Raw genomic sequence first — 57,671 nt, forward strand, 5'->3', positions numbered from 1 at the left:
ATGAATGATTTTTGGCAACAATGCTCCACTTTGTTGGAGCAAGAGCTTCCCTCCCAGCAATATCAGACGTGGATCAAACCACTCTCTTTGCTCGAATTTGATATTGAGGCAAGTACTCTGCATATTGCCGCACCAAACCGCTTTAAGCTCGATTGGGTAAAAAGCCAATTTTCTAGCCGTATCGCCGATCTGGCGCGAGATTTTTGTTGTAAACCAATGGCGGTACATTTTGTACTTGACCCCAAAGTCGCACGCCGGGCCAGCGGAGCAACCATGGCCAACTCCGTTGACTCCGCTTCTGTTCATCAGACAGCTGCCGCAGACCTTACAGCCCAGATGACATCACTTAACCCGACTACAAGTGAGACACCTATTGGCCAACAGAAAAACAGCGCAGCAGCAGGATCCGGATGGTCAGGTTCACCGCTTACCAATCACGAGAGCAGCGGTGCGCCAGAGCGCTCAAAATTGAACCCCGTGCTCACCTTTGAAAACTTTGTCACAGGCAAAGCCAATCAACTCGCGCGAGCCGCCGCCATTCAGGTTGCCGACAATCCTGCGGTTTCATACAATCCGCTTTTTCTATATGGTGGTGTAGGTCTGGGCAAAACACATTTGATTCATGCAATTGGCAACCAACTTAGGCAGCAAAAAGTGGGCGCGCGAATTCGCTACATTCATGCGGAGCAATATGTATCAGATGTTGTAAAGGCTTATCAGCGTAAAGCCTTCGATGAATTTAAGCGGTATTATCACTCGCTCGATCTTTTGCTAATTGATGATATTCAATTCTTTTCCGGCAAATCGCGCACCCAGGAAGAATTTTTCTATGCTTTCGAAGCGCTGGTTGCCAATAAAGCACAGGTTATTATCACCAGCGATACCTATCCCAAAGAAATCTCCGGCATAGACGACCGGCTCATTTCACGCTTTGACTCCGGCTTAACCGTGGCCGTTGAGCCGCCTGAGCTGGAGATGCGCGTGGCTATTTTGCTGCGCAAGGCGCATTCGGAAGGTGTTGATTTGTCAGAGGATGTCGCGTTTTTCGTGGCTAAACATTTACGCTCAAATGTGCGTGAACTCGAAGGCGCCCTACGCAAGATTCTTGCCTATTCAAAATTTCATGGCCGCGAAATTACTATCGAGCTGACTAAAGAAGCGCTCAAGGATTTGCTCACCGTGCAAAATCGGCAAATCTCCGTCGACAATATCCAGAAGACGGTCGCTGACCGTTATGGCATAAAAATAGCGGATATGTATTCAAAAAAACGTCCGGCAGATATTGCCCGCGCGCGCCAAATTGCGATGTATCTGGCCAAAGAGCTCACGCAAAAGAGCCTGCCCGAAATTGGCGAACTCTTTGGGGGGCGCGATCACACCACGGTTTTGCACGCCGTGCGCAAAATTGCGGATGTCCGCAGCAAAGATGCGCTGCTCAACCGTGAACTGCATGTATTAGAACAAACCCTGAAAGGTTGATTTTTCAGGCACAATATAGGTTTTTCTCTGCCCATTTTAGGTAGAAAGCGCTTCCCCTTAAGCGAAGCGCAACCCGTTCAAGCTAAAGAAGGATATGTATGCAATTGGTTAAGACCGAACGAGAGAAGCTTTTGCGGCCACTGCAAGCTGTCAGCGGAGTCGTGAAGCGCCGTAGCAATACCACCCTGCCTATTTTGACTAACCTGCTGATCACTAAACAGGGCTCGGAGGTATCATTTCTGTCTACTGACCTCGAGCTGCAGATCATGACGCGGGCCGAGTTAAGTTCCGGCACAGAGCAGGGCGCAACCACGGTTGCCGCGCTTAAGTTGGTCGATATCCTGCGGGCTATGCCTGATGGAGAGGTGAGCCTAAACCTCTCTGATAAGCGCCTGACGGTACAATCCGGCAAAAGCCGTTTCGCCTTACAAACGCTTCCAGCGAGTGATTTTCCGACCATTTCGCAAAATCAGGCGTTCGATGCGAGTATCACCATTAGCCAAAAAGCCTTTCGGCAACTGTTGGGTTTTGTGCATTTCGCCATGGCCCAACAAGATATCCGTTACTACTTAAATGGCATGTTGCTCATCGTTGACGGCAGCCAATTGATGGCCGTTGCGACCGACGGCCATCGCCTAGCGTTCGCGTCAACCTCAGTTGAGGGTTCATTTGCACGGCAGGAAGTGATTATCCCTCGCAAAACGATTCTCGAATTACAACGCTTGCTTGAAGATAATGACGAAGCGCTTTGTATCGATCTCGCCCCAACTCAGGCGCGCTTTACTTTTAGCCAAATTGAACTGATTTCTAAATTAGTTGAGGGTAAATTTCCTGATTTCCAGCGCGTCATTCCAAAGGGCTATACTAATACCTTTACCATTGGCCACGGCGAATTCCAGCAGGCTCTAATGCGCTCCGCCATTTTGACATCCGACAAATTTAAGGGCGTGCGTTGCTTAATTGCGCCGGGCCAATTAAAAATTACGTCGAACAATGCAGAGCAAGAAGAGGCTCAAGAGGAGTTGGAAATTGCCTATGATGGCGCGTCAGCCGATATCGGCTTTAACGTAACCTATTTGCTTGATGTACTCTCCAATGTAAAGGCTGACATGCTGCAATTTAGCCTAGGAGACTCTAACTCTAGCGTACTTTTAACGATTCCCGGCAATGAGGATTTTAAATACGTCGTCATGCCAATGAGAATTTAAGCACAGAATAGACACTATTTCACCGGGGGCCATGTGCCCCTTTGGCGTTTTTAACGCACCAGCAAAATTGGAAGAATTTCATGACCGATCAGCAACAACCGCACGCCGACAACAGCTATGGCGCCTCGTCGATCCAGATTCTTGAAGGCTTAGAAGCTGTTCGCAAACGGCCTGGAATGTATATTGGCGATACCTCCGATGGCACCGGCCTGCATCATTTGGTATTCGAAGTGCTCGACAATGCTATCGACGAAGCATTGGCAGGTCATTGTAATGATATCCATGTCACGATTCACGCGGATAACTCGATTTCCGTCACCGACAATGGCCGCGGCATCCCGACTGATATCAAGCTCAACGATAAGCATGATCCGAAACGCAGCGCCGCTGAAATTGTGATGACTGAGCTGCACGCAGGCGGTAAGTTTGACCAAAATAGCTATAAAGTATCCGGCGGCTTACACGGCGTGGGCGTATCGTGCGTCAATGGCTTATCAAAATGGCTACGCTTGGTCATCCGCCGTGATGGTAAAAAGCACTTTATGGAATTTCACCGCGGGGTGGCACAAAACCGAGTGATCGAGCAGATCAATGGTGAACCGGTCTCTCCCATCTCCGTCGTGGGCACCACTGAACAACGTGGCACAGAAGTGCACTTTTTAGCCGACGAAGAAATCTTTAACAATATTGAATTCCATTACGATATCCTAGCCAAACGCATACGCGAGCTTTCCTTTTTGAATAATGGCGTGCGTATCCGTCTAACTGACCTACGCACAGGCAAAGAAGATGATTTTGCCTATTCAGGCGGGGTCAAAGGCTTTGTTGAATACATTAATAAATCAAAACAAGCCCTGCATCCAACCATTTTTCACACGACGGGTGAAAAAGACAATGTGAGCATCGAAGTGGCGATGCAATGGAACGACAGCTACAACGAAAACGTACAGTGCTTCACCAACAATATCCCGCAACGCGACGGTGGCGCTCACTTAACGGGCTTACGGGCGGCGATGACGCGAGTCCTCAATAAATACATTGAGAGCCACGATCAAACCAAAAAAAATAAAACCGAAACCGCCGGCGACGATATGCGCGAAGGGCTCACCTGTGTATTATCAGTAAAAGTCCCTGAGCCCAAATTCAGTTCGCAAACAAAAGATAAACTGGTTTCGTCAGAGGTGCGAGCACCCGTCGAAGAATTAGTGGCAAAAGCGCTCGAGACATTTTTGCTGGAAACACCGAGCGATGCAAAAATCATTTGCGGTAAGATTCTTGAAGCCGCACGCGCCCGTGAAGCGGCGCGTAAAGCGCGCGAAATGACGCGACGCAAAGGAATTCTAGAAGGCGGTGGCCTACCTGGCAAACTGGCTGATTGCCAAGAACGCGATCCAGCCAAATCAGAAATCTATATTGTTGAGGGAGACTCGGCTGGCGGCTCCGCCAAGCAAGGGCGCGACCGTAAATTTCAAGCCATTCTACCTTTGCGCGGCAAAGTGCTTAATGTCGAAAGAGCGCGCTTTGACAAACTATTATCGTCAGAACAAATCGTCATTCTGATCACCGCCCTTGGCTGCGGTATCGGCAAAGAAGACTATAACCTCGACAAACTACGCTATCACCGCATCATTATCATGACCGATGCGGACGTTGATGGCGCCCATATCCGCACCCTACTGCTCACCTTCTTCTACCGGCAGATGCCGGATATGATCGAGCGTGGTTATATTTATATTGCGCAACCTCCACTTTACAAAATTAAACATGGCAAAGAAGAGCGCTATCTGAAAGACAACCACGAGTTAGGCCAACATATGCTGCGGCTTGCCCTACAAGGAGCTGAGTTGGTGCCAGCAGAAGGCGCTGAACCACTCACCGGGGATACGCTAGGCGAACTGACACGCTCTTACTTACTCGCCGAAGCAGTGATTGACCGCCTTCGCCAGATGATCGACGCAGGCGCGCTGGAAGCCATTATGGATGGCGTTGAGATTGACTTATCCTCATTAGCATCCGCTCAAACAAGCGCAGAAATGCTCGAAGCGGCATTACGCGCCGAGCCGCTTAAGCCTGAAATTCGCGTACGACCTATCTATAATGAGACCCTTGAATCTCATTCACTACGCATCGAACGCAGCCATCATGGCAATCTAAAAGTCAGCGTCATTGATGAAGAGTTTCTAGTCACATCTGATTTCCAGCAATTAAGAACAACCGCACAAATTTTTAAAGGCTTAATTAACAAGGGTGCTGTGATTAAGCGTGGCGAGCGCAGTATCGCCGTGAGTAATTTTAAGAGTGCGATGAAGTGGCTATTTAGCGATGCTGAGCGCAACGTTAGTAAACAACGTTACAAAGGTCTGGGTGAAATGAATCCAAGTCAGTTGTGGGAAACCACGATGGATCCGACTGTGCGACGTCTGTTACGCGTGCAACTTGAGGATGCGATTGCTGCTGATAATATCTTTACAACTTTAATGGGCGATGAGGTTGAACCACGGCGGGCGTTTATTGAGACGAATGCGTTGCGGGCTAAGAATATTGATACGATTGGGTGATCTGTAAGTGGCCGGCTAAACCAGTAGAGTCTTTCCTGACATTTTTCAGGAGGCTTGAGCAATGTGCAAAATTTGCACATTGCCGGATATGCTACGCTTTGGCGAGGTATTCGAGGCCGAGGAAATTATCTACGCGCTGAGTAGACAATTGCTTCAAATATGCAGCTGGCGGCTCGTTGAACCGTAGCGGAATAATTGAACCTCTTCACGGGGTATGCCGAGTCGATCTCTTAACTGCGCTGGTGTGATGACAGATATTCCTTGTGCTTTTAATGCTAGTCGAATTGCTCGTACTTGCTCACTTGTGCTGGATGCTTTACGAATACGACCCGGCACGAGTTCGTCAACGACCGTCAGTGCATCCTCGAAGCCAATGCGGATGCCATCTAAATCGAGTGCTAATGCAACACTCGTCAAAATAGTTTGCATATTACCCGGCATTAACATTGAGATAATCGAAGCAGGGCAACATTGCCGGATGCGTTGCGTAATGGGCGATAGATATTCTATGGCGAGTTCGGTTGCTAAGGTTTGAGATGCCGCATCATCAGCTTGCAATAGATCGCTGATACGTTGACGGATAGAAAGAGGAATTAATGAGTCATCAACCAATTCCCCATTTTCTGCTCCCCGTTTTTGTTGATCAACGCCTGCCACTAGCATGAATAGCACAGGTGTTTCCAGTTCTTCTAACGCTCCCTTATAAGTGGTCAGTGCGTTATTTAAAATGGTGAGATTGAACACTTCCACCTCAGGACGAATACGGTGAGCTTTAAGGTGGGCTAATTGCGAATCAATAAAATCTGGAGGATTTTCATAGCCTCCGCCACCTGTAAATAGTACCGGCCCAGGGCTGAATGACGCAATATCTGGAACAAGTTTGCGCACACCATAAGGCTTTAAATGAGCGCGTCGTAATGGACTGTCAAATGCTGCTTTGTTACCTCGTACGCTTGTTGAAAGATTGATTACACCGCCAGGATTTTGCTCTAGAAGGGCTGGCACGATGATGTCAAATTGTGTCAGATCGATGTGATTGGCTTGTCCACTGCTTGACAGAGAAGCGCCTAAGCCGGGAATTTTTTCGATACGCTTGTCACTTGTATCTCTAGTGTGCAAATGCACTAGCGCTGCCCCCTCCTGAAACGAAAGATGGCACTCCTCGATAATTCTATCGGGAGAAATGGGCATGTGAGGGGAACAAGCTTTTCCAGGGTGCCAATACCCAGCAGGTTGATCTGCCCATCCGGAATTGAGCAGTGTTTCAAAAACTGTCGGTATTTTCTCAATAACCCGGGGCAACCATCGTGCAACGCCGCGCCGTTTGGTCGGCTGGCTTCGTCAAGATCGGCGGAGCAGCATGCTCGTGCGACGTAACGAATTTTGCTTGTAAACGGTAGAGGGGGATGTTAACGTTCATCGCGCCGACATCATTTCCGCCACATTTATGACCCTCCCTACAAAATTTATACTACCCGACATTGCACGAGAAGGGCTCGGGCCGCAGGAGCAGGAATTGCGGGCGTGGATCGAGCAACTCGTAGAAGTAGCCAGTGGCTTGCAGCAAGAGGTTGAGTAACTGAAACAGGAGGCCGCCCGACTCAAAAAAGCCAGGGGTACGTAGCGTGAGAAGCGCCGTGCTGAAGAAACTCTCAGCACCGTATGTCGCCGAAGCCGACCGGACGCCCGCGGTCATGAAGGTGTTCGCATGGAGTGACGGACTGGTCGAAATCATCCATCAATTGCTGGAGGAAAGGGGGCATCTGAAAGATGATGTTGCCCCGTACATACAGTAGGGCAAGGTAGGAAAGGGTTTATCTGCTGTATATGACCAACCTCGCGCGCCGTGGCCGTCTTGCTTGTCTTGACTGTACGAAATGTCATGACGCAGCGCGCGCAATCCGGCCTCAATATAATGCTCGCGCTTAGTGAGTAACCCTAAGTAGAGCAATACAAGCGCAATGCCGGATGCACCGTAACCAAGACCAAGATGCACTTTGCCATCGGTATAGGGCCAATATAGGCCGCGTGTGGCATCCGTGTGTGCGTGAGAAAGTATTTCATCGGCCACACTGGTGGATGCCTCTAGAAACTGTTCGTCTTGTGTCTCCAAAAATAGCCGGAGTGCGGAGAATGCCCAGCCAGCTTGGCCTTCGAAGAGCCCGTGCGAACGATCAAATAGCGGGTGCGAGCGTGCTCGCATCAACAACGTACTGGCCTGCTCAATATCCTGCAATTCAATAAGCACCCATACGATACCAGCCTGGCCCATCAAGAAGCCGGGCGTATAGTGCTCGTTCGTGATGGGGTGCCGATGGGCCCAATCACGCCATGCTGGGTTGATTGGTAAGCCAGCCCGATGCAGTCCGAAGAGTGTTCCGTACGCGCCACATCCCAGGCTTAAAGGATTCGTGCCGAACACGCGGTAATCGCAAGGAAATAAACGATCGTCGCGAGAAAGATCAGCATGGGATGCAATGAAGGAGCCCAGTCCGTCAATTGTCGTATCAATATGACTACGCGTTGGCAAGGGTATAGGGCGGGAAGTGGTGACAGCGTGGTCCCAGTTCGTTGACTTGAGCTTGGCATACATCTCAGATGCAGTTGGGCGGTGCTCTGGATGTGCAGACAATCCAGCAACTACCGCCTGCGTGATTTCCTCAGGAAATGACGCATCAGCGAAGAGCTCTTCGACTATCTGCGCAACGCGCTCGGGTACGAGACGAAAAAATGCATTTGCCGGAAAGGCGAACGCCAGCATCATGGCCGCTAGCGAATAATAATCGCTCGTGAATTCAACTTCGGTCTTTGCGTTCTGACCAAGTGGCGTATAGCCTGGCGTTCTGAGGCCAGTCAACATGTCAATGCCAGGCTGACATGCCGTTTCAAAATCGATAAATGTAATCCGTTCGGCGCACACGAATACGAAGGCCACCATGTGTTCGACATCTGGTATCGCAACACGTCGGACATCGTGCCGACTGCGATCACCGGCGACATGCACAGTGTCAACAAGGCCAACTTCGCCATACTGTACTGGTTCGGGCTGCGCTTCGAGCCGCGCTTTACCGACCTGGAAGATCAATTGCAGGAGCTGTACTGCGCCGACGATCCAGCGCTGTACGAGAAGCGCCTGATCCAGCCGGTCGGCCAGATCAACCGACAACTCATCATCAGCGAGAAGTCGAACATCGACCAGATCATCGCCACGCTGGGCCTCAAGGAAATAACCCAGAGCACGCTGATTCGCAAGCTGTGCACCTACACCGCACCAAATCCGACACGGCGCGCGATCTTCGAGTTCGACAAGCTCATCCGTAGCATCTACACGTTGCGCTACCTGCGCGATCCGAAACTGGAACGGAACGTGCATCGCTCGCAGAACCGAGTCGAGTCCTACCACCAGCTACGCTCGACCATCGCGCAAGTCGGTGGAAAGAAGGAATTGACCGGTCGCACCGACATCGAAATTGAGATCAGCAATCAGTGCGCCAGGCTGATCGCCAACGCGATCATCTACTACAACTCGGCCATCCTGTCGCACCTGCTGACGAAGTACGAGGCGAGTGGCAACGCCAAGGCCGTGGCGCTGATCATCCAGATGTCGCCGGCGGCCTGGCGGCACATCCTGTTGAACGGTCACTACACCTTCCAGAGCGGCGGCAAGATGATCGATCTGGACGCGCTCCTGGCTGAACTAGAGTTGGGATGACGGAAATTTCGGCGGTTCCGGCGTACCCCCCCTAGTTGCCGCCTGATCGCTCTACCGGTGCATAGTCCAAGCCTCAACAGCTTCCAACGGGGACGGCGTGTTCATGCCCTTCCGGCAACGCCACAAGCCGGATCCTGAGGTTCTGCGGCACCGCCGACGTTGTGTATATTTCCTCTACGGCGTCCTTGTCGACAATCTCGAGCTTGAAGTGCTTCACTAGCATGGCCAACACGATTTTCATCTCGAGGTTTGACAATGACGCCCCGGGACAAGTCCGCGGCCCGTATCCGAACGGAAACTGCTTTTGCCTCATCTCCTTCAGGTCAATCGGAGTAGCATCGTCGTTTAGCCATCTCCCAGGGTTGAACACCATGTCGTTTTCGAGGTTCTTGATGCCATCCACCCGAGTCAGAGTGAAGATTCGGGTGCCCTTTTCCACGAAAAGATCGTCGATCATCGTATCCTCGAGCGCCTCCACAACGAGCGCGGGAACGGTCGACCTGATCCGGAAGGTTTCTTCGATCACCGCCTCCGTCAACGGCAGATTATTGAGGGCGTCATAGTCGACCGTTTCCATGTCGAAGCCGCTGACCTCTTCCCTCAGTCGCCTCTGGAGATCGTCATCCTGGCTAAGATACAGGCACAGCCAGCTCAACATCGCCGCCGTTGTGCCTTCGCTGCCGAGGACGAGAATCATCATGTTGGCGAACAGATCGTCATCGGAAAGCGCGTTCTCCCCGCTGTCGGTCGCTTCTAGCATAGTGTGCAAGATGCAGTGCTCGCCGACATTTTCGTTTCTTCGCATTTTTCCCTGGACGTCCCGCGCTATGTGTATGACCATCTGCTTCAACTCTTCGATGGATTCGTCGAACTTCCGGTCGGCGGGCATTTTGACTACCCGCCAATAAGGCAGAATACTCCGCAGACGTTGGTTCATCCTATTCACGACGTTGTGAAACGTGTGGAGAATGTGATTATCGTTATTCTCCAGGCTCTTCAGGTCAATGCCGAAGACCAGCAGGCAGCCGACGTCGACCGAAAAGCATCTGAAATCATTCTGAATTTCGATCGGCTCGCCGTTGGTCTTTTTCTGTAAACGTTCGCGAAGCAGAATCGCCTTCCGGGAGATCTGCGGAATGAACGAGATGAGGCTTTTCTTGGTGAACGCAGGTATCAGCATCGGCCGTTGCCGCCGCCATTCGTCACCTTCCTTGGTGAAGATGCTGCTGAAACCGACTTCATCGAAGATCTTCGACATCTCCCTCATCCGACGAAACACGGTAGGTCGATTTTTCAGGACATGCCGTACTTGCTCAGGTTTACTTAAAACGACGAATCTTAATTTTGCCAATTGAAAACGATAGGGTTCATGATTAAATTCCCTCGACCACTTTTCGAGCGACAGGTGTATGGCCTTCTTGTCGAGCTGATGGGCGTTGCCCAGTAGAGGAATGCCTCGCGGTGCCGGCAAATCTTTAAATGTCTTCATAGCGATAACCTAGAATCTTTGAAATGTGTTAATAAAAAATATTGGCGAATCTATACAATAAAAATATTCAGTATGCGAGAAAATATCGATATCGGAACACCTCCTTTTAGTAAGCTAGAGTTGAAGTTGCCGCCGTTTCGCGGACAGTTACAGGCTTCCATGTTTTCAAGTGGAGGCGAGTGTAAAAGTATTTTGCGAGATGGAGTGAAGTTCATATTACGCACCATCGAGCAGTGTTTCGGGCAGGTGCAATAGATCGACATCGCCCGTCAAGGTTTCGCCAACATACGAAACAACTTCAGTCATGCATTGATCAGGTTCGATAAAAAGATGGTTGCCGTCAAAGCAGCGCAACGTAAATGGGTTGCACAGTTGTCGCCAGGCCAGGACCTCGCTTTCCTGCACTTGGATGTCCCGCGCACCATGCAAGCCGGAAACGGGTATCGGCAGCGGTTGTACGATACCCGTTCGAAATGTATCCACCATCTCGAAGGTTGAGATGAGCGCGGGCAACTGGGCGTGAATCAGGTCGCGGCTGAAATTGAATAACCTGGCCTCACGCATCGAGTACTCCAGCGCATCGATGACCGTCGTGAGAAGGGGTCCGGCATTCGGGTCGCAGATGTCATCGAGTATCGGCAGGCGTTCTAACCCATGCTGGCGATAGCTAACCCGCATATCGCGGATCACCGGATTTTCGGTGCTTACCGGAGCAGAAAAGGCTGCGGCGAAGAGATGCTTCGGCAAGGGCATGCCAGACGCCCTGAGATGTAGGCACCAGACATAAGCCATCAGCGCGCCCGCACTGTGGCCGTACAGCGCGAACGGCTGCTCCAGCTCGTCGCCAAGCAGCCCTGTCAAGGTCGAGGCCAGGGCCCAGACATCCTGCAACGGACGCTCCCGGAAACGGTCTCCCCTGCCAGGCAGCTCGATGGGTCGCACTTCGATGTGATCGGGCAAGCGCTCTTGCCAGCCATTGAACACCGCGGTGGACATGTGGGCATAAGGGAAGCAGTACAGACGTATGCTGGTTTTCTTCTGGGCTTGTCCCCTAACCCAGGCATGGCGTTGCCGCGACCACGGTTTGAGGTCGATGAAGGGCTTGTATTCGCCGGCCGGCTCTGCAACCGAGGTAGACGCTTCGTCCGGCGCTAAGCCGTGCGATTGCAGTTGCGCTATTAGATCGCGGAGTGAGGCCTGGAACAGGTTTTTGATCGTGATGCTGCGATTGTCCAGCTGCTTCTGAAGTTTCATCAGCATGAGGGAATCCATGCCCAGCTCCAGCAAGGCTTTGTCGAGATCGATCTGGTCCTGCTCGCAATCAAGCAGTTCAGCGACGATCGTCAGCAGGTCGTCCTTCGTCAGCGTGTTACCGCTGTCAAACAGTGCGTCCAGTTGCTTCGCAGCGGCCCGATTGCCCTGGCCGAGCTGCTGCAAACGGGCTAATCCGCACGTCATCACGCTCTGGCCCCGGCCATCGACGATGGCCCAGGCCGTCATGAAGCGCCGCACGCCATCCTGGCCCGGCGCGTCACTAGATACCTCGTCACCTTTCTGTGGGAGCAGCACGTTGACCAATTGATACTCGTCATCGTGCGCCAAGCTTCCGGACAGCCAGATGTCTTCCATGACCGTCGTCATGTAAGGAACGTCCCCGTCTGTATCCGCTAACAGGATCGACGGCTGTAGCGCCGCGTCGATGAAACCGGGGTGCGCGCCAAATCCGTAATCATCGCGCCCGAAGTCGAGCTGCAACGGCGCTAGGCTGAATTGGTCATAGAAGCGGCATTCGCGTACCGCGCGGATAAAGCCGTCGGCAGGGAAACCCATCGCCGCGTATCGGCTATAGAATGCCGCCTCGTCAAGTGTGTGATGCGGCATCCCCGGAGCGCTCAAGATCGAAGTTAACCACACTTCGATGGGGCGCTGTATGTCCGCATCTGGCGCCGCCTCCACCCGCGCCTGGGCAGTTTTCGTCCAGACGGAGTCCGCTGTGGCCTGGGCATCGGACATCTTTGCGGCAATCGGCTGGTAGTAGAAGGTCACGCGATAGCCCTGCCGCCCTTCGTCTTCTACCATCACCTGGACTTTCGTATCAGTCTGTGTCGACATGAGGAGCGGCAACAAGAACTCGAAGCGGCGAATCGCGAGATGCGGGCGGTTGAAGTACTGAGAAAACATCCGGTAGATCACGTCGAGGTAGAACCCAACGTGGAAATTGCCCGTGTCCATGAGTCCGGCTTCGCCTGGTCGAAGCGTCAGTTCGAGGCGTAGCGTCTCGGTCGCCGACGGACAGTGGATGAGCGGTAGGAACTGTCCCGCGGCCGCCACCGCACTGGCTGCGTCGCGCATCGGCGCTGCCGGATGCTCAACTTCCGAGCAATGCGCCCAGTAGGACTTGAGGGTCAGGCCGGTCGCGGGATACGTGTCGAGAAAGCGCCGCTCACGGTCCGGCCCCGTCGTCACGTGGCCATCCTCGGGTCGGTCGTCATCGACTGAGCTCAGCACGATGTGCCCGTTGACGCCGCCAAACCCGAATGAGCTGACCCCAGCGATACGACCCGGCCCGCTCCAGTGAACTGGCTTATCGGGAAACCGAAAGCCGGGATCAGGGATCTTGAACAGCGGGTTGAGGGTGTCGAGATGGTTGTTGGCAGGAATCTTCTCCAGGTACAGGCACAGAGCTGCCTTGATGACACCCGCGATCCCGGCGGCCGGTTCGAGATGGCCGATGTTGGTCTTCAAGCACCCCAATATGCAGGGGTGGTCGGCGAGTCGGCCAACGTTGACAACGTTCCCGAGCGCTTCAATTTCCACCGGATCGCCGAGATAAGTGCCCGTGCCGTGCGTCTCAATGTAGCCAGCCTGGGTCGGTGAAAGACCCGCGTGCCGGAATGCGGCTCGAATCACCCCCTCCTGCGCGCATCCGTTAGGCGCCGTCATGCCGTTGCTCTTGCCGTCCTGGTTAACTGCCGAGCCCGCCACCACAGCGTAGATCCGGGGCCGCAGAGATTGCGTGCGGTGTCGCTGCGCTTTATCGAACCGCTGCAGTACGATCATGCCGACGCCTTCGCCCGGCACATATCCGTCGGCGCGCGCGTCAAACGTGTGGCACTTACCGGTCGGCGATAGCATACTGGCATCTTGCAGCAACCGGGTCAGGCCGGGATTTAGGTTGAGGCTGACGCCGCCAACCAGCGCGAAATCAATCTGTCCGCTGCGCAGATACTGGCAGGCGATGTCGAGCGCTACCAGGGTTGACGAGCAAGCCGTATCCAACACCAGGCTTGGCCCTTTGAAGCCATAGTAATAGGACAGCCGGTTGGCTGCGATGGCGCTGGCGTTGCCAGTAGCGATGAAAAGTGCGTTGTCTTTGTCGTAGTCGTTCGCGAACTGCATATACTCGCTCGCGTACTGGGCGATGAATACGCCGGTATTGGCGAAATCCGCATGCTTCCTGATATCGGCATCCTCGATTGCTCGCTGCGCGTTCAACATCAGGAGGCGCTGCTGCGGATCCATCAGGCGCGCTTCCCGCGGCGAGATATTGAAGAAGCCCGGATCAAACAGGTCAATGTCGTCAAGGTAACCCCCGAAGACGGTCGCGAGGTCCTCGTCGGTGAACGAGTCATTAAGGCCCAAGAGATCCCGCCGCGCGCTCGGGTAATGCGCCACCCCGTCGAAGCCTTCGATCAGACGCGTCCAGAACGCCGGCAAGTCCCGCGCCTGGGGGAACTGACCAGACATGCCGATGATGCCGATGCTGTTATGGTTGTCAGTTTTACCCGTGCTACTGTCGTCGGACACGATCAACGGCGTGGCACCCGTTGTACCCGCTGCGCCGACTTGCATTCTCACGTTCGTCAAAGCCGAGCTGCCGCGCTGCGCGTCGATAAAGCTAGCGAGCTCCCGAATGGTCGGGTAGCGGAAAATGGCCGATGGCAGGATCTCGAACGACAACCGGTCGGATAGGCCAGCAAAGAAGGTGAGCGAATTGATCGAATCCAAGCCTATCTCGGCGAAGGTCTGGTCCGGATGCAGATCGTCCTGACCGAGCAAAATGCTCAACTGCTCCAACAACACGCTAATGATTTCAGTTCCCGGCGCGAAGACTTGCGCTTCCTCGCCAGCGTCGTCCTCCGGTCGAGGCCGGGCGTTATCCAAGCGCGCGGCATAATAAGAGAAGACCGGCAGCCGCTGCACGCCGCGATTGACTTGCGCGTACTTGCGCCAGTCGGCATCGAATACGATGGATTCGCCGACATCGTGGGTCAAGATGCGCTCCAGCAGTGTTACGCCCTGCTCAGGCGTGAGCATCGACATGCCCAGCGCATCGAAAAAGGCCCGGTGATTGTGCGCCACCGCCATGCCGGCGCCGTCCCAGTCCGTCCACTGTATGACCTGGGTTGGCCGTCCCTGTCGACGGCGTGCCGCGGCCAGTGCGACCAGAGACGCGTTGGCTGCGCTATATGCGCTGAGCCCGTTGCCTTGCATGCCCTCCACCGATGAGATCGACGAGAACAGGCAAAAATATCGCACCGGGTCATCGCGGGTGAGCCGATCGAGGCAATGCGCGCCGACCAGTTTGGGACGCACAACGTCGCTCAGAATATCGACCGTTGTCTCACGGATAGGGATCGCATCGGTCGTGATGCCTGCTAGATGGAATACACCCGTGATCGGCATGCCGATCACGGCCCTCAGGCCGGTGAGGCGGCGCCGAAGCGCCCCTTCGTCGCGCAGGTCTGACTGTATATACGAGAGCGTCACACTGCGGGTACGGGCAAGCTCGTCGATGAAGTCTTGGATCCGAGTCCCGGACGGCAGGCTCGGATGCTGTAATATCGACGAGGCTGGCTTACGACCGATGACAATCAGTTGTCTTACCCCCTGGTCGACTAGCCAGCGCAGGAGGGTGAGGCCAATGCCGCCGAAGCCACCCGTCAAGATCATGGCACCGAACGGATTCAGGGCACCCGCCGGGCGGCTGATTGTTAGCGGGCAAAGCCGTTGGCACAGTCGCTTGCCGTCGCGGAGGCGGACTCTTGTGTCGGCCCCCGCGCAGTGCAACTCGCCGTGGATTCGGTTCAGCCCGTCTTCCGCCAGCGAGTCGGTGTCGATGATGAGGCTGCCGATCTCCGGCACCTCGAACCGCAGGAAGCTGAAGTATCTCGACAAAGCTTCCTGGATTGGGTCAGTTTCTCCGTGAGCGGTGAGATTCACGAGGATAAGCTTGAGCCCCTTGCGCTGCCCGGCCAGGTCTACTGCGCGTTCGACGAACCGAGTGAGCTGCCCAGCCCTAGCCTGGAAAGCGGCGTCGAGCATCGCACAGTCCGTGCTGGCCGTCACTAAGCTTGCGTGCGGCTGGACCAAGACGAACGTTTCGCACTCGCTCGAGCGCAGCAGGTGGGACAAGCGCTGGTCGAAGGTGCCGTCGCGATCCAAGATGATCGAGTGCACGCTTTCTGTCCTGCCGGCAGCCCAGCACTGTAGCACTCCATCATCCTCGCACAGCACCACGACAGGGTTCGGCGCTGGTGCCGCATGCTCAGGAATCCACTCTACTTCGCTCCAATATGTCTGCATTAGCCACCCATCGAGATCAGCGCTGCCCTCTGCGGTGCTGGACGGCTTCGCTGCTACCGCGCCCGCCGGCACCAACAGGTCGCTGATCCAATGGCGCTTCGTAAGAAATGGATAGCAAGGTAACGGCACGAAGCGCCTGCGCGGGTGCGCCCCGCTTTGAGATGCGGGAACGGGCCATGCGATCGGCGCACCGGCTGTCCACGCTTGGGCAAGCGCATGCGAATCCGCCGCGAGCGACGGGGTAAGCGATTGCTGCCCGCCGTCGAGACTGTCGCCCCGATAGGGGCCACCTTGGTGCGCAAAGTCCGGCGCGGCGAGCCAGCCCCTCAATTGATAGAGTGCATCCGCGCGGTCCCGCACCACCAGCGCAAGCCGGTGGCGGAACATAGGCTTGCAGTGCTGCAGCGTGAAAGCCACATCGTGCAATGCATGAGCATCGCCGCTTGGGCTGTCCAAAAAGTCCGCGAGTCGTCGCGCTTGTGCTGGCAACTGTGCTGGGACGTGGGCGGACAGCGGGAGGATCAGCGGCAATGCGCTGTGGCGAGAGTCCGCAGGACCGTTCGGTTGGTCAACCACCGGGGCTTCCTCCAGGATCATGTGCACATTGACGCCGCCAGCTCCAAAAGAACTGATCCCGGCACGGCGTGGCAAGGCACGCCCGTTGCGCTCGATAACCGGCCAAGGCATTGCCTGCTCAGGGACATAGAAGCCTGCCTTCGCGAACGGGATATCGGGATTGAGAGGCCCATGCAGCAAAGTAGGTACCAACATCTTATGCTGCAACTGTAGCACCGTTTTGGTCAATTGGGCGATACCGGCTGCGGCTTCACTATGACCGATGTTAGCCTTGACTGATCCGAGCGCGCGCGAGAAGCTGGCCTCAGCCGGATACGCGTCCATCAACCCCTGTATCTCAATCGGGTCGCCGAGCGCCGTGCCGGTGCCGTGCGCTTCGATGTACGAAATCGTATCCATGCTCACCTTTGAGCGCGCTAGGGCGGCCTTAATCGCTTTGGTCTGGCTGACGGGATTCGGCACTGTAAACCCCTGCGTCTTGCCGTCGTGGCTGATGCCCGTGCCCTTGATCAAGGCAAGGACTGTGTCGCCGGCTTTGATCGCGTCAGCATATCGCTTGAGCAGAACGACACCGACCCCTTCGCCTGGCACATAGCCATCGCCGCCTACCGCGAACGCATGACAGCGGCCATCGCTGGCGGCGAAGCTCGACGCGCACAACGTGAGGTATTTGCTCGGGTGTAAGATCAAGTTGACACCACCGGCGAGGGCCGCCTCGGTTTCACCGCTGCGAAGACTCTCGCAAGCCAGATGCAACGCATACATGGAGGATGAGCAGGCCGTGTCCACCACGACGCTCGGGCCAGTGAAATTGAAGAAGAACGAAATCCGGTTGGCGACCGAGAACGTCTGTGAGCCGGCCGGATAAAAAGGCGCGCGGGCGTTGAGCGCATCCGCGCCGATGAGTTGGTAATTATTGAAGCTAACACCGGCGAACACACCAAAGTCGCGTGGCCGGGACTGCCAGCGCGCATCGAGATAGCCCGAGCTTTCAAGGCAGACCCAGGCCATTTCGAGAAACTGGCGCTCCTGCGGGTCCATCAGCGCCGCGTCCTGTGCGGAGAGCTTGAAAAACGCCGCATCGAATTGTGAAATATCGCCGAGAAAGCCGCCCCACTTGCAGTAGATCGTGTCGCTCTTGCCTTTGACATTAGGCCGATAGATCTCGCGACAGTCGAAGCGCTCGCGCGGAATTTCCGTGACACAATCCACGCCACCGACGAGATTGGCCCAGAAGGTATCAAGCGTCTCGGCCTGTGGATAGCGTCCGCTCATGCCCACGATGGCGATCGCATCGTCATTGCCGTGGTCCCTGTTGGCGGCCACATGCCCCGACGTGGGGCGGTGCGCAGCGCCGGACTGCGCTGCGGAAGGGGGCGTGTTCGCGGATGCGTCCGGCCCGATCCGTGGGTCTAGATAGGCGGCCAAGTCTGCCAAGGTCTTATACTTGAACAGCAGCGCGGCATCGTTTTCTCCGGTCCACATCGCGATGCGCTGATTCAGTTTCGTGATCATCACGGAGTCGAGGCCGAGCGCCTCGAAATCTGCATGCGGATCGAGTCGCTCGGCGGGGAATCCGCTGATCTCGCTTAACGCATCGGCTAGTCTGACATACGCGGTGCGGGGTGTCGCGGCCGACACCAGCGGGACGGTAGGCATATCGTCATGTGGCTCGGAACGCAGCGATGGCACCCAATATCGCTCCTTGGCGAACGGGTAACCCGGCAGGCTGACTCTGCGATACGCATCGGCTTGCAGGCCACGGTTTGCGCGCATCAGGCTCCAATCGATCACGCCGCCCCGGCACCAGAACCTGAGCAGTTGCGTCGTCTTACCTTCGCGGCTCCAGGATAACACCAGCAGCGCCACATCCGCTGCGGAAAGATCCGGCAGCACGCCACCACGCTTCGCTTCACCGGCGTAGATCTCCTGCTCGCCTAGCCGAGCCATTGCGGACTCGTCGAGTGGGTCAGCGGCCAGGAAGAGGGTCAATCGGTTGACGAGTTCCTCGAGCGATGCTGCCCACACGCCAAGCCGGTACCGATGCGCGTCCCGGCCTACCTGCAGCGTATAGCTGATGTCGCCCAGCAGACGGAGGCGATCGTCTTGGCTGGGCGTGGTGTCGAGCTGCTGTCCAACGTGGGCGACCAGCATTTGCGCCAGAGCCTGCAGCTGGGTCCAGCTACCGGCAGACAGAGGAATGATCACCGGCATGCGGGGCAGCGGACGAGCATCGGGTGCAGACCGGTACTCTTCTAGCACAACGTGCGCGTTGGAGCCGCCTGCGCCAAATGACGACAGGCCAGCCACCCGCAGCGCGTTGTGCGGGCCAAGTGCCGTCCAGTCGGACAGGGTTTGCTGGACCACAAAGGGCGACTCCGAAAAATTGATCACCGGATTGAGCACGGCCGCATGCAGCGACGGCACCAGCTGACGATGCTTCATCTGCAACAGCACCTTGGTGATGCCGGCAACACCCGCGGCGCTTTCGCAATGCCCGATATTCGACTTCACCGACCCGATCGCGCAGAATTGCCCAAGACCGGATGACTGGAACGCCGTGGCAAGCGAGGCGATTTCAATCGGATCGCCAAGCGCCGTGCCCGTGCCGTGCGCTTCGAGATAGCTGATCTGGCGCGGCTGCAGGCCAGCGCGAGCATAGGCCTTGGCGATGACCTCCGCCTGCGCCCTGACGCTGGGCACGGAATAACCAGCGGAACGGCCGCCGTGATTGATCTCGCACGCGCGGATGATGCCGTAGATGTGATCGCCGTCGGCTTCGGCACGGGCGAGCGGCTTGAGCAGCAGCGCCCCTACCCCCTCGCCCGGCACATAACCGTCGCCGCCTTTGCCAAACGCCTCGCAACGCCCCTGGCTAGAGATGAAGTGTCCTTGCGCGAGCATCAGGTATTTGTTCGGATGCAGTGAGAGATTCACGCCGCCCACCAGCGCCGCCGCGCAATCGCCGTGTTTGAGCGCGCGGCAGGCGAGAAAGAGTGCGGTCAGAGAGGACGAGCACATAGTGTCGATCGCCATGCTCGGACCCGTGAAATTGCAAACGTACGAGACCCGGTTGGCGATCGTCGCAGCGTTGCCGGACAAGGCAACAGGGTCGCCCTGGAGAGTTTGCTCGAGGCCGTACAATTGATACTCGTGGTGCATCACGCCGACGTAAATGCCGACCGCCGCGCTCTTCCCATCATGTCCGGGCGTGCACTTCATCATCTCGTCGCGGGTATAACCAGCATCTTCCAGCGCATGCACCGCGCATTGCAGGAACAGGCGCTCCTGCGGGTCCATCAGTTCGGCCTCGCGCGGCGTGATCCCAAAGTAATAGGGGTCGAACTGGTCAATATCGGCAAGGAAACCACCCCACTTACTATAAGTCTTGCCCGGGCGGCCCTTATCCGGATCAAAATACAATGCATGATCCCAGCGGGACGGCGGGATCTCCGTGATGCTGTCCTTACCGTTTTTCAGATTGAGCCAGAATTCATCAAGCGTATCCGCGCCGGGATAACGGCCCGCGAGACCGATGATCGCCACGCCGTCACGAGCAGCGTTGCTATCGTGTGCGTGAATGGTGGCGGGCGTGATCTGAGCGGTCTGCACGAAGTCGGCATTCTCGAAACTTTGCGGATTGCTGACTTCCCGGATCGACGCATTGACGATCCGGCCGAGGTGTTCGCCGTCAGTCGAGAGGATATCAACGTCGAAAGACGCGTAGCCTGGGCGGAACATACGCGCCCGGTTGACCAGGTAAACCGAAGACGGTAAGGGTTTGGCCAAGTCAATGCGCTCGATCATCAGCGGCACGTACATCGCGCACGGTGCACCGCTGGCTGACGGATCGCGAAAGAAAAAGCAGCTATTGAGCAGCAGCGGATCGAAAGCGTAGTGCTCCTGCCCGCCTTTGCGTGCGCCGTCAGCGAGTCTGACCTCGCTCACCAGCAAGCCGGCGCCGTCGGTATAGACGGCGCGGATGGTGCGCAGCAACGGTCCAACGGTAAACTGCGGAATACCTTCGTACCATTGCTCGAGCTCTGCAGCGGGCAACCGTTTCAGGTCAGCGAGCATTGTTCTGATATCCCTGTGCTGCAGTTCAAACGCGTGCCCTGTTTCGACTCGCCCATGGCAGCAGGTGCGGTAGGAGACCTGCCCATCCCGCCGAAAGCGAACCGCGAAGTCGCGGACCCCTTTGCTTTTAGGCAGGTCGATGGCCAGTTCAACTCCCTCACCCGGCTCGAGCGTCACCGGACCGCCCTCTAGGCGGACTTGCGCCAACGACAGCGGATAGCTGTCCGCCCCATCCTGCTGCAGGCAGGCTTCGAGCACGAGACAGGGATGAGTGACACCCATCAGCGCCGGTTTGCCGAGCACCAGATGATCCTGCAGATAAGGCTCTGCTGCGACGAAGCGAAAGCGCAACGCTTGACTGGCTGGCGCGGCTGCGCCGTGGTTCGGTCCGCCTGCCGGGGCCTGCGCCGGCGGCGGGTGGTGTGCCGTTTGGTCGACTGCGCGTATGGCGAATTCATTCAGTTCAGCCAGCGTTGAATACTCGAACATCAAGGTGGGCGACAGGTCTAGCGCCAGCATCTTCGCTACCACAGCGACCAGATCAAGCAGATCGGCTGAATCCAGTCCCAGTTCATAATAGCCCTTATCGAGTGCCACGTCTGCGCCGAGCACGCCCAGCTTGTCCGCAATCATCGTGCGCAGGCTATTGACCACTGGGCTAAGCGACTGGCCGGCTGGCGACGCAGCGCGGAACAGGGTCTGCGGTGGTGTCGGCTCAAGCGCGGCGCGAGGCACTTCGAGCACCTGCTGGGTTGTGTGGCCAGGGCTGCTCACAGCAGGCGGCAACGACGGTCTAAACGTATTCACATCACGCACCCGTTTTGCGGTGAAGCCGATCATCTCCGCGAGCTGGTCGCCGTTCGGAGCAAAGAACTCCAGGGTGAGACTGATTACCTCGCCGCGCACGCTCACCGAGTCGTGCCGGATCATGACGACGCATGAACGGGTGATCGGTGCCGCCGCTCTAAATGATTCAATCAGTAATGGTAGATACAGTCCGTCCGGCAGCTTCTGTGCGTTGCCACCGGCGTTGGATACAATCGCCGCGGTGTCGAGCAGCACCGGATGAAGCAGGAAACGGTCGGCATGAGCCAACGCGCGTACGCCGAGTTCCAAGCGGGCGACCAGTGCCACGTCGTCGACCGTGATGTCGCCATGCGCGCGCATGTAGTCGCCGTGCTTAAGATTGCTGTCTCGACACTGTTCGTACAGCGTATCGATCGACACATGGCGTGCGCCGCCGGCCGGTGAGACCGCGCTCGGCCCAGCATCAGCAGTGCGAAAGAAGATAGCGTTTTCGCGTACCAGTTTGGCGGATGCGTACACGCCAGCGCCGGCGGCGGCAGCCGGATCGTCGATGACAACCTCGTAGTGTGTCTGGCCCGAGCGGGACAGGCTGATTCGAATCGGCAGGCTACCGGCTTCGTCGGCAATGATCAGCGGGCGATGAATCCGCAGCGTGTCGAGCGCATGGTTTGACAGAGCCAGGCCGTGCTTGCCGCAGAACTGGTAGATCAGATCGAGATACGCCAAGCCAGGAAATACTAGACTTCCATAGACCGTGTGCTCGGCGATGATGGGGTTGTTAGAAGATAGCGTAATGGTGCGTTCGGCAATCAGTTCCGTCATTAGAATTGCTCCCAAATCATGGCGGTGTCGTGTATGGCTGGCAGACGTCCGTCATCCACCACAGCGGGATCGGACTGCGCGCCGTCCGGGACGGACGCGGCCTGTGTTTGGCGATGTAGTACTGGCGGCGCCAACGGCTGACGCTGCCCAGTTTCGAGCTTATCGGTAGCGCGGGCGCGCTGAAGGATCAGATGCGCATTGTTGCCGCCATCCGCAAAGCAGTTGATCGCGATCGCCAGGTCCTGGCTCATCGGCAAAGCAGATGCCGCGCGCGGGAAGTAGAACGGAGACGCCGCCAGGTCGAAGTGACGTAGGGGCTGCTGGCCAGATAGGAAAGGCACGAGACTCGCATGATGCAGCATCAGGACCGCCTTGATGAAACTGGCAATGCCTTCTGCACAGAGCGGATGACCGATGTTCGGCTTGATCGAGCCGAGCGCGCAGGACTCTCTGCTGGCGGCGCCTGAGAAGTTCGCGCCCCGACCATAGACTGCGTCAATCGCCTTCAACTCTAGCAAGTCTGTGATCTTCGACCCCGATCCGTTGGTTTCGATATAGCCGATTTGTCTGGCATCGAGGCCCGCTTGAGCGAGCACTTTGAGCATCAGATCCGTCTGCCGCTCGAGATTGGGGGTAGCGGGGCCGGCGGTGCGGCCGTCGTTGTTGCAAGCGAGCGCAGTGATCCGTGCGTAAATCGTATCACCATCACGTCGCGCTTGCTCTTCAGTCTTCAGTAAGACGAGCCCGACACCTTCCGCAAGGATGATCCCATTGGCCCGTTCATCGAAGAGATGGAATTCCGGGCCAGCGCTTAGAAGGCCGCGCTGTTCGAAGATTGCCTGCTCTTGATCGCCGCCAAGCAGGCTGACGCCGCCCACGATGGCCGCGCTGATCTCTCCCCCACGCAAAGCTTGTGCGGCCATGCTCATGCCGACCAGCGCAGACGAGCACGCGGTATCGATCACGAGGCTCGGACCGCTGATGTCAAAGAAGTGCGAGACGTTCGCCGCCAGGTAGTTTTGTCCCGCCACCACAATCGGATTGCGCGTGCTGCGCAGTGCGGAGGGATCGAGCGCCGTGCGCCCTCGCCCGCCAAGGAATACGCCCGTCGCGCTGCCCTTGATGTCCTCCGGACGATAGCCTGCGTGGGCCCAAAGGTTCAGGCATTCTTCCAGCACCATCAGCGCCTGCGGGTCCATCGCGTTGAAATCCTCGACTGGAATGTGAAAGGTTGCGCGATCGAAGTGCCCTTGATGGTCGACTGTACCTGCGATGCGCGGCCGCGATGCGCTGGTTCGCAGATTCGAAAACGCGCTGCGACCGTCCTTCAGCAGCCGCCAATATTCGGCCAGGTTCGGCGCGCCAGGAAAGCGCGCCGACATGCCGACCACCACGATATTGTCCTGCGCCTGCCGCGGTGCGTTGTCGAGTGCGGTCGATGGGCAACGAGCGGCTAGCTCCGGCATCGAAACAGCTTGCCCGCCACGCGCAGACATCGGCAGACGGGGGGCCGCCGTCTTATCCTGTGGCCGGACTGTTTCAGCGTCCACCTCGTCGGCCGCGAAGAAACGGACGAGTGCCGCCCCTTCGTGCGTGACAAGCCACATGGTCAGCGCAACGAGATTGGGATGTTCGAGGATGAGCGAGGGCGCCAAGTCAACGCCAAGCTGGACATTGATCGTGCGCAGAATTTGCGCCATCAGGATCGAATCGAGTCCGTAGTTGGGGAAATCGACCTGCGCATCGAAATCGGCCGCGGCGATCTTCAGCTCGGCCATGAACAGGGAACTGAGCCACGCTTGCGTGCGTTCGGTCACAACCTCGTGCTTAAGCTCCGGCGCGGCGGTGCGCTTGGCCTCGTGCTTGTTACTGGCATGTGCATCAAGCCCATCACCGGCATCTGCATTAAGCTGATCACCAGCATGTGCATTAAGCCCGTCACCGGCATCTGCATCAAGCTCGTCATCGGCATGCTCATCAACGCAGCGTTGCCAGAGCGCTAGATCAACGAGAGCTGGCAGGACGACCGGGCGACCGCGAATCTCCAGCGCTCGGTCAAGTAGCGCAAGGCCATCCTGATTTTTCAGACCGAGCAGTCCTATGGCCCGATAGATTTTGGTGTCCATTGCGCCCATGCCAGTTTCTAACCAGCTCGGCCACTGGAGACTCAGGAGGCGGCATGCGGGTCGATGTCCAGCGACCGCATCCATGTAGGCGTTGGCCATTGCATAATCGATCTGCCCCGCCGCCAAGCTTGGTAGCGCTGCGCAAACGGAAGAATAGACGACGAACAACGACAGCGGCTGGCCGCGCAACGCACGGCACAGGCTGTCGAGCCCGGCCGTTTTCGGCGCAAAAACCGTATTTACATTAGATACGCTTTTGCGGATCAAGGCCGGATCGGTGTCACCAACGCCGGCGCAATGGATCACGCCGCCTATCGGACCTAGCTCACGCCTGATGGTTTCGCAAGCCACCTCGATCGCCCGCGCATCCGTCAGATCAACATCGACGACATGCACGTAGACGCCGCGCTGCTGCAGCTTGACGAGTTCGGCGATTTTGTCACGCACGCCCGGCTTGACACGCGTCCCGTTCGGGTCCGCCAGGATCTCGCTCCAGCGAGCGGCTGGCGGCAGCGGCTCACGGCCGCTCAGCACCAGCTTGCGCACGCCATAGCGCGTGACGAAATGTTGCGCGCACAATAGACCGAGCCCTCGTGTACCGCCGGTGATCCAGAGTACGTGGGCCGGGGGGAAGTCAAATGGCCGTTCGTCCGCGGCCGCAGACAGTGGGGCGAGATATGGCAGGTAGGCTTGTCCAGCGCGCAAGCACACTTGAGGATCGAGTACTTCGCGCTCCAATTGCGCCAAGATCTGACGTGGCAAATCAGGCGCATCGTCCGGCAGGTCAGTGTCCATATGGCCGCTCTGGAGCCGCTGGTATTCGTAGCCCAGCGAGCGGTACAGACACGCCTTGATGGCGGCGTGCGGAGCAGGTGCCAACGATGCGGGCCTGAGAAACAATTCGAGGTGACGTGTCACGCACAGCAGGCGGACACCATTCAGCCGCACCTGCTCGATCAGGCGTTGCACGCCAGGCAGCCAGCACTCGACGTCCGCCACGCTTCGCACGGCGTACTCGTCGTCGAGTGCAGTGAGGTCGAGCACATAGGCTAGTGGATAATCTTTAGGCTGACATATCTGCTCGATCTGATCGGCTAGATCATCCGCATGTACAATCCGCGCGCCCGGCCGCAAGGCCGCCAGGCGTTCTGCCAACGCACGCGTCGCAACGGTCGTCAGGAGCAGGATGAAGCCGCGGTCCGCCGCGCGGGGCAAAGCATGCACCGAATCGGACGACGTGCTGAGCCGCCAAGCCTTAGTGAACAGATGCGCGGCGTGCGTCGGGGCTGGCGGATGCGTGCCGTGCGCCGGGGCTGGGGCAATGCGTGCTGCATCGGCAATCCAGTAGCGGTCCGTCTTAAATGGGTAGCTCGGCAGCGACATGCGCCGGGGCGGCCTGGCAAACCCGGTTTCGGGTTGATATAGCTGCTGCCAGTCAGGAGTTACGCCCATGACCCACACTTGTGCCAGCGCGTGCAGATTCGTTTTCTCGAGCCAGGTCTGCAGCAAAACGCCGGCATCTTCGTCCTTGTAGAGCTGAACGGTGCCCAAGTTCTGGCTCGCGCTGCCGCGATACCAATCTTTGTTACCTGACCCATCGTGACCGAACGCGCGCAGCTTGTCCTGCAGCTCTCGCATCGATCCAACAATGACGGCAGCTCGATGCTCCATTGCTTCGCGTCCAATCTGCAATGTATAGGCGAGGCTCGGCAACGCACGCTCGTCGAGCTGCTGTCGCTCGATCGCGGCCAGAAGTTTAGCCGCCATCAGCGGCAACCTGGCGGGTTCGCGCGCAGACAGCAGGATGAGCCATTGCGCGCCCTCGGTCGGATAGGGCTCAGCAGGCGGCATCGAATATGACTCAATGATTGCATGGGCGTTGACGCCGCCCGCGCCAAAGCTGCTCACACCCGCGATACGGCGACGAGGACGTCCATCAGCCTCCTCGTCGAGCCAGGGAACGAGTTCCTGGTTGACGGTGAAAGGCGTGGCTGAGAAATCGATGGCTGGATTGAGGCGCTGCGAATGCAACGATGGCACGATCATGCCATGCCGCATCTGCAGCAGTACCTTCAGCACGCCGGCCACGCCGGCTGCGCCTTCGCAGTGGCCGATATTGGATTTTACGGACCCGATCCGACACGATGCAGCCATAGCACGCGTTGCGTCCGCGCCAAAGGCCTTGGTCAGCCCGCTAATCTCGATCGGGTCGCCCAATCGTGTGCCGGTGCCGTGCGCCTCGATATAGCTGATATCCATCGGTCGGATTCCTGCCTGTTCGATCGCGCGCCTGATGACCTCGGCCTGTGCCATTGGATTCGGCACGGTGTAACCGCTCGCGCGGCCCCCGTGATTCACCGCGGACGAGCGGATCACGCCATAGATGACGTCGCCGTCCCGTTCCGCGTCCGCCAGGCACCTCAGCATCAACACACCGACGCCTTCGCTGGGTATATAACCACCACTGCCATCACCGAAGCTCTCGCAATGCCCTTTCGACGAGATGAACTGCCCGCGCGACAGCATCAGGTACTTGCTCGGGTGGAGGCTGAGGTTGACACCGCCCGCAAAGGCAGCATCGATTGCACCTGTGACCAGGGCCTGCCGCGCCATATCAATCGCTACCAATGCACTCGAGCACATCGTATCGATCGCCATCGTCGGACCGTTGAAATTGCATAGGTAGGCGAGCCGGCTCGCCACGGATGAGGTGCCGCCACCTAGTCCCAAGCGCTCTGTTGCCTCGAGCGCAAAGAGCGGGTACTCCTGACCCATGACGCCCGCGTAGACACCGACCCTGCTGCTGCCGCTTGACGCCCGCAACGTGTCTCGCGTGTAACCGCCGTCCTCCATCGCCATCCAACAGTGTTGCAGGAAGAGCCGCTCAAGCGGATCCATGACCTCGGCCTCACGCGGCGAAATCTGGAAAAAAAGCGGGTCGAAGGTGTCCGCATCGTCGATGAAGCCGCCCCATTTGCTCGAGATCGTGCCGGGTTCGCCGCCGGCACTGTAGTAGTCACGCCAGTCCCAGCGCTCAGGCGGAATTTCCGTAATACAGTCCTTGCCAGCCTGCAGATTGTCCCAAAATGCATCCAGGTCGTATGCCTGTGGAAAACGACCTGCGATGCCAACGATCGCGATTGCATCCCGATGCCCTGCACGGGACCGCTCTGGTACCGCGCGCGCCGCGGTTTCCTCCACTTTGACAAGTTGCCGTAACGACGCATTGGTCACGCTAGCGATGCAGTGCCCCGTCTCACTATAGATCGCCGCATCGAGCGCGATGAAACCCGCGTTGACCTGGCGCGGCCGGGTTACGACTACAGCCCGCTCGGTCATCGCCTGCCAGAGCGTAAGACGCTCGATCACAAATGGCAGAAAGGTCGGTGCCGGCGCTTCTTGCTCGATGTCGCGCGCCAGGTTAAACAGGTAACAGTTATTCAGCAGCAGCGGATCGAGCATCAATCCCGGCACGTGCTGCTTGCTGGTCTTGCCGCTCAGGTTGACCTCGCTGACGAGCGTCCCGTCGCTGAGCGCGAAGGCCCGTTCGATCGACCTAAGGGTTGGCCCCAGGGTGAACGCTGGCACCGTGCAGAACCATTCGTCGATCTCGCTGCGCGACAGCTCACGCGCGCCGGCTAGCAGCCGTTGCCGATCCAGCATAGGCGGCGCGTTCTCGTCGGGCGATGGAGTTTGGCCCTCGCAGCACAGCGTCCAGTCAGAGCGGTCGCCGCAGCGCTGGCGCGCAACGAAGCGCGGTGGCGCGTCGGTATTAGGCTCAAGCTGGATTTCGACGGTCACGGTTTCCCCTGGCTCTAACTTCAGCGGGCCGCCGTGAAAGCGAATGTCCTGCAGGCTGAGCGGATGTCCCTGCCCGGCATCGGCACAGGCTTGCAGGACTAGGCAAGGATAGGTCAATCCCATCAGCGCAGGCTTGCCGTCAACCAGGTGATCTGTGAGATACGGCTCGCTGGCGGCGAATCGATAGCGCTGGCCCTCCTGAGCTGGCGCCTCGCCGTTGCTCGTTGCGGACGGTACTTGCGCCGACATTGTGCTAGGCACAGCGGCCTCTACCGAGTAGAAATGTGCGACAAGCTCATCGATCGTGTTGTACTCGAACAGCAGCGTCGGGTTGAGACGCTGGAATAACAGGCGCTCAATATCCTTGAGAAGCGTCAGCAACTGCGCCGAACTAAGACCCATGTCGAAAAAGCCACGCCGCATGTCGACCTGATGTGGGGCGAGATCGAGATGCTCGGCGAACACGTCCCGCAGTTCCTGCTCTAGCTTAAACGTATCGCCGGCACCATCGGAAGACGGCTTTGACTGCCGCGGCTGGGACTCGACCCCGGTCTTGGGCTGCCGTGGCTGGAGTTCGACCCCGTTGCGCACACGCTTGCCCGTCAGCTCGACCAGCGAGGCAAGCCAGCGTCCGTTTTTCTCGTAGAAATCGATGTCGAGCTTGCGGATATCATGACTCGTCTTAATGCTATCGAGCCGGACCCGGGCGAGGCATGCGGCGCCCAACGGTGCACGAGCACGAAAAGCGCCGTAGTGCAACGGCAGATACAGCCCTTCGGCGGCGCCTTGTGCTTGCTCGCCGGGGGGTGCGAGCGCCGTTTCGAGTACCGACGACGCAATCGCCGAGCCGTCGAGGAGGGTAGGATGAAACGCCGCATCCAACAGATGGCGATGGGACTCCGACACGCACAGATCTATCAGGCATCCCCAGTCAAAGCAGGACACTGTGCCGTCCGCGCGCATGAGTCCATCGTGCGCGAGCCCCCGTGCGCGGGCACGTTCATAGAGCGCCATCAGATTGAGACGGCTTTGCCAGCCGGTTTCGAGAGCCGTCACGTCGAGATCGGGTTCGATGCCGGCTCTGGCGGGATGTAGCTCGGCGGTGCAGTAGACCACATTCGGCTCACTGTCGCGCGCGACCTCGATCGCGTAACTGCCACGACTGAGCTCGCTCACACTGATCGTCAATCGAACCTGACCATTTTTCGCCACGATCAGGGGTTGATGGATGACGAGGTCGCGCAACTCCGACTGGAAACAGTCAAGCTGCATTCCTTGCCGCGCAATCATCATCAGCAGGTCGATGTATGCCAGGCCAGGCAGGATCGCTTGCTCTTGCACCAGGTGGTGAGCAATAACTGGGTGCGCAGCGTCGATAGTAAGGTTAAAGACTTTTTTCATGGAGGGTGCCCCAGCTTGACTGGATTGGGAAATAGACAACGTTAGATGCGCCTTTCTCGGCCGCTATGCTGATTGGCGCAGGCTGGCTTTGCGGCCGAGTCGCCCGCGCGAAGGTCTGGCGCCGCAGTGCCGGCAGCGGCAGCGAGTGACGGCGTTGCACATAGGTAGCGGCAGAAACAAACTCTTCGAGAATCAGATGACAATTGGTGCCGCCATCCGGAAAGCAGCTCTGTGCGGCCACTCTCGGCCCAGCCGCCGGCGTCTCCCAAGCGAGCGCCTGGCGATTGAACTGCGCGCGGGACGCAGCAAAGTCGTAGTGCTCGAAAGGCTGCATCGCGCACAGGCTCGGTGGGATTTGCTGGTGATAGAGGCTGAGTGCGCAGCGGACGAAGCCGGCCAGCCCGGAACTCAGCAGCAGATGGCCGACGCTCGGTTTGACCGAACCTAGCGGACAAGCACCAAGCAGGTTGTCGTCGAATTGATAAACTTGAGCGAGCGCTTTGATCTCGACCGCATCGACAACCGCCGAACCACCGCCATTGACTTCGATATACCCGATGTCGCCGGCCGTTTTGCCCGCCTGCGCCAACGCACGCCGCATGACATCGCGTTGCGCTTTGAGGCTTGGCGAGCCTGGACCAAGCGTACGCCCGTCGTTGTTCACCGCCAGCGCCTTGACAACGGCGTAGACGCGATCGCCGTCGGCCTCTGCCTGCGCCCGCGTCTTGCACACGAGAGCGATAACCCCCTCGCCCAGCACATCGCCGGCCGCCTCGCTGTCGAAGATACGGAAGGTGCCGTCGGGACTAAGGATGTTGCGAGCAGAAAACAGGTCATGGGCTTGCGAAGTCGTGAGCAGGCTGGTCGTGCCGACCAACGCCATGTCGATCGAGCCGCTGCGTAGCGCATCGAACGCGATCGACATCGCCGTCAAGCCGGACGAACACGCGGTGTCGACCACCATACTCGGTCCCGTGAAATTGAAAAAGCGTGAAATATTGCTCGCTAAGTAGTTTTGGCCCACGCCGAGGATTGGATTAACCGCCGCGGCGAGCCCTTGCTGATCGGCAGTCACTTGCAGCCGCCCGCCGATATAGACCCCCACTGGCCTAGCGGATAGTTCACCGTGCGCATAGCCGGCATCATGCAGCGCCTGCAGGCTTTCCTCCATCATCAACCTGGCCTGCGGGTCCATCACGGCAACGTCCGACGCGTGCAGTCCAAAGAATGTTGGATCAAAGCTGTCAATGTCATCGAGCCAGCCCGCCTGGACCTGACCGCGGCCGCCTGGCCAGCGCTCGTCCCGCATCAGCGTGATCGCGGATTGCCCGCTCATCTGCAGTTGCCAGAACTCTTCAGCATCCGGTGCACCCGGCAAGCGGACCGCGAGGCCGATGATGGCGATATCGCCGGCGCGCTCGGGAACTGGCTCGATGCCCGGCGTAGCCTGACGCGATGTGGCAGGCCCAGGCGGCACAACAGCCAAAGGGTCTGGCGCGACTGCGACCGGTGCGGTGAAGTAGCGGGATAGTGCCGCTTCATGCGCGCCTAGGAGATGCTCGCAGAGCGCCCCTAGGGTGTCGAACTCCAGCATCAGTGACGGATCGAGCTTACTGCCAGTGAGCTTGCTCATCCGGTCGATCAGCTGCAGTACCATAACCGACTCAATGCCATAGTCGGCAAACGGCACATCTCGATCCGCAACCTGTTCGGCAGAAAACTTCAATTCGTCGATCAACATCTGCCGCATCCAATTTTCCAGTGCGCCCAGCAGGCTGCTGGCAGGCGACACCAAGGGGTGCGGTTTGCCAGCGGCCCCGCGCGATGCTGCATTTTCGGTGACGACAGGTGTGTCCTGGCGCACGGGTGCTGGCTCAACGGCGACAAGCTGGTCCGGGTCAAAGCGAGCTAGATCCACCTGACAAGGCAGACAGACGGCCGGAGAACCCGCAACTGAGGCGATCGCCACGCAGCGGTCGAGCAACGACAGGCCAACTTGAGTCAGAATTGGCTGGAGGCCAGTTTTACTGAGCGCAGGACTGGCGTTGTCAGTCGCCATGCCGGTTTCAGCCCACGCCGGCCATTGCAGTGAACAGACGCCAATTTCTCCTCGCGTACGGCAGTGCTGGGCGAAGTAGTCCATATATGCATTAGCCATTGCGTAGTCACTTTGCCCCGCCGCCAACTGCGGTAGCAAAGCAGACACAGAAGAGAACAGCATGAAGAAACGCAACCGATCGCGCTTTATGCGCGCATGTAGCGCCGCGAGACCTGTCATCTTCGGCGCGCAGACCATGGCGATATCGGCCACCGGTTTCCGAATAAAGGCCGGATCGGCACTCGTCAGACCTGCGCAGTGGAATACGCCGGTGACCGCGCCAAGGGCTACCTCGATGGACGCGACGGCGGCGGCGATGCTGTCGTCGCTGTCGAACGAGCATGCCTCGTAGTGGACCCGGACCCCACGCTCGACGAGCGACTGGAGATGCCGGATTTTTTCGAGCGTGCGTCCACCTGCTTCACGGGTCCCGCCTGCAGCCAACAGCTGGGGCCACTGGGTTGCTTCGGGCAAGCGCTCACGGCCGACGATGGCGAGCGCGCGCACGCCGGCCGCCGCGACATGTTCCGCTACCGCAGCACCGATCCCGCCTGTGCCGCCCGTGATGAGAATTACGTCGTCCGGCCGGTAGCAGCCCGCCATATCCAGCTGCTTCCCAGCCAACGGCCGCATGGCCGGCACAAACCGCTCGCCGTCACGATAGCAGCATTCGGTGACCAGACCCGCGCCGAATTCGTGCTCGATCTGCGCTTTCAGCCGCGCGAGCGTGCGCAAGTCTTCGTCCGTGTCCATGACGCCAGATCGAACGGTGCGATATTCTGCGCCCAGCATCCGATACAGGCCCGCCGTCCGCGCGCCTTGCAGCGTCGTTTCGCCGTGCCATGCCTGCAGCCGATGAGTCACCTGCAGCAGGCTCGGTGCCTGCTGGCGGTGGTCCATGAGGAATGCCTGCAAGAGCGAGATCTTGCCCGCTTCGAACGCGCTAGATGCCTCGTGGCCCGCGTCCAACGCAGTGACGTCGATCACTCCGAGCGGCCGATTCACTAGGCGTTTCATGAACTCCGCATAGGCTGCGCGACCCTTGTTTTCGTCGTCGAAATCAACCGGAATGGCAAGTGGATCAGGCGTATCCACTCCGTGCACGACATATAACGTGTCGACGCGGCTGCCCGTGTCTGCAAACAGGCTGCGGGCGATGGCCTTGGTTGACGGTGTGCACAAAATCAGCAGCGTGCCACCGGCTGGGTCACCGAGAGCATGCTGCCCCGCCTCTCGCGGTAGGCGCTGCCAGGTACGCTCTAGAATCATATTGTCAGTCGTCGGCTGAGGAGGCGTCATAGCATCGCCCGCTTCGATCGCAATCGGGGCCCAGTAGCGTTCTTTTGCATAGGGATAGAGCGGTAGCCTAACTTTGCGCGGCACAGCGCCTAGATAACGCTCAGCCCAGTCCACTACTGCCCCGCCCACCCAGGCGTGCAAGACCGCAGCGTCATCCTGCGCAACGTTGACTGGCAACGGATGCGCGCCGGTGGCTTTGGCCCGGTACAGCACCGCATTGCCGGCCGGCTCGCGCCAAGTGAGCGCCGCGCTTAGATCAGCCAGTTGCGCCTCGATCTGCGGCCAGTGGTCGCGGGCGACTCGTAAATGTCGCTCGAGATCTGTGAGTGACGACACGGCGAAGCCGAGACGCTCCCGCATGGCTTCCCGTCCCACCTGAAGGGTGTAGGCAAGGCCAGCCAAATCCTGCAACGCCTTTGCCTCGATGCCCGCGAGCAGCTGCTCGATCCTCGCGAGCAATTGCTTGGGGGTGCGGGCAGACAATGGGATTAGCCAGACACCACCGGCCGGCTTAGATAAGAGCGAGGGTTCACGGGTGTCGACATGCTCGCGTACGATCAGATGCGCGTTTGATCCGCCCGCGCCAAACGACGAGATTGCCGCTATCCGCGGCGTTCCAGCTGGCACGATCCAGTCAGCAAGGTTCCGCTGCACACGGAATGGCGTCTGGCCGAAATCGATATTGCGATTGAGCTCTTCGGCATGCAGGGACGGCACCAGTAACCGGTGCCGGAACTGTAGCAGGACCTTGGTTAAGCCGGCGATGCCGGCCGCGCTTTCGCAATGTCCGATGTTCGACTTAACAGAGCCGATCGCGCAGGGCATTGGCGCGTCTGCGCGCGCGGCGAAGGCCCGCTTCAAGCCGCTCATCTCGATCGGATCGCCAAGCGCAGTACCCGTGCCATGCGCTTCGATATAGCTGATCGCGCCCGGCTCGATCCGCGCGCGCTGCATCGCCTCCTGGATCAGCGCTGCCTGTGCATTCGGGTTGGGCACCGAATAACCGTTGGTTTTACCACCATGATTGATCGACGACGCGCAAATCACGCCGTGGATCAGGTCGCCATCGGCCAAGGCGTCGGCGAGCGGCCGGATTAGTACCGCGCCAACGCCCTCGCCCGGTACATAGCCACTGCCGCCCTCACCGAAGCTTCGGCAACGCCCATCTTCGGACAAGAAACGTCCTTGTCCCAGCACCAGATACTTGTTCGGATGAACTGTGACGTTGACACCGCCTGCAACCGCAAACGCACATTCGCCTGCGGCTATGCTGTGACAGGCCATGTGAATCGCGCTCAGCGACGACGAGCACATCGTGTCAAGGGTGACACTCGGCCCGTGGAAATTGCAGAAATAGGACACGCGATTTGCGATCGACGCGACATTGCCCGGAATCGCCAGCGGATAGCCAAGCGCGGTTTGCTCAGCACCGTACAGCTGGTACTCGTTATACATCGCACCGACGAAGACACCAACGGCCGCGCTGTCGAGCACCTGCCCAACCAAGCTGCCTGGATTGCGGCGGCGCGCTGCCGCGGCGATCGATAGCCGGGTATAACCGGCATCCTCCAGCACATGATAGACGCACTGCAAAAACAACCGTTCTTGTGGATCGAGGAGTTCCGCTTCACGGGGAGAAATGTTAAAAAAGACCGTGTCAAAACAGTCAACATGACTCATGAAGCCGCCCCACTTGCCGTAGGTCATGCCGGGACGAAACTCGCCCACTGAGAAATAACGATCGTGATTCCAGCGCTCGCGAGGAATTTCAGTGATGCAATCGCGCCCCGTGCGCAGGTTCTGCCAATATTCGTCGAGATCGGCAGCTTGCGGGTACTGACCGCTGAGGCCAATGATAGCGAACTCAGTGGTTACGTGCGGCGCGCCGTCCGCGTCTGCAGCGTTGAACACTGGCAATGGCCTAGGCAATGCGCCACTAGGCGCTGCCAGCGCGCTGTTGGCGGTTGCCTCGGCACTTAACTCCGGCACAGCTTGGAGTGCGGATGGCAAGGCCCGCTCTATCTTCGTCCTTCCCATGTCCAGCAACTCTGCCAGCTGAGCGGCATGATGTTCAACAAAATGACCGCAGAGCGCCGCGAGCGTTTTGTATTCAAAAAACAAAGTCTTCGATAGCGGCCCGAAGATCGTCTCCAGCTTAGCCGTCAAACGCACCACCATGATGGAGTCAATCCCGTACTCCTCGAGCGCGGCCTGCTCGTTGATCCGATGCGTCGGTAGCCCGAAGATGTCGGCTAATAACTGCTTGAAATACTCAACTGTTGCGACCAGCATGTCGCCCGTACCAGGCGCCGTTAACTCGGACGATTGGGGCACCGTAGCCATCGCCGGCGGCGGCGTCAGTTGGAAACGCGCGAGTGCCCAACTGCGGTTGCCTTCGGCCACCAGCATTTGGGTGCAGTTGCGGCGCAGCCCCATATGCATTGCCGCCAGCGCCGCACGGGTGCCGAGCGGACGAATACCGTACGCGGTCCACAAACGCTCCTCCGTCTGCGGATCGGGCCGCATGCCGCCCTCTGCCCACAGCGACCAGTCCACGGACAAGGTATGGCCATGCCGCTCGCCACGTTCAACCAGGGAGTTGCGATAGTGGGCAAAACCATCGAGGAAGGCATTCGCCGTCGCATAGTCGCCCTGGCCGACATTGCCCGTTACGCCACTGGCCGACGCGCACAGCAGGAACATATCGAGCACCAGATGACGTGTCGCGTGGTCGAGACAAGCAACGCCCATGACCTTTGGCGCGAGCACCCGCTCGAACTCGACTACGCTCTTGTTAACGATGAAGTTGTCGGCGATGAGTCCGGCGCAATGAATCACGCCATCGAGCCGCCCGTAGGTCGCCTCGATGGCTGCGACGAGCGCCGTCGTCACAGCGTAGTCAGTGATGTCTGCTTGGTAATATTCGACCTGGCCGCCCTGCCGAGCAAGCACGGCAAGCGCCTGACGGTCTGCTTCGTCGAGTAACGAACGCCCAACTAGCATGACGCGCACCCCCGGCACGGAGGCAACGATATCCTGCGCGAAGATGCGCCCTAATTTGCCAGCGCCGCCGGTGATCAGGTAACACGCGCCGGCTTTCCAGACCCGCGCGCTGTCCGCCGCGTCGCCCGCTTCCGGGGCGACGGACCAGACGGCGATTTTGCGGCGCGAACGGTCGAGCCAAATGGCCCTGCGCTCGGGGTCTGAGGCTGCCGCTACGATGCGACGCATCGTAGCTGGATCCAGCGAGTCTACCGCAACGACCTGGCCGCGAAGCTGCGGATTTTCCTGCTCCGCCGTTTTCAGCAGGCCGTCTAGCGCGAGCATGAGCGGATTGCCGGGCCAGCCTACGATCACGATCTGGATGAAGAGCGGGTCCTGCTTGGCTCCGCTAGCAAGATACGCTTTCACGCGCTCAAAGACAGTCGCTGCCGCCGCTCGAAAGTCTCGTGCGAGCGACAGGCTGTCTGTTCCCGAAATCGGTAAAGATAAGGTTTCGCTCTGCACACCGGGCCTTAGGTAAGCGAGGCTGGAGACGTCCTGCGTCTGTCCCTCTACACCAAGAAATAGCAGATGGCGGCGCCCCTCGACACCCTGTGTCGACAGGACATGCGAGTCAGCCCGCTCGTCGTCCTGCCATTGGCAGGACAGCTGGATCAATTCAGGTGCCGGCTGCACGCGCTCCGGCGCGATCTCACGAGCTGACAAGCCCGTCAGCCGGACGCGAAGCCGGCCACCTTCGTCATGTATATCTGCATTGACCTTGCGCGCTGCTCCCTCGCCGACAATCGTTAGGTGCGCCCACATCAGCGCGCTGGTCGGACCAAAGACATCAATGCGGTCGAGCGCGAACGGCACCCGTGACGGCAACGATCTATGCGCAGGGTCGGCAGCTTGCAGGAAGCAGCCGACCACAGCCTGCAACGCACCGTCGACAAGTGCCGGATACAACACATAGCGCAAACTATCTTCTGCGCTTGCGTCGGCAAACATCGCCGCGGCGAGTTCGTCGTGCGACCCGACGACTGGCAAGCGCAGAAGCGCGACGCACTCCGTGTCGCTAGCACAGTGGACGGCTTCGATCACCCGGAAACTGTCGCCATAAGCGAGCCCTGCGACCTGGAATGCATGGTAGCAGGCTGCGCCGTCGACAACCCGTGCATACCGCGCCTGGATGCCAGCGATATCGAGCAGGCGCTCATGCGCCGTGTCGACATGCTCAGTCGGCGTCTCAACGGATACCACGCCCTGACAATGCACGGTTTCGGACGCAACGTCGCCGTCATCGAGCCGGCTCGCGATCGTGAAAGAAAAAGCCTGGGCTGGTGCAAAGTCCCCTCCACTGAGCGGGGTCAGGCGCGTCTGCAGCACGCGTCGCTCGCCGTCGCTCCACACGAACGGCGCCGCCCAACCGATCTTGCTCAGCGACACGGCCTGAGCGCGCGCCCGCATGCTAGGCGAGATGGTCTGCTCAGTGGCAGCCAGCGCCATCTCCAGATAAGCCACGCCAGGCAGCATCCGGCTACCGTGAATCACGTGATCGGTGAAAAAGCGTTCCTGGCCGGAAAACGACGACACGAACCAGCGCGACGCCCCGTCCTGCTTCAGGTTGTGGAGCAGCGGATGGAGTTGGGCCTTAACCGTCCGCGCTGGTTGCACGGAGGCACCGGACTGGACCCAGTAGTGCTGATGCTCGAACGGATAGGTCGGTAACGCGTGACGCAGAGGCGCACGCTGCGGATAACGCAGGTGCCATGGCAGCGCGTAACCCTGGCGATAGAAATCGGCCAGCGCGCGCAACGCGTCCTGGTAGCTATCAGCGGCTGCGGGAGCAGATACGTTGCCACTGTCGACCAGATCATCGCCCAATTGCCGAACGAGTCCCTCGATCATTTTCTCGATCGTCGGCTGCGCGACCTGGTGCTGGTCCGATTTGCCGAGGAAAGCTTGCCCCTCAAACACTTCCAGCGGCAACTCATCGCCTTTGCCAGAGCGCGCCTTGGCAGGCAGGAGGCGTGCCGCCAGGAGCCGCTGCAAGACGTCGATCGCGGCTGCTCGATCAGATGCTATGACGGCGCAGCGATAGTCAAAATGATGACGCCCCTCGAACAGCGTGTAGCTCATCGCGGCGAGGTCGAGCGCAGGTTCTGCCGCTGCTAGGAAGTCAATCAGCTGCTGCGCGCGATCGCATAGTGATGAAATCGAGCGTGCCGACAACGGCAACAGATAAGCGGGTGCGGCCCTGAACCGTTGCTTCACCGGCCGCTCGTGAACAGCGAGATCACGCAGCACCACATGAGCATTGGTGCCGCTCATACCGAACGCACTCACCGCGCCGTAACGAGGCTGTTGTGCGTCAGCTGGCCACAGGCGTGCCGCAGTGTTAACAAAGAACGCACTGTCGTTCCAGTCAACAAAATCGTTAGGGGTTTCGAAATGCAGGCTTGGCGGAATGACACCATGCCGCAGCGCAGACAGCAGGCATAGCGTGCTCACCAGGCCAGAGGCCGCCAGCGTGTGGCCAAAATTCGTCTTGGTTGACGTTAACGCGCAGCGCGGGCCGGTAACGGACTTGCCGAAGACTTCGGCCAGTGCATTGATCTCGACCGCATCGCCGAGCGACGTGCCGGTACCATGCGTTACGACGTAGTCAATCTGCGCAGGCGATAAGCCGCAGGCCGCATAAGTGGCTTGCAACAGCTTGACCTGCGCGGCCCCACTCGGCGCAGTGATGCCATTAGTCTTGCCATCATAGTTGATTTGGCTGCCAGCAATCACCGCCAGGACTGAATCGCCTGCCGCCAAGGCGGCCGCTAGCGGCTTGATCACGAGGGCGGCCACCGCCTCGCCGGGGACGATGCCATTCGCCCGCTGGTCGAAAGTGCGACAGCGCCCGTCGGCCGACAGGATGCCCGCGTCGTTAAGACGGGTGAAGGACATCTCCGTCAGCATCAGGCTCGCGCTGCTGACGAGCGCCATTTCGCACTCCTTGAGCCGGAGACTCTGGCACGCTTGGTGCAGCGCAACAAGACCAGACGAGCACGCGGTGTTGATCGTCATCACCGGGCCATCGAAATCAAGCAGATAGGCAAGATGCGCCGCCGTGATCGCGCTGTGATGCGCGGTGATCGCACCGCCACCGCCTAACTGAAAATACTCGCCCTCCTCCAGCCCGACAAAGACGCCAACGCGCATTGAAGCAAGATGCCCAGGCCCAATCGCCGCATGCTCGAGGGCACGCCACGACTCTTCGAGCAGCAGGCGCTGACGCGGGTCCATCTCCTCGGCGGCGCGCGGCGTAATGCCGAAGAACAGTGGATCGAATTCACCCACACCCCGCATGGAACCACAGAAATAGCCAGGCGGTGCGTTGTCGCCCGTCACGGCATCTTGTCCATTGAGCAGGATTTGCCACATCTTATCGATCGAATCGGCCTGCGGAAAGCGACCGCTCGCCCCGATAATTGCGATCGGTTCGAGCGATATGTCATGCAATCGCTGGCCGCCGTCGGTTGCTGGCGACGACGCTGCGGGGGCAGCTTCCGGCGCAGCGCGGTGTGACACATAACGGGCCGCCAGATGCACGCAATGCTGGTTGACCAGATGTTTGGTGAGCTTGCTCAGCGTTGGATAGCTAAAGAATATCGCTGGCGTGACTGGCAGCTCAAACCGTTCCTGCATTTTTTTCGCCAGCCGTGAGAGGCTAATGGAATCGAAGCCGAACGTGTTCAGCGTGGCGTGAGACTCTAGCGCTTCAACAGGAACCTGGGACAGTTCACTCGCCAGCGCTTTTAGGTCTTGCAGCACCGGGCGCATGAGGTCAACCTCGGCGGCCAACTCTCGCGACCCTGGCGCCGGTTGGTCCGGTGCACTCATCGCAGCAACGCCCGCGGCCGCCTCATGGGATCCGGCCACCACGGCCGGGGTCAACATAAGCAGGCGTTCGAGCCGGCTCTCGTCCCCGCAGAGCAACGCGAGCTGCGTCAGATCGCTGCCCAGCAGCGCTTCGAAGCTCGTCAGGCCAAGGTCGGTCGACATCAGGGCCAAGCCGCTGCTCTCAAGGTACAAGGCGAGGCCGTTCGCCTGGTCCGAGCCGGCGACCGCTTGGACCGGCCCCATGCCACCTTCCTGCCACAGGGGCCAGCCGATGCAAAGGGTGCGTCCTTGCCGTTTCCGTTGCGCGACCAGCTCGTTGCGATAGAGCGCGTGCGCCATCAGAAAGCGGTTTGCCACGCTATAGCTGGCGGCTCCCATGTCGCCAAGCAAGCCAGCAATGGAACCAAAATAACACGCATAGACCAGCGGATCGTCCGCTGTCAACGCGTCAAGTATCTCAACGCCCGCGACCTTCGGCGCCAGGGTGGAGCGAAACTCGTCAGTGCTCGCCTCTAGCAATGACGGCCCCTCCTCGACACCCGCCGCATGTAAAAACGCATCAAACGGGCCAAAGATGGCCCTCGCCTCATCCACGGCGGTTTTCATAGCGACGCGGTCCGTAACGTCGGCTTGAGAATAACGAACCTGCGCGCCGTGGGCGCGCAGCCCATCCAACTGCTGCTCGAGTTCTGGCGTCGACCGCGAGCGGCCCGTCAGCGCCAGGCGGACAGCCGCACCATGCGTCTTCGCCAAATAAGCGGCAAACAGCAAGCCAAGGTGTCCGCTGCCACCTGTGATCAGCCAGGTTTTCGCCCGCGCAGACGGTAGCGCAGCGTCCGCGCGCGGCGCAGGCAGCGCAACCCGTTCGCGGCTGAGCTGAAGCCGCTCGTTGCCATCATAGAGAACGCTGCGCGAGTTGGCTGCGCGCCATTCGCGCAGCATGCGTTCAAGCTCGTTATGGGCCGAAGCGGCATCTTGCGACATACCGTTACCCAGGATGACCGTGAATAGTTCTGTCTCCGGCAACGTCTGACGAGTTGAGCGCTCAAGGCCAAGCCACGACTCCAGCCGACAGCGGTCGATTGCGCTCCAGCTTGCTCCGGCAAGGAGCACCCGCGCCGGAGCCTGATGGCCCCGGCAGAGCGCCTGCAGGACTGCGACGAATACTTCCAACCGGTCAACAAGTCCCGCCTCCTCAAGCGGCCAAAGATAGATTAGGCCCTCGATCTCGCCATGTGTCGCGACGATGCGCTGACAGACCTCAGCCAGCTGCTCCGGCCGATCAACATTCACGCTGTAACAATTGGTCTGCGTTTGAGTGCTGGGATATCGTGATAGGAAGAGCAAGCGAACCGAGGGCATCTGTGCCGCCACCAATTCGGCGAGCTGGGTTTGCCGGTCGGTATCAGATAGGCAGCAAAGTAGCACGCTCGGCCTAGCGCCGGTCACGGCCTGGTGGGTGCCTGGCAAGGGCGCGGGCCGCCACTGCTCGGCGATGCCAACCAGCGCTTGCGGGTGGTGCTTAACCGTTTCAACGCGGGGCTCGATTGCCCAATGACGGATGCGCTCGAATGGATAAGTGGGCAATGGCACACGACGCAGGTTCGACGCGCGTGGCAGCGCACGCCAATCAATCTTTACGTTAGGCTGTGCCGTCCAGTAGCCGGCGAGCGCGACCAAGTCGCGCGCCACCAGCGCCTGCTGCCAATTGGCATCGTCGCCAGTCGTGACGGAGGAAATTTCGTCCTCTGTCACGCCGACGTCGGGGCTAAGGCGAACAACTCCGTTCACCGATAAGCGGCCTGCCAAGACCTCCCGTAGACAGGCGGATAATGCTGCACTATCCGGTACCACGATGGCAAGACGATCGTTCAGTTGATCACGGCCGACCTGCAGCGTGTAAGCCAGCTCGGCAAGCGACAGATTCGGCGTGGTTTCAAGCTGAGAGGCCAGGCGGCGCACCGACTCCATCAGCCGGTCACGGTTCCTGGCCGAAAGCAGTATCAGTTGTTCACCGTGCTGCGTCGGCCGGGTCCGCGTCTCGATATATTCCTCTAGCACGACATGCGCATTAGCGCCGGAAAAACTCAGGCTGCTCACTCCTGCGCGGCGGGGAATCACGTTGCCATTTTGGTCGCGCAGCATATCCCAGGGCTGCAGGCGGTCAACTATGTAGAACGGGCTACCGTCCAGCCTGACGAATGGATTGACTTCGTCAAAATGCAGGGTCGCCGGCAACATGCCGTGCTGCATCGACAGCACAACCTTGAACAGCCCAGCCATGCCAGCGGCAGCCTCAAGGTGGCCGATGTTGGTTTTGACCGAGCCAAGACCGCAGCGATGCGCATACTGCGAAGCGCCGTGCCGCTCCGATAACGTCGCGAAGGCACTCTTGAGCCCATTGATTTCGATCGGGTCGCCAAGCGGTGTGCCGGTACCATGAGTTTCAATGTAGGTAATCGTAGTGGGATCGATGCCCGCCCGGGTGTAAGCGTCGACCAGCAGTGCCGCTTGCGCGACCGGGTTCGGTGCCGTAAGGGACGAGGCCCGCCCGCCATGGTTCTCCGCCGTGGCGCGAATGACTGCGTGGATCGTGTCACCGTCGCTCAGTGCCTTGGCGAGCGGCTTGAGCAGAACCGCGCCCGCACCTTCGCCGCGCACATAGCCGTTGGCCTGTCGGCTGAAGGTCTTACAACGGCCGTCGTTGCTCAACATACCCGCATCGCTAAACGATAGCGTCAGGAAAGGACTGAGCATCAAGTTGACCCCCCCCGCAATGGCCATTTCGCAGCCGTGATGCCGCATCGCCTCAACCGCTCGATGAAGAGCGATCAACGAACTAGAGCACGCGGTGTCGACCGGCTGGCTCGGCCCGTGAAGATCGAGCAGATAGGAGATCCGGCTAGCCAGCACCGAATGCGACAGGCCGGTCGACGAATAGGCGCTGACGGCCTGTCCAGAGTCCACCAGCAAGTTCAGGTAGTCGAGCGCCCCAACCCCCATGAAGACCGCCGTGTTGCTACCAGCCAGATCGGCGGTAGCGTAACCGGCGTTGCCGATCGCATTGAACACGACCTCCAGCACGATGCGCTGCGCGGGATCCATCAGCTTCGCCTCGTGTGGCGAGATATTGAAGTAGAGGCTATCGAATTTGTCAACATCCGCGATGAAGCCGCCCCACTTTGCCCGCGTTTTACCACTTTCGGCCGGGTCGCCGTACAAAGACTGCCAGCTCCAACGATCCGCGGGTACTTCGGAAATTAGGTCATGCGCCGCTGCCAGATGTGCCCAGAACTGCTCAAGGTCGGGAGAGTCTGGCAGGACACCCGCCATCCCGATGATGGCGATCGGCTCCACATTAGAAATGCCCTTCTCCGCCGCGCGCGGCGGTACCGAGACGTGAGACAGCACAACCGGCGCCTCGCGTGTCGCGGCCCCGTCCTGACGAACTGTCTGGTCGACCTGCAAACGATCCTGCGCGCCGTGGGCGCGCGGTACATCCAACTGCTGCTCGAGTGCTGGCGCGGCTTCGCCAGACATATTGCCGCCCCCACCGGGCGCGACGACGGCCGCTTCAGGATTGACGTCCAGCAGCGCAGACGCGACCGCATCGCGATAGTCGGCGGTGAGGAACGTACAGATCGTACTCAGAGTCTTATGCTCGAAGAACAGGGCCGGCGTGACGTCGATATCAAAGCGGAGGTTCAGCTTGTTAGCCAGCTCCACGTAGGTGATGGAATCGAAACCGTAGCTGTCGAGTGCGGCGGTGACATTGAAGGTCGACGAGTTCCGCTTGAGCACATCGCCCGCCAACGCTCTGAGCGTCGCTTCAAGCCGATCACGGGTCTCTGCCTGGACCGTTGTTGAGTCCTGCGCGTTGTCGGCAGCGCTGACGGCCAATGCCGAGGCAGGATTGCTCGCCTCAGGCGCCGTCTGCCGTCCAGTGAGGCCATGTTCTTGGTCAAGAAAAGAAGCCAGCGCCGCGACCGTCGTGTGTTCAAAGAAAAGCGCTGGCGTAACGTCGATGTCGTAGGCCCGGTTAATGCAATTGGCAAACTCTACATACGTGATCGAATCAAAGCCGTAGTCGGCTAACGACGTCTCGGGGCGAATTGTCCGCGCCGGCCGCTGCAGAATATCTTCCGCCATCGTGCAAAGCGCCGTATGAAATGCGGGCATCGCAACGCCGTTGACACCGTTCAATGCAGGCGTGGCAGCACTCTTGACAGCGGCCGATCGTTCGACCGGCGCGCCGATGGCTTTGGCAATCTTGTCAAAGTCGCCCGCCGCCACGCAGAGCGAAGAAGGATCGGTGTCCGCGACACCAAACAGGACATCAAACCCGTGCGCCAGCGACAACGGTTCGACCCCCATCACGCTTTTCATTAGTATTTCACCCTGCTCGCTGATCCGCATGCCACCGTCGCGCCAGTAAGGCCAGTTGATCGACAGCGTCTTGCCCGCACGCCGGCCTTCATCGCGCAAGCCATTGCGCCAGCTGGAGAAATGATCGAGAAACTCGTTCGCATAGGCATAGCTGGCCTGTCCGATCGAACCCGCGAGCGAAGAGATGGAGGAGAACAGAATTAGGAAATCCAACGGCTCGGACTTCGTCATCTCATCGAGGAGCATCGCGCCGCGGACTTTGGGCCCGACCACGCTCTCGATGGTGGCCAAGTCCTGCTTGGCCACCAGGCTGTCCCGCAGGGTCCCAGCGGCATGCAGAATACCATTCAGATGCGTGCCTTCCGACCGTATGATCCGGCCCAGACGTTCGACGTCATTAGCGTTGCTCACGTCGGCCTGCACATAGCGGAGCACGCCCGGCAGATTCTGCTGTTCAGCTCCGCTGATGGCATGTGCCACACGTTCGGGAGCAGACCGTCCACAGACCACCACCCGCGCGGCGTAGCGTCGGCGCAATTCGGCGGCAATGTGCATCCCGAGCGCACCGGCCCCCCCCGTAATCAGATAAGTCCCACCCTGACGGAACAGGCCGGGTTGTGCGGACGGTAACGCTTTGCTCAGGCGTTCCATCCGCCTGACCAGGCGGACCCCATGCCGATACTGCACGAGAGTTTCGCCCGCTTTCGACGGCGCACGCAATTCCCGCGCGATCAGGGTAACCGATTCGGCCGCCAACGGTTCTTGAAGCGCCAAGACACTGCACATCATTCCCGCTTGTTCTTGACGCAGCACACGGGCGAAGCCAGCGATGGCCAACTGCCGTGCCCCACCCATGCTTGCTTGCAGGTCTGTGACGCACAGCAACCGTGCGCGCTCGATTTTCTTGTCCCTCATTGTCTGTAACAGCAAGTAGAGTGATCGCAGCAAAGCGCCACCCTGGCTGTCAGCGCCGTCCGGATAAGCGTCGGGCAGAAACAGCAGCTGGAGGACCTCACCGAGGTTGAACCGGCTCACGAGCATCTCCCAGTCGACCCGCGACTCAGGATCGAGGTAGATTGTGCGGCCGCTCCGATCATGGTTGACTGGCTGGTGCCCATTGTTCACCAGCACGACATGCAAAAATTCTTGTCCTAACGCCGCCGTGAACTCGGCAATCGGTGTCACCGGCGACGAGAAGATGACAGTCTGCGCGCGCACCGACAGATCAGTGGAGGTGGCCAAGCCCGCTAGGCTCCACACCGGTTCGAATAGATGCGGACTGCTCTTCTTGCGCCGGCTGTATGGCCGGTACGAAAGATCTCGTAGCGCGGCCAGCACGCATCCGTCATCGTCCACGATGTCGATGTCAAAGCGCTTTTCCGCAAACTCAGTGGCGGCATGATTGCCTGCCACGCGCGCATGCGCATAGCAGTGCGCGGTCAGCGGCGCGTAAACGGTGATCTCGTTCAACGCATACGGGATATACAGCCTGCCGTCGGCGGACGGATCACCCAGCAGCCCAAGCAGGCTCTGCAAGGCACCGTCCATCAGCGACGGATGCAGCGTATAAGCGCCGAGATCATGGCGCAGCGCAGTCGGCAAGATCAGTCTAGCGAGTGATTCGGACTCGTTCCAATACAGCGTTTCCAGGGTGCGCAAACCTGGCCCATAGATCAGTTCGTTACGATCAAAAACGCGATAGCAATCAGCCGCCGGCCAAACCGTTGCACAGCGTGCCTTGATCGCGCGCAGATCCGCCACCGGCCTTTGTGCCGGAGCCGGCACAAAGCGCAGGCGGCCCTGCGAATAGAGTTGATCCTTGCCCGCTTCGTCACGACCACCGACGCGATAGGCCAAACCCGATGCAATCGACTCAAGTTCGATTTGCACAAACTTCGGCTGGTCGATCACGATTACGGGTCTCCGCCACGCAACGCCACGAATCTGCGTGAGCTGCCCCGCCGGGGCCGCGTGGCTGGCGGCACGTGCATGGCGCGACAAGACTTCGGCCGCAACCGCCATTTCCAGGTGCGAGACGCCCAACAAAGTGGGGGCGCCGTCCACAATGTGGTCTTTTAGGTAAACATCCTCGCGGGTAAAACGATAGCCAAAGCGTGGCCGGTCCGTTGTCGACAGATCGGTAGCGAGAATCGGATGCAGCTGGCCCTGGCTCTCGTGTAGCGATGGTTCGCCCGCGGGCTGACCGGTGTGTGCCAAATGCGAGGGCTTACTGGCGGGCCAGTACCGTTCGTCGGCGAAAGGATAGCTCGGTACCGGTACCCGCCGTACCGTGCCCGCCTGATGGTAAGCAGCCCAGTCCACGCTCATGTCTGCCACCCAGGCGCGGGCGAGGCGCACAGCATCATCGCATGTTCCCGGCCGCAGCGGTGCTTGCTCCAACTCCGCAGACGATAGCTGAGAGGCTTGCTCGCGGCCCACGAAGAGCGCCTCGTCGCGCTCCCCGTCTAGGAAGCGCTGCAAGCCGATCTCGATCTCATCTAACGTGCTACAGATGAGCGCAAGGCGCGCATTCATCGCGCTACGCCCGACCTGCAGCGTGTAGACTAGGTCAGCGAAGCTGGGCAGCTCAGGCGCCGTCCGCAGCCATCTGCACCAACGCTCGGCATAGGCCCGTAGCCGCTCCGGCGTGCGCGCGGAGAGGACCAGCACCTGGCCGGCCGCGCTCGCCGACGTGCGAGGTGCGCGCCGGTCATCGACATACTCTTCCAACACCAGGTGGGCGTTGGTGCCACTGAACCCCAACGCGGTTACACCCGCGCGGCGCGGATGGGCAGTCGGCGCTGCCCACCGCTGCAACGACGGGATGGTATGAAACGGACTGTTGGCGAAATCGATCAGCTGATTGGGCTGCTGAAGATGCAAGGACGGTGGCAAGGTCTTACGACTCAGGCACAAAACCGTCTTGATCAATGCGGTAATACCGGCGGCGATTTGCGCATGACCGATATTGGTTTTGACCGAGCCGATCGCGCAGAACTGCTTTTTCGCCGTCTGCTCGCGAAACACGGCCGTCAGCGCCTCGAGTTCGATCGGGTCGCCCAGTCGCGTGCCCGTGCCGTGCGCTTCGATGTAGCCGACTGTTTCGGGATGAACGCCCGCGCGCGCCTGCACCTCGGCGATCAGCGCCGCCTGCGCATACGCGCTCGGCACGGTGATGCCCGGCGTCTTACCATCTTGGTTAATGCCCGAACCGCGGATCACCGCGTGAATCGTGTCGCCGTCGCGTTGTGCATCAGATAGGCGTTTAAGCACCACGACACCAACGCTCTCGGATAACACGATACCGTTGGCGTGATCGTCGAAAGTTTTACATTGGCCATCCGGCGACAACATACCGAGCCGCGATGCCTGGACGAACAATGCTGGGGTACTGAACAGCATCACTCCGCCCGCCAGCGCTACATCGCAGGTACCGCTCGAGAGACTTTCAGCCGCCATGTGCACCGCCACCAGCGACGACGAACATGCCGTGTCGACCGCAACAGCTGGGCCTTTCAGGTTGAGGAAGTAGGAGAGCCGGCCAGCCAGGATCGAAGCGGTGTTGCCAGTGAGGCTGTAAGCGTCGGTCGGCACTAATGTGTCACGCAGGTGCGTCAGGTAATCGCCCGTGACGCAGCCGACGAAGGCACCACACTTCACGTTGGCCCAGCTGTCCGGCGCATAGCCCGCATGTTCGATCGCACACCAGGATTCTTGTAGGAACAAGCGCTGCTGCGGATCCATCAGGAGCGCCTCGCGCGGGCTGATATTGAAAAAGTCCGCATCAAAACCCGTGATGTCGTCGAGCAGGCCCGCCCACTTGCTGTAGCTCTTATCGGCGATGGTCCGATCCGGATCGTAAAAGCCCGCACTGTCCCAACGCGCCGGCGGGATCGGAATAACGCTGTTGCGCCCGGCGCTTAGATTATCCCAGAACGCATCGGTGTCGTTCGCGCCGGGGAAACGTCCCGCCATGCCGACGATCGCGATGTCCGCCCAGCCGGTTGGGTCGTGGGCCGGGCGGGACGCTTGCGCCTTGCTGCCGACCAACAAATTAAGCAAATCCCGCCCCTGTGCGGGCGAAAGGTGACCATCTTGAATGAGACGTAGGATATCGGTAGTAATAGACATATTCACAGAAACTCTTCAATTAGGCGGTTGGCATGATCAATGCTGAGTTCTGCGCGCTGGACGCGCATGAGAATATCGAGTAACGGGTCGCTGGTGTCGGACGTTATGCACTCAGCGTACTCTTCAGGCGCAGATGCGACACCCTGCGTAGCCGTTTGCAAGGTGGTCGCGTTAGCCAGCGTGCGAACTTGGTTGGAAAACGCGTTCAGCGTTGGATGCTCAAACAGCAAGCTGACCGGAACCACCAGCTCCATATCGCGCCGCAGCAGGTACATCAGCCGCGATGCTGTGAACGAGGTGCCGCCGGAGTGGAAGAAATGGCAGTCGTGCGCGACCTGATCGAGTTGCAGGACATCCCCCCAAATTTTGGCGAGGCGGGTGTCGCCAGGTGCCGTCGTGTTCTGCCTTCGCGCCGGGGCAGCCGCCACCGGCACGTCGGGTTGCGGCAAGGCCTTGCGGTCAACCTTGTTGTTCGGCGTCAGCGGCAACGCGTCGAGCGCCATGAAGATCGACGGCACCATATAGGCCGGCAAGGCTCGAGCCAGACGCTCTCGCAGCTCGGAGCGCAGCGCATCGGTCAGTGGCGTTTTATTCACCAGCACCAGATAGGCGGTCAGGACGTGTTCCAAACTGCCGTCGACCGAACGATTGCAGACGGTGACAACGCAATCGGCAATCCGCTGGTCGGCACGAATCACGTGCTCGATCTCGCCCGCCTCGACGCGGAAACCACGAATCTTGAGCTGATTGTCTGCTCGCCCGTGAAACACCAGCTGTCCATCGGACATTAGCCTAGCCTGGTCCCCGCTACGGTACAACAGGCCTGCACCGGTCCTGACGAATTTCTCCGCGTTCAACTCGGGGCGGTTGAGATAGCCCACCGCCACGCCGTCGCCGCCGATGCATAGCTCGCCGATCATCCCGTTCGGCACCGGCTTGAGTTCATCATCGAGGATATAGATACTGGTGTTGGCAATCGGTTCGCCGATTGGCTCGATCGCATGGTCGCCGTCAGCGACGACTCTAGCGATGCAGGACCAAATGGTGGTTTCGGTCGGCCCGTAGAGATTCCACACGTGCGTGCTACAGCGCAAGAGGCGCAACGCGAGGACGCGTGATAAAGGTTCGCCACCACACAGGATGGTGAGCCCCGGCTCGCCCTCCCAGCCGGACTCGAGCAACATCTGCCAGGTGGTCGGGGTGGCTTGCATCATCGTGATTTGATGATCCCGCAGCAGCCGTTGCAAGGCAAACCCGTCCATCGCGTCCTCACGCGAGGCCAGCACCACGGTCGCACCGGTAATCAGCGGCAGGTATATCTCGAGGCCGGCGATGTCGAAGGAAATGGTGGTCACCGCGAGCAGCCTGTCTTGCTCCAAAATGCCCGGCTTGTCACGCATCGACTGCAAAAAATTGCTCAGCGCGCGGTGCGAAATCTGGATGCCTTTGGGGCGCCCGGTCGAGCCGGAGGTATAAATCACATAAGCAATATCATCCATGTCGCCCGGCGCAGACAGATTCCCGCCGTGACGGCGTGAGATTCCGTCCGCCTCGGCAGCGAGATCGATCAGCGACGCACGGTCGAAGCGCAAGCCCACCGGCAGCGAGCTCGCCTGGTCCGTGACGACAAACGCGGGTACCGCGTCGTCGAGCATCAGTTGCAGCCGATCGACTGGAAACATCGGGTCCATTGGGACATAGGTTCCGCCCGCCTTCAGCACGGCCAAGAGCGTCGCAATCACGTCGGCGGAGCGCTGCATGCAAATCCCCACCCGCTGCCCCAACGCCAGCCCGCGCGCACGGAGATGCCGAGCGAGGCGATTGGCCCGCTCGTTGAGCTCTGCATAGGTCCAGGTCCTCACGCTGTCGACCACGGCATGCGCATTGGCAAGCTGTCCGGTCTGACGCTCAAAAAGCTGCGTCACGGTCAGGCCAGAAGGGGGGATAAAGGGCCCTTCAAGATGCAGCGTGCCGCCGCTGAAGTCTTGTGCCGACACGATCGGCAATGCGCGCACAGGCGTTTGCGGATGCTCGATACAGCCCGCCAACAAAGTGACAAAACTATCGCGTATCCGCGTCATCGTGGCCGGCGCGAACAGGTCCGAATTAAACTTGAGCACACCGACGTAGCGTTCGTCGATCTCCGTCATTTCGAGGCAGATGTCCGTCTGTCCTTCCTGCTGGGCAAACGCGACCGACTCCAGTTGTAAGTCTTGGTGGCGGATCGCGAGCGCCGCTTCGGGCGACAAGATGCGGACCAACTCGCCCGTATTGTGTGCCTTCTGATAGACAAACTCGGCCTGGAACAGCGGTGCCCGCCCGCCTTCCCTGCTGGGATTGAGATGTTGGACCAAAATCGAAAACGGCGTGCGCTGATTTTCAAGCGCATCCAGGACCACCCGTTGCTGCTGTTGCAAGAAAACATCAAACGCCGGGTTCTCGCCCAAGTCTGCCGTCAGCACGACCGAGTTAATAAAATAGCCGACCAGATCCGTGTAGCGCTCGTCGATGCGGCCGGAAACAGGCGAGCCGACCCAGATCTTGCGGTCGCCAGAATACCGTCCTAGTAAGCATTGATACGCCGCCAGCAAAGTGGTAAAGGGCGTCACCCCCTGCTGCCGCGCGAATTGCTTGAGCGCATTGCTGAGGGTCGCGTTGCAAACGACGGGAATAGACGCACCGTTGAAGGTCTGGACCGCTGGGCGCGGATAATCGGTCGGCAAATTCAAGAGCGGAATCTCGCCGTCCAGTTGGCGTTGCCAGAACGCCAATTGCTGCCCCCCTGCCTCCGACTTTAGAAAGCGCGCCTCTTCGTGCGCAAAGTCGGCAAACGTGCGCGGCAACTCGGCGAGGGCCGGCGTCTGGCCACGGCACAGCGCGCCGTAACTGGCGAGCAGCTCCTCCAGCAACACCCATTGGCTCCAAGCATCGGAGACAAGATGGTGTACCGTCCAAAGCACGAAGGCGTCACGCTCGCCGAGGACGAACAGGCGCATCCGGCTCAATGCATCCCGCGTCAAGTCAAACGGCCGGCGGTGCGCTTCCTGCATCGCCTCTAACACCTGTTGCAGGGTCTGCCCCGCGCAATCAAGGTGGCGGAAATCCGGCTCGAGCTGTGTCCGCACGCTCTGCACCGGACGCCCCTCCTCTTCGTGGAAGCGAGCGCGCAACGCCGGATGACGCCGCATCAGGCCGGCATAGCTCTGCTCTAGCGCCCGCACATCGAGCGGCGAACGCACGCGGAAAGCCACCGCGATGTGGTAAGCCGAGCTCGTCTCGTTGAATTGGTGGAGAAACCACAGCGCATGTTGACCGCATGTCATTGGCCAGGCACCGGCAGCTGTCTCATCATTCGGTAGCACGGCGAATGGATTAAGATAGGGATCCGGGTAAGCTTCACCTTTTGCTGGCAGCGGCGCAACGGCAATCGAAGGCGCCGCATCTGACGGCGGACGGAAACTGGGTGCGAGCACAGCAGTAGGCTCATCGGTAGCGAACGTCGCTGAATTTTCGGCCAGCCTGTCGCGCTCGGCGGCGGTCCGTGCGGGCAGGTAATCCGCCTCGAAATGGGCGGCAAACTCGCTCAGCGTCGGATGCCTTAACAAAGTCGCCGGCTGCACCGATACATCGAAGGAGTCGTTGATCTTGTTAATCAACATCATCGCGTTGATGGAGTCGAGACCATACCGCATCAGGTTCTCATCCGGATCAATATCGGCTGGCTCCAGCTTGAGGAGTGCGGCCAGTTCGGCGAGCACCCTGCCCCTCACACCACCCGCCCCTTCAACCACCGTATTCGTTTTGCTGGCCGCTGCAGCAGGCCGGTCGATCAGTGGCGGCACAGCCACTCTGTGGGTCAGGCATTCCGGCCAGTTTGCCTCGATCGTTGCGGCGCGTCCTCGAACCACGACCAGTTGGTCGGATTTCGTATCATCGATGCTTGAGAGGCAGGCCTCGAGCGCGTCCAACCCCGTTTCGGCATCAAGCGGCACTAGGCCGTGGCCACGTTCGAGATAACGCACTTTCGACTCATCAAGCTCCATCCCGCCGTCGCGCCAAAGCGTCCAGTTGATGGCCAGCGTTCGCCCGTGGCGTAGACCGGCGCGCACCAGCGACTGGCGCTGTGCAGCGAAGCCGTCGAGAAAGCGATTGGCATACGCGTAGTCGGTCTGGCCGGCGAACCGCATGACCGACGCGATTGACGAATAGAGCACAAACATGTCGAGCGCTTCATGCTGCGTCGCCTGGTCGAGTAGGATTGCGCCCAGCACCTTTGGCTCGACGATCTGCGCGATCGCTGCTGCCGTCTTGTCGACCACGGCGGCATTCGCCATCGCACCAGCACAGTGGAACACGCCATTGATGCGCTGGCAGCGCGCCTTGACGGTGTCGACCAGCGCAGCGACGCTATCCGCGCGGGTAATATCCGCCACCACGTAGTGCGCACGCGTTTCTTCTAACGCGAGGATTCTTGCCCGCGTTTGCTCCGGCAGCCGTGCAAACGGGGTTCTGCCAGCGAGCACGACCTGCGCATCGTAACGTCGCACCAGCATCTCAGCCAGCAACAGCCCGAGGCCACCCGCCCCGCCCGAAATCAGATAAGTGCCGCCGGTGCGCAAGCCGCTTACACTGACCGGACTGCCACCGCTCGCCGTCGGCGCTGCATCAGCCGGCTCCGTCGCAGCGTTGGTCACACATTTTGCAGTCAAGACGAAGCGCCGATCCTTGGCATAACGGATCTCAACCGCCTCGCCCGGATGGTGAGGAATCACGAGTTCACGCTGCAACAGCGCGCCGACGTTCGCGAGCGCGTGCGCGCCCATTGCCTCATAGCCAATCGAGCGAACTAACAGTTCAGGTTGTTCGGCCGCGAGGCTGCGCAGCAGTCCACCCATCGCTAAATAGGCGGGCACCGCGTTGCCACTCGCGTGGGCATGAAAGTAAAAAAGCCGGCTCTGCTTGAACGCGCGCTGCCGAACAAACTGCTGGCCGATCTGCATGAGAGAATAGAGACTGCGCGCCAGTTGATCCGCAACGGCCACCCTGCCTGCGTCAGCGGGATCATCGGCCAGCGCCCAACAGTGCGCAGTCGTCAGCAGCTGTCCCGGCTGCGTGACCTCGTTCCAAAGCCGCGCATAATCAGCGGCGGATTGCGGAGCGATCTCGTAGCAGCGCTCGCCCGCTGCGCGAAATCTGCTTCCCGGATACACTACAATATCGTGTTCCCGGGTGATCCCATCTCGCGACACGCCTGCTGGTAAGAACACGAGCCGCAGCTCATCGGGCAGCGCGGCTACCGCCGCAACGTTAGACGGGGCTTCAGCCCAGTCCAACCGGTAGAGATGGAAAGGGACATCAGCCGCCGCCTGTGCGCCACGGTCAGTCTTGATGGGCCGAAGCATCAGGTCGTCTACTCGGACCAGCAGTTTGCCCGACTCGTCGACCATCACGATGGAGAAATGCGCGTTCTCGTCGTCGATATGCTTGAGCGTGGCGATGCTGTAAAAGCGCGCGGGCAAGCCGTCGAACACAGTGATCTCGGCAAGCGCGTACGGGATGTAGGTGCGGCTTGGGTCCTGCTCCTCGCAAAAGCGAATACAAGGTTGGAAAGCGCTATCGAGCAAGCCAGGATGCAGCACAAAGCCGTCGAGAAGCCGGTAATGACCTGCCAACGTAGCGTTCCCCTGCACGTCGGCCTCAGCTCTGTCATCGCCGGGCCGTTCAATGTACGCGATGATGTCACGTCCGCTTTGATGGAGCGTGCGGATGCCACGAAAGGTAGGACCATAGGCGAAACCCTGCGCCTTAAACCGCTGGTAGCAGCTCTCCTGTCGGTCGAGCAGCGCTGCACCGGTCAAGCGCGCGTCCGGCGCATGCCGCTCGAGGGGCGGAGTCGCGCCCAACACCAACTCGCCCTGCGCACACAGTTGCTCCGCCCCGTCAGAACGCTCGTAGATGCTAAAGCCGGTCCGCCCATTCTTCCGCTCGAGGCGGATCACCAGCGTCGCTGGTGCCGTATCCACCTGGAACGGTCTTAACCAGACGATGTTCTTCAGGCCCGCGACTCGCTCACCACTCGCCACACAGCCAGCAGCGCAGGCCATGTCGAGATAGGCAACCCCAGGCAAGATCTTGTGTCCCGCGATGACATGGTCAGCAAAATAAAACTCGCTGCCGTTAAACGTAGAGCTAAACACGACATGGTCAAAGGTGGAGAGATTTGACTGAAGCAACGGCGAGATAGCGCTATGCTCGTCGCGCCGCCTGGCGGGCTGGAAAACCGGCATATCGCACAGGCGCGGCTCGAACGGATAGGTCGGCAGGCTGATCCGGCGCGCGGCGTCCTTGCGCCACGCTTGATGGTTGCACCAATCAAAGCCGTATTGGACCCAGCATCTCGCCACTGCTTCGAGCTTGCCACCTGCCAGCCAGCGATCGACCAGCACCGGAATATCGTCCTTCCCGATCAGCATAGTGCCGTCCCGCGCCGAGCAGCCGTGGAACACCGTCGCACTGTTCGCCTGTCCTTTTAAGAATGCCATGAGCCCGGACGACAGCTCGTCGAGCGACGCCGCCACAATCGCCAGACGCTGTCCAAACGTCATCCGACCGACTTGCAGCGTATAGGCGATATCGTCAATGCGTAGCCGCTCACCCTCGCTCGCAGGACGACGAATGGCGGCCAATAGCGCTTCGGCGTAAGCGCATAGACGCTCTTCATTCTGGGCGGACAGCACGACGACTTCGGGCGTGCTGGCCATGACTGAACGCGGGGTGGCCGGATACTCCTCCAGCACGACGTAGGCATTGGTGCCGCTAAAACCAAACGAACTGACAGCAGCGCGCCGAGCGTCTGGGCCTGCCGGCCAGTCTTGCGCAACCGTATTGATAAAAAATGGCGAGTCATCAAGCGCAATGTGCTCGTTGAGCGTCTCAAAATGGATCGTCGGCGGCAAGGTGCGGTGCTTGAGCGCCAGCAGCGCCTTCAAGAAGCCCGCGACACCGGCAGCGGCCAACAGATGTCCCATGTTGCTCTTCACCGAACCGAGCGCGCAATAGCCAACGTCGGCGGTGAACGGACGAAAGGCGTCAATGAGCGCAGCCACTTCGATCGGATCGCCCAGCTTAGTGCCAGAACCATGTGCCTCCACCAGCCCGATCGAACGCGGATCAATCGCAAACTTGCGGAACACGGCCTCCTGCAGATCGCGTTGCGATGTCTGGCTCGGTGCCGTGATGCCATTGGTCTTGCCGTCCTGGTTGACACCCCAGCCAATCAGCGTACCGTAGATGTGATCATTGTCGCGCAGCGCATCAGCAACGCGCTTGAGCGCTACCACCCCGATGCCCTCGCCCGGCACAAAGCCGTTGGCGCGCTGATCGAAGCTGAAGCAGCGGCCGTCGGGCGACAGCATGCCGGCTTGGCTCGCCATGATGTGAATTGACGGGTCTACCATCACCGACACCCCCCCCGCCAGGGCCAGGTCGCTGCTGCCCAGCACTAGGCTATCGCAGGCTTGCGCGATCGCGACGAGCGACGCAGAACAGGCGGTATCGATGGTCAGACATGGGCCGCGCAGATCGAGCAAGTAAGCGATACGCGCGGCAAGAATCGACGGGCTCGCGCCCAGAAACCCCGCCGCACTCAGATCATTGCCGTTCTGGCTTTGGCCATAGGTACCGCAGCCGACGAACACACCGCACTTGCTGCCCGCTAGCGTGTCGGGACGGTAGCCCGCATCTTCGAGGCAATGCCAAGCCTCTTGCAGAAACAGCCGTTGCTGCGGATCCATGCAGTTCGCATCAGCCGGGGAAATACTGAAGAAGAGCGGATCGAACTGGTCGATGTCGTCGAGTGCTCCAAGCCAGTCGGAATAGGCTCGGTCTGGCTGGCGGAGCGGGCTGTAGGCGACGGACATGTTCCAGTACTTGCGCGACACGTGACTGATGCAATCCCGTCCTTCGATGATTGCTTGCCAAAATTCCGTGGTGTTCCTGGCCCGCGGAAAACGCCCCGATAAACCGACGATTGCGATCGCTGTCTGGTCGTGCTTGACGCTCATGTTTTGCGCGACACGCGGGTTCAACTGCGTCGCAGACGCAGGATCACTGCCGGCCATCACGGACCGGTTGCTGTCAGGGGCCTTCGTCTTAAGGAAAGGAGTAACGCGGAGCTTAGGCCCCACGTTCACGCCGTCACCCGTTGTCGAGGCTAACGCAGGCCTAGCGGATTTACCTCGCCTGCCGAACCTCATGGGAGCTTTAGTGGCTGAGGTCGCACCCGCCGCTTGCGCGGTGAGCTCTTCCCGTATCCGCCCAGCGAGCTTGTCGAGGGTCGGGTAGCTATAGGCCCTCACCGCTGGCATGATCAAACCGTAGGCTTCATTAACGCGCGCCATCCATATCACGCCGATACGCGAGGTCAAGCCGAGTTCAAAGAATGTCTTGTGTTCGCTGATCTCCGCCGCTGGCACACCGAGCGCGTCTGCTAACAGATCGCGAATGACGGCTACGATTGATTGAGAGTCCTGGCTGACAGGCATCTAATTCCCCTTCGTAAATTTCTCTTTCGTTAGTCTTTACAATCTGATTCATTAATGCACGGGTTTTACTGCCACAATACTCGTATGCTCGGTGCCACTTAACGCCATCTCGTCATCATCGATCGCGAGACCTTCAAAGCCTACTTCTTCCACCTCAAGCCCGGCCAGCTCGCACTCCCTGACCAGCGTGTCCGGGTCAATGAGATTAATGAGATCCGTGCCACTGAGCATGGTCGTAGCATGCTCTCCTATATCCATGGCATGGCCGCCGCCGGCCTCGGCGCGCTGCTGGAAATACGCGCAGAGATCGGCGATGTAACCTGGCCACGCCTCACCCTCCGCCGCGAGCCGTTCGTAGTCTGGCACGCGCGCAGACCAGTGCGGAAAGTAAGGGCTGTCACAGGTTATAAATAGCTTGCCGCCTGGCGCGAGCCAGCGCGCCACCTTATGGATCGATTCCCGAAACGCGTCCGGCGGGAGGAAATGCAGCACTCGGGCCGCATGGATAGCGGTAAAGTGGTTCTCTGGGCAATCCATTTCTGGCAAGCTGCCACATCTGGTCGCGAGACGGCCCCGCAGCGACGGCGACAGCTGGTCGGACAGAATCGACAGGTGCCGCGCGTCGATATCCACCGCCAGCACCCGCTGCGCGCCGTGCTCGAGGGCCGCAATCGTCGCCACACCGTACGCGCAGCC

General features: G+C 59.5%; 13 protein-coding genes and 1 pseudogene (1 of these 14 running past the window's edge). 5 read left to right on the forward strand and 9 right to left on the reverse strand.

Translation table 11 applies throughout. The features are described from left to right. The 3 genes from dnaA to gyrB all read left to right on the forward strand — a co-directional run bounded on the left by dnaA (position 1) and on the right by gyrB (position 5,245). Entirely contained in the window at positions 1-1,479 is a 1,479-nt protein-coding gene (gene dnaA, locus KMZ15_RS00005; RefSeq protein WP_223692849.1) for a chromosomal replication initiator protein DnaA, read from the forward strand. A gap of 98 nt (positions 1,480-1,577) precedes the next feature. Continuing rightward, entirely contained in the window at positions 1,578-2,687 is a 1,110-nt protein-coding gene (gene dnaN, locus KMZ15_RS00010; protein WP_223692851.1) for a DNA polymerase III subunit beta, read from the forward strand. 80 nt (positions 2,688-2,767) lie between these two features. Beyond that, positions 2,768-5,245, forward strand: a complete 2,478-nt coding sequence (gene gyrB / locus KMZ15_RS00015) for a DNA topoisomerase (ATP-hydrolyzing) subunit B (RefSeq protein WP_223692853.1) — start codon at positions 2,768-2,770, stop codon at positions 5,243-5,245. A 153-nt stretch (positions 5,246-5,398) separates the two neighbouring features. On the opposite strand, the gene KMZ15_RS00020 is transcribed toward gyrB, so the two are convergent. Beyond that, the gene (locus KMZ15_RS00020; RefSeq protein ID WP_258134780.1) at positions 5,399-6,436 is read right to left on the reverse strand and encodes a 3-keto-5-aminohexanoate cleavage protein; all 1,038 of its coding nucleotides are present in this window, start codon (positions 6,434-6,436) and stop codon (positions 5,399-5,401) included. A gap of 94 nt (positions 6,437-6,530) precedes the next feature. Then, positions 6,531-6,665, reverse strand: coding sequence for a hypothetical protein (locus tag KMZ15_RS00025; RefSeq protein ID WP_258134749.1), 135 nt, complete (start codon positions 6,663-6,665; stop codon positions 6,531-6,533). 27 nt (positions 6,666-6,692) lie between these two features. Between KMZ15_RS00025 and KMZ15_RS00030 the strand changes: the two genes are divergently transcribed. After that, positions 6,693-6,824, forward strand: a complete 132-nt coding sequence (locus KMZ15_RS00030) for a hypothetical protein (RefSeq protein ID WP_258134750.1) — start codon at positions 6,693-6,695, stop codon at positions 6,822-6,824. 159 nt (positions 6,825-6,983) lie between these two features. Here the strand turns inward: KMZ15_RS00030 and KMZ15_RS08955 are convergent, their stop codons facing one another. Further along, on the reverse strand, positions 6,984-8,183 hold the full coding sequence (locus KMZ15_RS08955; protein WP_308710257.1) for a lanthionine synthetase LanC family protein: 1,200 nt from the start codon (positions 8,181-8,183) through the stop codon (positions 6,984-6,986). Here KMZ15_RS08955 and KMZ15_RS00040 point away from each other — a divergent pair. Beyond that, a pseudogene (locus tag KMZ15_RS00040) lies at positions 8,157-8,957 on the forward strand (Tn3 family transposase); the annotation flags it as partial. The gene KMZ15_RS08955 and the pseudogene KMZ15_RS00040 overlap by 27 nt on opposite strands. Positions 8,958-9,030: 73 nt before the next feature. Here KMZ15_RS00040 and KMZ15_RS00045 read toward each other — a convergent pair. From KMZ15_RS00045 to KMZ15_RS00070, 6 genes are all read right to left on the reverse strand, one after another. Then, positions 9,031-10,446 carry a cytochrome P450 gene (locus KMZ15_RS00045; protein WP_223692857.1) on the reverse strand — a complete coding sequence of 472 codons (1,416 nt, stop codon included), beginning with the start codon at positions 10,444-10,446 and terminating at the stop codon, positions 9,031-9,033. Between the two features lie 216 nt (positions 10,447-10,662). Next, entirely contained in the window at positions 10,663-22,314 is an 11,652-nt protein-coding gene (locus KMZ15_RS00050) for a beta-ketoacyl synthase N-terminal-like domain-containing protein (protein ID WP_223692860.1), read from the reverse strand. Continuing rightward, positions 22,314-29,642, reverse strand: a complete 7,329-nt coding sequence (locus KMZ15_RS00055; RefSeq protein ID WP_223692863.1) for a beta-ketoacyl synthase N-terminal-like domain-containing protein — start codon at positions 29,640-29,642, stop codon at positions 22,314-22,316. The genes KMZ15_RS00050 and KMZ15_RS00055 overlap by 1 nt, the downstream gene beginning before the upstream one ends. Continuing rightward, positions 29,626-48,432: an SDR family NAD(P)-dependent oxidoreductase gene (locus KMZ15_RS00060; RefSeq protein ID WP_223694823.1), complete on the reverse strand. Its 18,807-nt coding sequence runs from the start codon at positions 48,430-48,432 to the stop codon at positions 29,626-29,628. The genes KMZ15_RS00055 and KMZ15_RS00060 overlap by 17 nt, the downstream gene beginning before the upstream one ends. A gap of 2 nt (positions 48,433-48,434) precedes the next feature. Beyond that, positions 48,435-56,975, reverse strand: coding sequence for a non-ribosomal peptide synthetase (locus tag KMZ15_RS00065; protein WP_223692865.1), 8,541 nt, complete (start codon positions 56,973-56,975; stop codon positions 48,435-48,437). Between the two features lie 51 nt (positions 56,976-57,026). Then, positions 57,027-57,671, reverse strand: partial view of a beta-ketoacyl synthase N-terminal-like domain-containing protein gene (locus KMZ15_RS00070; RefSeq protein ID WP_223692867.1) — the end only. The gene runs 2,532 nt beyond the window's last position; the window shows 645 of its 3,177 coding nt (coding positions 2,533-3,177); the start codon falls outside the window, past its right edge — the gene reads right to left on this strand; the stop codon is at positions 57,027-57,029.

Origin of the sequence: Mycoavidus sp. HKI (genome assembly GCF_020023735.2) — a bacterium.
GTDB lineage: Bacteria > Pseudomonadota > Gammaproteobacteria > Burkholderiales > Burkholderiaceae > Mycoavidus.

Coding starts and splice junctions, on each gene's coding strand:
- KMZ15_RS00050 (WP_223692860.1), bottom strand. CDS start 22,314: ATGACGGAACTGATTGCCGAACGCACCATTACGCTATCTTCTAACAAC.
- KMZ15_RS00030 (WP_258134750.1), top strand. CDS start 6,693: ATGACCCTCCCTACAAAATTTATACTACCCGACATTGCACGAGAAGGG.
- KMZ15_RS00065 (WP_223692865.1), bottom strand. CDS start 56,975: ATGCCTGTCAGCCAGGACTCTCAATCAATCGTAGCCGTCATTCGCGAT.
- dnaA (WP_223692849.1), top strand. CDS start 1: ATGAATGATTTTTGGCAACAATGCTCCACTTTGTTGGAGCAAGAGCTT.
- KMZ15_RS00055 (WP_223692863.1), bottom strand. CDS start 29,642: ATGAAAAAAGTCTTTAACCTTACTATCGACGCTGCGCACCCAGTTATT.
- KMZ15_RS00060 (WP_223694823.1), bottom strand. CDS start 48,432: ATGTCTATTACTACCGATATCCTACGTCTCATTCAAGATGGTCACCTT.
- KMZ15_RS00020 (WP_258134780.1), bottom strand. CDS start 6,436: ATGCCCATTTCTCCCGATAGAATTATCGAGGAGTGCCATCTTTCGTTT.
- KMZ15_RS08955 (WP_308710257.1), bottom strand. CDS start 8,183: ATGGTGGCCTTCGTATTCGTGTGCGCCGAACGGATTACATTTATCGAT.
- dnaN (WP_223692851.1), top strand. CDS start 1,578: ATGCAATTGGTTAAGACCGAACGAGAGAAGCTTTTGCGGCCACTGCAA.
- gyrB (WP_223692853.1), top strand. CDS start 2,768: ATGACCGATCAGCAACAACCGCACGCCGACAACAGCTATGGCGCCTCG.
- KMZ15_RS00045 (WP_223692857.1), bottom strand. CDS start 10,446: ATGAAGACATTTAAAGATTTGCCGGCACCGCGAGGCATTCCTCTACTG.
- KMZ15_RS00025 (WP_258134749.1), bottom strand. CDS start 6,665: ATGAACGTTAACATCCCCCTCTACCGTTTACAAGCAAAATTCGTTACG.